Below are 57,671 nucleotides of genomic sequence, written 5' to 3'. Positions count from 1 at the left end.
GCCGTCCGCGAGAATCAGGGGCCTTGAGGCGCCGCGCCGCGCTTCACGCGCCCGTCAGCCGTTGTGGGCTGCCCGCGGACTCTTCCGAGACGATGGCGCCGGACTCCAGCTTTACCAGCCGGTCCGCTACGTCGAAGTAACGGTTGTCGTGACTGATGACGACCACGGCCTTCCCCTCGGCCTTCAGGTCCGGCAGCAGCTCCCGGTAGAAGACCTCCTTGAAGTGGGGGTCCTGGTCCGCAGCCCACTCGTCGAAGAGGTACACGGGGCGGTCCTCCAGGTATGCCGTCAGCAGCGCCAGCCGTTTGCGCTGGCCCGCGGACAGGTCCGTGGTGGAGAGCTTGCCGTTCTCGTCGATGCGCACCTTGCGCTGCAACTGGAGCCGCTCCAGGTACGCACGGGCCTTGTCTGATTTTGCTCCCCCGGCCAGGCCGAGCAGTGAGTCGAAGAGGTGGAAGTCGGAGAACACCGTCGCGAACAGCTGGCGGTAGCGCTCCCGGCCTGCCTCCGTCACGGGCCGCCCGTCGACACGGACCTCGCCGGACTCTGGCGCATACAGGCCTGTGATCAGCTTGGCCAACGTCGTCTTTCCACTGCCGTTGCCGCCCACGATGAAGAGCAGCTCCCCCGGCCTGAGCGTCAGGTCGATGGGGCCCAGCGTGAAGGGCGTGTCCTCTCCCTCGCGGCGGTACGCGTGCGTGACCCCCACCAGGTCGATGCGGGACGGAGGGGCAGGGGCCTCCTCGGGGCCTGACGGGAGCGGTTCGCTCGCGGCCCCCGCGGGATCCAGCGCCAACGTGTCGATGTGGCGCAGCGCCACCGTTCCCGCGCTCAACATGGGCAGCAGCGTCATGGAGGCCTCCAGCGGCTGCTGGAGGTAGAGGACGGCGAGCGTGTAGCCCACCAGCGTGGAGGCGGACACCGGGGTGAGCCCCGGCAACACGAAGAGCAGCAGCCCGATGAAGAAGAAGAACAGGCTCATGCTCCAGCTGGTCGTGAGCGTGTGGAGGGTGAAGATCCGCGTCTGGAGCTGCTTCAGCATCTCGGCGGTGGGGAACAGCTCCTGCAGCAGGAACGCCTTGCGCCTTCCTCCGTGCAGCTTCAGCTCCTTCAGGCCCTGGGTGAGCGAGCGCAGGTCGCGGAAGAACCGGTCATTCGTCTGACGCGAGTGCCGCAGCAGTCCCATGATGTGCCGCATGGGGAGCAGGTAGCTGGCGACTCCCAGCGTCGCGAAGATGAACAGCGCCGCGAACACCATCCTCGACATGACGGCCAGGTACGTCATGCAACCCACGATGATGCCGCAGTGGATCAGCAGCGGCGGGATGCAGAGCAGGCCCTGCGTGACGGCCTGGATGTCGTCGATCAGCGTCGCCATCAGCCGGTGGTTGCCCAGCTCTTCCAGCTGGCGCAGCGGCGTCGCGAGGATCCGCTGGCTGAGCTGATCCCGCAGCGCGAACGTGGTGCTCGTCTGCAGGCGCGTGAGCAACAGCTGTGCTCCGATGCGTGAGCCCAGCATCAGCGCTCCCAGCGCGGCGAAGCCGAGGACCGTGCCGCGATCCACGAGCGTGCCCCCACTGGAGAGGACCGCGTTGATGCGCGCGATGAGCCCGGCGCTCGCGGCTCCTGTCAAGAGACCAAAACACACCGCCAGTGCCACGGTGCCTCGTGACCTGCGAAGCAACAGGATGAGCAGGTTCACGCCGTGGGTTCCTTCCGCCAGTAAGAGAACCGGCTTCCTCGCCCTCATAGCTTAAGCTGCGCGCCGTTCTCCAGCGAAGGGACCCAGGCTTCTTCCAGCCCCACATCATGGCACCTCTCTCCGCTCGAACCTCCCCGGCCGCGACGCTCCTGGAGTTGCTCGAAACCCGGGCCCACGCTCTGGGAGAGCGGCCCCTCTACACCTTCCTGGAAGATGGCGGGGAGGACTCGGTCCTGAGCCATGCCGGGCTGGACCTGCGGGCCCGTCGCATTGGCGCCGCGCTGCAGTCGCTGGCCCAGGCGGGCGAGCGTGCCGTGCTCCTCTATCCCCCGGGCCTGGAGTACGTCGCGGGCTTCTTTGGCTGCCTGTACGCCGGGCTGGTGGCCGTCCCTGCCTATCCGCCGGACCCCACGCGCCTGGACAGGACGCTGCCCCGGCTGCGCGCCATCGTCCGCGATGCCCGTGCGAGCGTCGTGCTCACCACCTCCTTCATCCAGGAGATGGGCGAGGGGCTCTTCGAGGGTGCTCCCGAGCTGGCGGCGCTGCGCTGGGTGGCCACGGATGCGCTGCCTGAAGGGACCGAGGCAGGGTGGGTGCGCCCGGCGCCTGCTCCGGACACGCTGGCCTTCCTTCAGTACACGTCCGGGTCCACCGGCGACCCGAAGGGCGTGCGGCTCAGCCACGGCAACCTGCTGCACAACCTGGGGTTGATCTCCCATGCGTTCGAGGTCCGCTCGGACAGCGTGGGCGTCATCTGGCTTCCGCCGTACCACGACATGGGGCTCATTGGCGGCGTCCTCCAGCCGCTGTACGCGGGCTTCCCGGTGGCGCTGCTGTCGCCGCTCGCGTTCCTCCGTCGCCCGCGCTTCTGGCTGGAGTCGTTGTCCCGCTTCGGCGGCACCATCAGTGGCGGCCCGTGCTTCGCCTTCGACCTGTGCGTGCGGAAGGTGCCGGCCTCGGAGCGCGAGGGGCTGGACCTGCGTCGCTGGGAGCTGGCCTTCTGCGGCGCGGAGCCCATCCGCCCGGAGGTCATGTCGCGCTTCGCGGAGGCCTTCGCGCCCTCCGGGTTCCAGCGCGAGGCGTTCTATCCCTGCTACGGGCTCGCGGAGGGCACGCTGATCGCCTCGGGCGGGCGCAAGGGCGAGGGCGTCCTCACGCGCACCTGGGACTCCGCGGCGCTGGAGCGGAACGAAGCGGTGGAGGCTGCTGACGGCCCCGGTGCTCGCGCGCTGGTGGGGTGCGGCCGGACGATGCCGGATCAGACGCTGCTCGTCGTGGATCCGGAGACCGGGCGGCCGTGCCCTCCTGAGCGGGTGGGGGAGATCTGGGTCTCCGGCCCGAGCGTGGCCCAGGGCTACTGGGAGCGGCCCGAGGAGAGTGAGGCGGCTTTCGGTGCTCGCCTGGCGGATTCGGACGGTGGGCCCCGGTTCCTTCGCACTGGGGATCTGGGCCTGCTGCGGGATGGTGAGCTGTTCGTCGCGGGTCGACGCAAGGACCTCGTCATCCTGCGCGGTCGCAACCTGCACCCCCAGGATCTGGAGCTGACGCTGGAGCGCAGCCACGCGGCGCTGCGGCCCGGCTGTGGCGCGGCGTTCTCCATCGACGTGGGCGGCGAGGAGCGGCTCGCGGTGATGTACGAGGTGGACACTCGCAAGCCTTGGACTGCGGAGGACGTGGTGGGCGCTTTGCGCCGGGGCCTGTCCGAGGCGCACGAGGTGCAACTCCACACGCTCGTCCTCATCGAGCCGGGTGCACTGCCCAAGACGTCCAGCGGCAAGATCCAGCGTCGCGCGTGCCGGGCGGAGCTGCTCGCTGGGACGGCTCGGGCGCTGCTGACCTGGAGCGCAACGGAGGCGGAGCCTTCGCCCGGGGAGGGGAACGCTCCGGCTCCGGTGGTGGCTTCCGAGCCTGTCACTGTGGAGGAGTTGGAGGCGTGGCTGTTGGCGCGGATCGCGGCTCGGCTTCGCGTGCGTCCGGAGACGCTTGCTCGGGACTTGCCCATCACGTCCTTTGGTCTGGACTCACTGGGCGCCGTGGAGCTGGCGAACGATGTCGAATCGCTGGGCACCGTCCTGCGCATGGAGGTCCTGCTTCAGGGTCCTACCGTGGCGGAGCTCGCGCGCACGGTCTTCGCGGCGCGTGGGACGGCCGCTGGCAGCGGGCTGATCCGCGCGGAAGAGGGCGCTCCCGCTCCGCTCTCCTCTGCTCAGCAGCGGCTGTGGCTCTTCGAGCAGCTTGAGCGCGGGAGTCCCGCGTATCACCTTCCCGCGGCGGTCCGGCTCACGGGCGCGCTGGATGACGCGGCGTTGGAGCGTGCCTTCGCGGCGCTGGTCCTTCGGCAGGCGGCCCTTCGCGCGACGTTCCGCGAGGAGGATGGCACTCCCTTCCAGGTGACCTCTTCCGTTCCGGCTTCGTCGTTCCGGCGGGTGGACCTCCGCGAGCTTCCGGCGGAGGAACGTGAGGCTGCGGCGCTCCAGCTGGCTCGCGAGGAGGCGCGTACTCCCTTTGATCTCGCGCGGGGACCGCTGCTACGGGCCACGCTGATCCAGCTGGACTCGCGTGAGCACCTGCTCGTCGTGGTGATGCACCACATCGCTTCCGACGGGGCCTCGTTCGGCATCCTGGCCCGGGAGTTGAGCGTGCTCTACGGGGGCGGGGCTTCGTTGGCTCCGCTCGCCTTCCAGTATCCCGACTTCGCTCGCTGGCGCCGCGAGCGTGAGACGGAGGGCGCACTGACGGCTTCGCTCGACGGGTGGAAGGCGCGGCTGGCCGGTGTTCCCGTTGCCCTGGAGCTTCCGACGGACCGTCCTCGTCCGCCTGCGCCGTCCTATCGCGGCGGCCGTGTGGCGCTGCACCTTCCGGAGTCGCTCACGGTCCGGCTGGAGGCGCTGGGCCGGAGCGAAGGCGCCACGCTGTTCATGACGCTGCTGGCGGCCTTCGAGGTGCTGCTTGCGCGCCACTCGGGCCAGGAGGACTTCTGTGTCGGGACTCCCGTCAATGGACGGGAGCGGGCCGGATTGGAAGGGCTCATCGGCTGCTTCCTCGACCTCGTGGTCCTTCGTGCGTCCCTCTCCGGCGCACCCCGGTTCCGCGAGCTGCTGGGGCGGACCCGGGAGGTGGCGCTCGATGCGTTCGCCCACCGCGACGTTCCCTTCGAGCGACTGGTGGACGCCATCCAGCCTGCTCGGGATCGCTCACGTGCTCCGCTGTTCCAGGTGTTGTTCGTGCTCCAGCCAGAGCCCGGTGCTGGACTCGCGCTGCCCGGCCTGGAGGCCCGCCGTGTGGAGGTGGATCCGGGTGCCACGCCGTATGACCTGACCCTGTCCCTTGCTCGCGGCGCGGAGGGACTGGACGGGTGGATCGAGTACGCCACGGACCTCTTCGATGCGGATACCGCCACGCGACTGGTGGCGCGGCTGGGCGTGCTGCTGGAGGCCATCGCCGCGGATCCGGACCAGCGCATCTCCTCGCTTCCGCTCCTGCCGGAGCCCGAGCGGCAGCGGGTGCTGGTGGCTTGGAACGACACGCGCACGGAGTTCCCGGACGCTTGCCTCCACACGCTCTTCGACGCGCAGGCCGCTCGGACTCCGGACGCTGTCGCCGTGGTGTGCGGAGATGAGGTGCTCACGTACCGCGCGCTGGACCGTCGGGCCAACGCTGTGGCGTGGCGGCTGCGCGAGCAGGGCGTGGGGCCGGAGTGCATCGTTGGCTTCTGCGCGGACCGCTCCGCGGACCTCGCGGTGGGGCTCCTGGGCATCCTCAAGGCGGGCGGTGCGTATCTTCCGCTGGATCCCTCGTACCCCGAGTCCCGGCTCGCCCTCATGCTGGAGGACTCCGGTGCGGCGGTGGTGCTCGCGCACCGGCACCTGGCGGGAGCCCTTCCGTTCGGCGGACGGACCGTGGTGCTGCTGGATGCTCCGGGGGAGGCGGCCGCGGCGCCTCCGTCTGACGTGGGGCCCGGCAACCTCGCGTACGTCCTCTACACCTCCGGCTCCACCGGCAGGCCGAAGGGCGTGCTGATTCCGCACCGCAACGTGTCCAGCTTCTTCACGGGCATGGACGCGCGCGTGGGCACCACTCCGGGCACGTGGCTCGCGGTGACCAGTGTGTCCTTCGACATCTCCGTGCTGGAGCTGCTGTGGACGCTGGCTCGGGGCTTCAAGGTCGTCGTGCAGGGGGAGCAGGGGAGCCTGGGGGCCGCACCGCTCCGGGCGGTTCGTTCGCGCCGCAAGCCGCTGGGCTTCAGCCTCTTCTACTTCGCCGCCGACGAGGACGTCCCGGGGGCGGATCGCTACCAGCTGCTGCTCGAGAGCGCGCGCTTCGCGGACCGTCATGGCTTTGAAGCGGTGTGGACTCCGGAGCGGCACTTCCACGCCTTTGGTGGGCTCTATCCCAACCCCTCGCTCACGGGCGCAGCCATCGCCGCCATCACCGAACGCGTGGCCATCCGCGCTGGCAGCGTCGTCCTTCCGCTGCACCACCCGGTGCGTGTCGCGGAGGAGTGGTCGCTCGTCGACAACCTGTCGAAGGGGCGCGTGGGCATCTCCGTGGCTCCAGGTTGGAACGCGGATGACTTCGTCCTCGCTCCGGAACGGTATGCGGAGCGGCGCGAGCGGTCGCGGCAGGACCTGGACACCGTGCGACGGCTGTGGCGCGGCGAGGCCCTGAGCCTGCCCAATGGCACCGGCACCTCGGTGGATGTCCACATCCGCCCGAGCCCCGTGCAGCGCGAGCTGCCTGTGTGGCTCACCGCCGCCGGCAATCCAGAGACCTTCCGCGAGGCCGGCCAGCTGGGCGCGGGCGTGCTCACGCACCTGCTGGGCCAGCGGTGGGAGGAGCTGCGAGAGCGCATCGCCCTCTACCGAGAGGCGTGGCGCGCGGCGGGCCATGCGGGCGAGGGCCATGTGACGCTGATGCTCCACACGTTCGTGGGGCACGACGTGGAGCGCGTACGCGAGACAGTGGAAGGCCCGCTGCGCCGCTACCTGAGCACCTCCGCGGACCTGATGCGGGGGCTGGGGCGGACGCTCGGGATTGAGCTGGATCCGGCCTCCGTTCGTCCCGAGGACCTGGACGCGCTCGGGGCTCGCGCCTTCGGGCGCTTCTTCGAAGGAGCGGGGCTCTTCGGCACTCCGCGCACCGTCCGTGAGCAGGTGGCTCGCATCGAGTCGCTTGGCGTGGATGAGGTCGCGTGTCTCATCGACTTCGGTGTGGATACGGATGCGGTGCTTGCCAGCCTGCCCGCGCTGGATGCCGTGCGGCAGCGGTGCGAGCGGGACTTCCTTCTCCAGGAGCAGGACGGCGGCACGGTGCCTGCGCAGCTCGCACGGCACGGTGTCACCCACCTGCAGTGCACGCCTTCGCTCGCGCAGGCGCTGCTGCTGGAGCCCGGTGCGCCGGGTGCGCTCGCAGGGCTGGAGCGGCTGTTGGTGGGCGGTGAGGCGCTGTCGACAACGTTGGCGGCACGGCTGCGCGACACCGTGGGCGGGGCCCTGCTCAACATGTATGGCCCCACGGAGACCACCATCTGGTCCTCGTCGCACCGCGTGGACGGCGCTTCGGGGCCGGTTCCCATTGGCACGCCCATCGCCAATACCGCGATGTACGTGCTGGACGCGGAGCTTCGGCCCGCGCCCATCGGTGTGCCCGGTGAGCTCTACATTGGCGGAGCGGGTGTCGCCCGCGGGTATCACGCCCGGCCGGAGCTGACCGCCGAGCGCTTCCTGCCGGATCCGTTTGGCGGTGCCCCTGGTGCTCGGATGTACCGCACGGGTGACCGGGCACGGTGGCGCGCGGATGGGACAGTGGAGTTCCTGGGGCGCGTGGACCACCAGCTCAAGGTCCGTGGCTTCCGCGTGGAGCCTGGTGAGATTGAGTCCGTGCTCGCCCGGCATCCGGGTGTGACCCAATCGGTGGTGGTGGCTCGGGAGGACGTGCCCGGGAGCGCGCGGTTGGTGGCGTATGTCGTGCCCCGGCACGATGCGGTGCTGTCCATGGATGCGCTGAGGGACTTCGCCCGGCGGTCGCTCCCCGAGCACCTGGTGCCCTCGGCGATGGTTTCGCTCGCAGCGCTCCCGCTGACGCCGAATGGGAAGGTGGACCGCAAGGCGCTGCCCGCTCCGGAGGGCGCGCGTGACACGGTCCGGGAGTACGTGGCTCCTCGGACGGAGACCGAGCGTCTGCTGGCGGAGCTGTGGTCCTCGCTGCTGGGGGTGGAGCGGGTCGGCGTGGATGACGACTTCTTCGCGCTCGGTGGGCACTCGCTGCTCGCCACTCGGGCCGCGTCCCGGATTCGTGAGTCGTTCGGAGTGGACCTGCCCCTGCGCGAGCTCTTCGAGTCCGCCACTCCGGCATCGCTGGCCGCTCGCCTGGATGCGCTCCCCCGGGTGATGTCCCGCGTGCCCCCGCTGGTGCCTCGACCTCGCGAGGGCGCACTGCCCCTGTCCTTCGCGCAGCAGCGGCTCTGGTTCCTGGAACAACTCGAACCGGGCGGCGGCGCCTACAACGACGCGGTGGCCGTTCGAGTGGAGGGCTCGCTCGATGCGCAGATGCTGGAGCGCTGCCTGCGTGAGGTGGTTCGACGCCACGGTGTTCTCCGCGCCACCTTCCGTGACGAGGAGGGCACTGCTTCCTGGCGCATCAATCCCGAGCCGCAGCTCTCGCTGGTGCGCTTGGACCTGACGGCGCTGCCGGAGCCGATGCGGACGGAAGCGCTGTCACGGCGTGCGGAGGAGGAGGCCCTGCGCGCTTTCGACCTGGGCTCGGGACCGCCGCTGCGCGCCACGCTGGTTCAGCTGGATGCTCGTGAGCACGTGCTCCTGCTCGTGCTGCACCACCTCGTGTCCGATGGCGGATCCCTGGGCGTACTGGTGCGTGAGGTGGCTGCGCTCTACCGCGCCTTCTCCGAGGGCAAGTCGTCGCCGCTGCCGGAGCTTCCGCTCCAGTACGTGGACTATGCGGCGTGGCAGCGGGACTGGCTGCGCGGCGAGGCGTTGGAGGCGCAGCTTGCGTACTGGCGGGCCCGACTGGATGGCGCGCCTCGTGTCCTGGAATTGCCCACGGATCATCCGCGCCCGGCGGTGCGCACGAGTCGCGGTGCGAACCGGAGCGTGCTCCTGGGCGCGGAGCTGTCGCGCGGGCTGAAGGCGTTGGCCCAGCACGAGGGCGCCACCCCCTTCATGGTGCTGCTGGCGGGCTTCTCCGCGCTGCTGTCCCGTCATGGCGGACAGGACGACCTGTGCGTGGGCACCCCCGTGGCGGGCCGCGACCGGACCGAGCTGGAAGGACTCATCGGCTGCTTCGTCAACACGCTGGTGCTCCGGGTGTCGCTCGCCGGGGAGCCTTCCTTCCGTGAGCTGATTGCCCGCGCACGGGAGACGGTGCTGGGCGCGTTCGCGCACCAGGACGCTCCCTTCGAGGAACTGGTGAAGGCGCTCCAGCCCGAGCGCGACCTGGGCCGCAGCCCGCTCTTCCAGGCCATGCTCGTGCTGCAGGAGGACCCCCTGCCGGAGATCGCGATGCCGGGCCTCCGGCTGCGCGTCCTGGAGCAGGAGAGCCGCACGGCGAAGTTCGACCTGCGGCTCATCCTCACGGACACCGCGGAGGGCTTCGTCGCGAACCTGGAGCTGAGCACCGACCTGTTCGAGCCCGACACCGCCTCGCGCCTGCTCGGGCACCTGCGCGTGCTGCTGGACGCGGGCGTGCGCGACCCCGAGCAGCGCGTGCTCGACCTGACGCTGATGCCACCGGAGGAGCGACACCGGATCCTCGTGGAGTGGAACGACACCCGGCGCCCTCGTGCGGAGGGGGTGGTCCTGCACCGAATCATCGAAGCGCAGGTGGACCGCACGCCGGATGCGGTGGCGGTGAGCTTCGAGGGCGAAGCACTCACGTATCGGGAACTCGACCGGCGGGCGAACCAGCTCGCGCGGTACCTGCGTGCTCGCGGCGTGGGCCCGGACCGGTTGGTCGCGCTGTGCTCGGAGCGATCACTGGAGATGGTGGTAGGGCTCCTGGGCATCCTCAAGGCGGGCGGGGCGTATGTGCCGCTCGACCCGGAGTACCCCCGCGAGCGGCTGGAATACATGCTCGCGGACGCGGCGGCGCCGGTGCTGCTCACCCAGGCCCGGCTCGTGGCGGGGCTGCCTCACGGTGGTGCGGCGGTGGTGTGCCTGGACTCGGAGTGGGACGCGGTGGCTCGCGAGGACTCGGAGCGTCTCGACGTGGCGGTGGAGGGGAGCGGGCTGGCGTACGTCATCTACACCTCGGGCTCCACAGGGCGGCCCAAGGGCGCGATGAACACGCATGCCGCCGTGTGCAACCGACTCCTCTGGATGCAGGAGGCCTACGGACTGGATGCGAGCGACGGCGTCCTCCAGAAGACGCCGTTCAGCTTCGACGTCTCCGTGTGGGAGTTCTTCTGGCCGCTGATGACGGGCGCGCGGTTGGTGATGGCGCGGCCCGGCGGCCATCGCGAGCCCGCGTACCTGACGGGCGTCATCGCGCGCGAGCGCATCACCACGCTGCACTTCGTCCCGTCCATGCTCCGGCCGTTCCTGGAGGAGCCAGGGCTCGCGGAGTCCTGTGCCAGCCTGAGGCGCGTGTTCTGCAGTGGCGAGGCGCTGCCTCCGGATCTGCGGGATCGCTTCTTCTCGTCCGTGGACGCGGAGCTGCACAACCTCTACGGCCCCACGGAGGCCGCGGTGGATGTGACGGCGTGGGCCTGCTTGCGCGAGGACACTCGGCCTGCCGTTCCCATCGGGCGTCCCATCGCCAATGCGCGGATGTATGTGCTGGATGCGCGCTTGCGGCCGGTTCCGACGGGTGTGCCGGGTGAGCTGTTCATCGGTGGCGACCCACTGGCTCGCGGCTACTGGCAGCGGCCGGAGCTGACCGCCGAGCGCTTCATCCCGGACGCCTTTGCTCCTGCGGCTGGTGCGCGGATGTATCGCACGGGGGACAAGGCCCGCTTCCTCGCGGATGGATCCCTCGAGTACCTGGGGCGGCTGGACGACCAGGTGAAGGTACGTGGCTTCCGCATCGAGCTGGGAGAGATTGAAGCGGTGCTGTCACAGCACCCGGCCGTGCGGGCTGCGGCCGTGTCGGTGCGCGAGGATGTTCCGGGGAATCGGCGTCTCGTGGCGTACGTCGTCGCGTCCTCCGGAGGGGTCCAGGGCTTGGAGCTGCGCGCCTTCCTCGGTGAGCGGCTGCCCGAGCACATGGTGCCTTCGGCCTTCGTCACCCTCGATGCGCTTCCGCTGTCTCCCAGCGGGAAGCTGGACCGCCGTGCGCTCCCCGCGCCGGAGCAGGGACCGGTCGGTGGAGGTGCTGGGTTCGTCGAGCCTCGGAGCGAGCTGGAGCGTCAGCTCGCGCGCATCTGGGCGGGCGTGCTGGGCGCCGAGCGGGTCGGGGTGGATGATCGCTTCTTCGAGCTGGGCGGTGACTCCATCCTCGCGCTGCAGGTGATCTCGCGTGCGCGACAGGCGGGCATCCACCTCACGGCGCGGCAGCTCTTCCAGTACCCGACGGTGGCGGGGCTGGCCCGGGTGGCGGCGAGCGTTCGGCGCGCGGGCGAACAGGGTCCGGTGGTGGGCCCTGTCCCGCTCACTCCCATTCAGCAGTGGTTCCTTGGACGCGAGCTGCCCGAGGCGCATCACTTCAACCAGGCGCTGCTGCTGGAGACTCGCGAGCCCGTGGACGCCGAGATGCTGGCGCGGGCGCTGCGGGCCCTCGTGGACCACCACGATGCGCTGCGGCTGACGCTGACGCTGGGGGTGACGAGCTGGGAACAGTCCTTCGCGGAGCCCGAGCTAGATGTTCCGCTGGGCCGGGTGGACCTGTCCGGGCTGTCGGAGTCTGAGCAGGCCTTGGCGGTGGAGCGCATCGCCACGGAGACGCAGTCGGGACTGGACCCGCGCGAAGGGCGCATCGTGCGCGCGGTGCTGTTCGAACGGGGCACGGGGAGGACCGGACGTCTGCTGCTGGTCATCCACCACCTCGCGGTGGATGGCGTCTCCTGGCGCGTGCTGCTGGAGGACCTGGAGACCGCGCTTCGCCAAGTTGGTGGTGGCGAGCCTGTGGTGCTTCCGGTCAAGACGACGTCGTTCCAGGCGTGGGGTCGGCGGTTGGAGGCGCATGCGGCTTCTGCGGCCGTCGCGGAGGAGCTGCCCTTCTGGCGCGAGGAATTGAGCGCGGACGTGCCCCTGCTTCCCAGGGATCTGTCGGGAGGAGCGAACACGCAGGGTTCGGAGCGCACCGTCATGGTGGCGCTGGAGCCTGCGGTGACGCGTGCGCTGCTGCGGGCTTCGGCCTCCGGACCGCGTCCTGGCGTGGAGGATGTGCTCCTCGCAGGTGTGGCGAAGGCGCTGGGTCGGTGGACCGGGGAGCGTCGGCTGCGAATCGACGTGGAGGCCCATGGTCGCGAGGAGCTGTTCGACGACGTGGACCTCTCGCGCACGGTGGGGTGGTTCACCGCGCTGTATCCCGTGCGGCTGGAGCTGCCGGTGGGCTCGGAGTCGTCGGCGGTGCTGGACCGGGTCCGTGCTGCTCGTGAGCGCCGGGCGGGCAGGGGGCTTGGGTACGGCCTGCTGCGCTACCTGCGCCACGATGAGGATGCCGCGCCGCTGCGCGAGGCTCGGGGCTCTTCCGAGGTCCTCTTCAACTATCTGGGCCAGCTTGAGGCAGGCGCTCGGGACAATGCGCTGTTCACGCTGGCCTCCGGATCCACCGGGCCTTCACAGGGGACTCGCGGGCTGCGGAGCCATGTGCTGGAAGTGGTGGCCCGTGGGGTCGGCGGACGCCTGGAGCTGACGTGGCACTACAGCGAAGCACTGCATGACCGCGCGACGATCGAGGCGCTCGCTCGGGACTGCGCCCAGACGCTGACGGAACTCGCGGGGGCGGGGGAGGAGCGATATCCGCTGTCTCCGCTCCAGCACGGAATGTTGTTCCAGGTGTTGCTGGAGCCCGGCACGGACGCGTACTTCGAACAGCTGGGCTGGACGCTCGCGGGGCCGCTGGATGCCGGCGCGCTGCGGAGCGCGTGGGCCGCGGTGGCTGAGCGTCACCCCGCACTGCGGACGTCCTTCCTGTGGGAAGGCCGCGAGGAGCCGCTCCAGGTCGTTCACTCACGCGTGGAGTTGCCCTGGACCGAGCACGACTGGCGTGCACTCCCCACCGAGGAGCGAGCCCGGGCCCTGGCGTCCTTCCTCCGTGAAGACCGGGCTCAAGGCTTCGAGCTGTCGCGTGCGCCGTTGATGCGACTGGCGCTGATCCGGATGGAGGACGCCGCCTGGCGGTGCGTCTGGAGCTTTCATCACCTGCTGTTGGACGGGTGGAGCCTGGCGCGGGTGCTGGGCGAGGTGCTCGATGCGTACGCGGTCATTGCACGCGGCGGGGCCTGGAGTCCGCCCGCCGTGGCGGACTTCCGCTCCTACTTCGAGTGGCGGGGCCGCCGCCGCCCCGAGCAGGACGAGGCCTTCTGGCGGGAACAGCTCGCGGGCATCGAGGCTCCGACGCCGTTGCCGGCGGAGGGTGGCTCCGCGAGCGTGAGCCCACCCGGAGAGCACGAGCTGGCACTGAGCGAAGCGGAGACCACGGCGCTCCAGGACTTCGCGCGTCGCCACCGGCTGACGCCGAGCACGTGGGTCCACGGCGCGTGGGCGCTGCTCTTGTCGCGGTATGGCGGCGGCGAGGATGCCGTCTTCGGAACGACGCTCGCGGGTCGGCCGGCGGAAGTGCCGGGCATCGAGGAGGCGGTGGGGTTGTTCATCCACTCGCTCCCGGTGCGCGCCCGTGTGCGGCATTCGGTGGCGCTGTTGCCCTGGCTGCGCGAACTCCAGTCCGTGCTGGTGGAGTTGAACCAGCGCGAGCCCGTCCCGCTCACGCGACTCCAGGGTTGGAGCGAGGTGCCTCGGGGCACGCCGCTCTTCGAGAGCCTCCTCGTCTTCGAGAACTATCCCGTGGACGCGGCGCTCGCCAGGGGCGCGGCCGGGCTGGAGGTGCGGGACGTCTCGGTCTTCGAGCGCACGCACTACCCACTGACCGCGGTGGCGCTGCCGGGTCGCTCGCTGCGTCTGAAGCTCCAATACCGGCCGGAGCGCATCCGGGGTGATGCCGCCGCGAGGCTGCTCACGCACTGGTCCACGCTCCTGCGGGAGATGATCGCCAGACCGGAGCAGCGGCTCGGTGAGGTGTCCCTGCTGTCCCAGGCCGAGCGCCACCGGGTGCTGGTGGAATGGAACGCCACCGCGACCGCGTACCCGCGCGATGCCACGGTGCATGCGCTGTTCGAGGCCCAGGCCGCTCGGACGCCTGATGCCCTCGCGGTGGTCTACAGCGGGAACTCGCTCACCTATGCCGCGTTGAACTGGCGGGCGAATCAGGTGGCCCACCGGCTGTGCTCGCTGGGCGTCATGCGCGGTTCCACCGTGGGCCTCTGCGTGGAGCGCTCCCTGGACCTCGTCGTGGGGATGCTGGGCATCCTCAAGGCCGGTGCGGCCTATGTGCCGCTGGATCCGGCGTACCCGCGCGAGCGACGGGCGTGGATGCTCGCGGACGCTGGCGCGCAGGTGCTGCTCACCCAGGAGCGGCTGCGAGATGCGCTGCCCACGGAGGGCGTGCGGGTCTTCGCGCTGGACGGTGACACTTCGCTGGATGACGTTCCTGGAACGGAGGCTCCCGTCTCCAGTGCCAGCTCGGAGGATGCCGCCTACGTCATCTACACGTCCGGGTCCACGGGGACGCCGAAGGGCGTCTGCGTCCCGCATCAGGCCGTGGTCCGACTGGTGGTGGAGACGGACTTCATCCGCGTGGTGCCGGAAGACCGCGTGGCGCAGGCCTCCAACGCTTCCTTCGACGCGGCCACGTTCGAGATCTGGGGCGCGCTCCTGAACGGTGCGCGCGTGGTCGGCGTGGACCGGGAGACGGCGCTTGCACCGAAGGCCTTCGCCACGTGGCTGAAGGACGAGGGCATCCGGGTCCTCTTCCTCACCACGGCCTGGTTCAACCAGGTGGTCGCCGAAGCACCAGACGCTTTCAGCGGCCTGCGCCAGCTTCACTTCGGTGGCGAGGCGGTGGATCCCCGGCCCGTGCGCCAGGTCCTTCGCGAAGGGCCTCCCGGGCGGCTGCTGCACGTCTACGGCCCCACCGAGAGCACCACCTTCTCCACGTGGCACCTCGTCACGGAGGTGCCGGAGGGGGCCACGTCCATTCCCATCGGCAGGCCGCTGGCGAACACGGTGCAGTACGTGCTCGACGCGGCCATGGCGCCGGTGCCGCCGGGCGGAGTGGGGGAGCTGTGGCTCGGCGGGGACGGGCTGGCTTGGGGCTACCTGGGACGGCCGGAGCTGACGGCGGAGCGCTTCGTGCCGCACCCGTTCAGCACGCGCCCCGGAGCACGGTTGTACCGGACGGGCGACCGGGTCCGGTTGCTCTCCGACGGCGCGGTGATGTTCGTGGGCCGCGTGGACACGCAGGTGAAGGTGCGTGGCTTCCGCGTGGAGCCGGGAGAGATTGAAGCCGCGCTGCTGCGCCACCCGGCGGTGCGGCAGGTCGCCGTGCTCGCGCGTGAGGATTCGGTGGGGGGCTCGCGGCGCCTCGTGGCCTACGTCGTGCCTTCGGCGGAAGGCGCCGCCGCGCCGTTGGCTTCGCTGCTGCGCGCCTTCCTCGGCGAACACCTGCCCGCGTACATGGTGCCTTCCGCCTTCAGCGTGCTGGAGCGCCTGCCGCTCACACCCAACGGCAAGGTGGACCGCCGCGCGCTGCCGGAGCCCTCCGGGGCTGAGTTCGCGAATGATCAAGCCGGGGACTTCACCGCGCCGCGAGACCCCGAGGAGGAGTGGGTCGCGGGGCTGCTGCGCGAGCTGCTCGGCGTTTCACGTGTCGGTGCCCATGACAGCTTCTTCGCCCTGGGGGGCCATTCGCTGCTGGCCACCCGCGTCGTCGCGCGCATCCACGCCACCTTCGGCGTGTCGCTGTCGCTGCGTGACCTCTTCGAGGACCCGACCGTGGCGCGGCTGGCCGAACGCATCCGCTCGGCCCGGCAGTCCGCGGGGACCGTGCGCCTGCCGCCCATCGCCCGCGTGCCCCGAGATGGCCCCCTGCCGCTGTCCGCGATGCAGGAGCGTCTGTGGCTGCTGGAGCAGCTCCAGCCGGGCACGGCCCTCTACAACGTCCCCTGGGCGGCGTGGCTCTCCGGGCCGCTGGACCTGCCCTCACTGGAGCAGGCGCTGACCGGGCTGTGCCTCCGTCACGAGGCGCTGCGGACCACCTTCTCGAGCCACGCGGGCGAGCCGGTGCAGGTCATCCACCCGAGCGTCGCCCTGTCGCTTCCCGTGGTCGACCTGCGCGGCCTGCCGGAGTCGGAGCGCGAAGCCCAGGCCCTGCGCGCCGCTTCGGAGGAACTCCGCCGCCCGTTCGACCTGGCCCACGGTCCGTTGATCCGAGCACTGCTGATCCGCACGGGCGAGCACTCGCACCTGCTGGTCCTCACGCTGCACCACATCATCTCCGACGGCTGGTCCCTGGGCGTGGCCGTGCGGGAGCTGTCGGCGCTCTACGGGGCGCACCTGCACGGTCGGCCCTCACCGCTGCCGGAGCCCTCGATTCAGCCCGCGGACCATGCCGCGTGGCAGCGCGACTGGCTCCAGGGCGAAGCACTCACCGCGCAGGTCGGTTACTGGCGGAAGCAGCTCGCGGGAGCGCCGCCGGTCCTGGAGCTTCCCAAGGACTTCCCGCGCCCCAGCCTGCAGCGCTTCCGAGGAGACCTCCTGGCCGTGCGTTTCCCGGCTGGTCTGTCCGATTCGTTCCGCGACCTCTGCGGGCGTGAGGGGGTCACCCCGTTCATGGGCCTGCTGGCCTCCTTCCAGCTCCTGCTGTCCCGCGTGTCGGGCCAGGAGGACGTGTGCGTGGGTTCGCCCATCGCTGGCCGGCAACAGCCCGGGCTGGAGGAGTTGATCGGCTTCTTCGTCAACACGCTGGTGCTGCGCGCGCACCTGCCCCGGACGCTCACCTTCCGCGAACTGTTGCGGCAGGTGCGGCAGACGACGCTGGACGCGTACGCGCACCAGGACGTGCCGTTCGAGAAGCTGGTGGAGGCGCTGCACCCGCCCCGCAGCCTGAGCCACGCGCCGCTGGTGCAGGTGGTGCTCGCGCTCCATGAAGGCACGCGGCAGGACGCCGCGCCCGAGGGCCTGGCCTTGCGCCCCGTGGAGCTGGGTTCGGGCACGGCGAAGTTCGACCTCACGCTCTCCCTCTCCGACTCGCCGGACGGGTTCGCCGGGACGCTGGAGTACGACGCGGACCTCTTCACCCCGGAGACGGCCGCTCGGTTGATGAAGGGACTCCAGGTGCTCCTGGAGGGCGCGGTGGCGAACCCCGGTCAGCGCCTGGGCGAGCTGCCGATGATGGACGCGGCGGAGCGCCGACGACTGCTGGTGGAGTGGAACGACACCGCGGTGGACTACCCGCGCGAGGCCTGCCTCGCGGCGCTCTTTGAAGCACAGGCGGCGCGCACACCGGATGCGGTGGCGGCGGAGTGCGAGGACGCGCGGCTGACGTACGGCGAGCTGGACCGGCGTGCGAACCAGCTCGCGGGGTATCTGCGCAAGCGCGGCGTGGGGCCGGGGACTCCGGTGGGCTTGTGCGTGCAGCGCTCGCTCGAGCTGGTGGTGGGGATGCTCGGCATCCTCAAGGCCGGTGGCGCCTACGTGCCGCTGGATCCCACCTATCCTCGCGAGCGGCTGGCCTTCATGGTGGAGGACTCGCGCCTGCCCGTGGTGCTGGCGCAGCGGTCGGTGCTGGAGCTGCTGCCTTCCGGGGACGCGGCGGTGGTGCTGCTGGACGAAGCCTGGAGCGAGGTGGCGCGCGAGTCCGAGGCCCCGCTCCACGTGACGGTGCCGGCGGAGTCACTGGCGTATGTCATGTACACGTCGGGCTCCACGGGACGGCCCAAGGGCGTCTGTGTCCCGCAGCGTGCGGTGGCGCGGCTGGTGCTGGGCTCCCGCTTCGTACGGTGGGGCGCGGACGAGGTCTTCCTCCAACTCGCCCCCATCTGCTTCGATGCCGCCACCTTCGAACTGTGGGGTGCGCTGCTGCACGGCTCGAAGCTGGTCCTCTTCCCGCCCCGGACGCCCACGGTGGACTCGCTCCAGGATGTGATTGCCCGCCACGGGGTCACCACGCTGTGGCTGACGGCCGCGCTCTTCGAGGCCATCAGCGCCTCAAGGCCCGAAGCGTTGGACGGGGTGCGGCAGCTGCTCGCGGGCGGTGACGTGCTGCCCCCGGCGGTCGTGCGCGAGCGGCTCTCGCGCGGTGGCGTCCTGGTCAACGGCTATGGGCCCACCGAGGGCACCACCTTCTCCTGCTGCCATGTGATGGGGGGCTCCGTCGCGGAGGGCGCCATTCCCATCGGCCGGCCCATCGCCAACACGCGCGTGTATGTGGTGGACGGCGGGCTGTTGCCGGTGGCCGTGGGCGTGCCGGGCGAGCTGCTCATCGGCGGAGACGGACTGGCCTGGGGCTACCAGGGTCGGCCGGAGCTGACGGCGGAGCGATTCATCCCGGATGCCTTCGGAACGGACGCGGGCGGGCGGCTGTACCGCACGGGCGACAGCGTGCGCTACCGCGAGGACGGGACGCTGGAGTTCCTCGGGCGAATGGACGCGCAGGTGAAGGTGCGCGGCTACCGGGTGGAGCCGGGCGAGGTGGAAGAGGCGCTGCGCAAGCACGCCGCGGTGGCCGAGGCGGTGGTGGTGGCCCGGCCGGATCCGGCGGGGGGCAAGCGACTGGTGGCCTACGCCGTGCCCCGGGCAGGGGAGACGCTGGAGCCTCGCGCGCTGCGGGCCTTCCTGGCGGAGTCGCTTCCCGAGTTCATGGTGCCTTCCGCGCTGGTGCCGCTGTCCGCGTTGCCGCTCACCCCGGTGGGCAAGCTGGACCGCGCGGCGCTGCCGGAGCCGGACGTGGCGCGCCCGGCCGGGAGCACCTTCGCGGAGCCGTCCACGGCGCTGGAGCGTCAGGTGGCGGAGCTCTGGGCGAAGGTGCTCGGCGTGGAGCGGGTCGGGGTGGAGGACCACTTCTTCGCGGACCTGGGCGGCAGCTCCATGTCCGTCGTCAAGGCGTGCGCATTGCTGCGCGACACACTGAAGCGCGACGTCCCGGCGACGCGCTTCTTCGAACATCCCACCGTCCGCGCGTTCGTCATGTCCCTGGAGCGGGACGGCGAGTCGGCGGCGGACACCCAGGACAATGAGGCCCACGTGGATCGCGCCCAGCAGCGGCGGCAGGCGATCCGGCGACAGGGCCGAAGAGGGAATCACGGCAATGACTGAGGGTGACGACGTGCAGGGCGAAGACACCGGCAACGACATCGCGGTCATCGGCATGGCGGGGCGCTTCCCGGGTGCTCGCGACCTGAAGGACTTCTGGAACAACGTCCGTGGGGGCGTGGAGTCCATCTCGTTCTTCTCCGAGTCGGAGCTGGAGCGCTCGCCGCTCCTTCCAGAGGAGCTGTGGAACCACCCGCGCTTCATCCGCGCTGGCGGCATCCTCGAAGGCGCGGACGGCTTCGACCATGGCTTCTTCGACATCCCGCTGCGTGAGGCGCAGTGGATGGATCCGCAGCAGCGCGTGTTCCTCCAGTGCGCGTGGGCGGCGCTCGAGGACGCGGCGTATGACCCCACGCGCTACAAGGGCCGCATCTCGCTCTACGCGGGCGCGGGCGCGTCGGGTCACCTGCTGAACCTGCTGGGCGAGGCTCGCAAGGATCCGGGCGCCGGGCTGGAGCTGGCCACCGCGGGCCCGGAGAGCCTGGCGATGAAGGCGTCCTTCAAGCTCCAGCTCCGGGGCGAGAGCATCGCCGTGTACACCGCCTGCTCCACGGGCCTCGTCGCCATCCACATGGCCTGCCAGAGCCTGCTGACGCGGCAGTCGGACATCGCGCTCGCTGGCGCGGTGCGCATCGCCAGCCCTCAGCGCACGGGCTACCTGCACCAGGAGGGGCTCATCTTCTCGCCGGACGGGCACTGCCGCGCCTTCGATCACCGCGCCGGTGGCACCGTCGCGGGCAACGGCGCGGGCGTGGTGGTGCTCAAGCTGCTCGCGGATGCGCTGCGGGACGGCGACACCATCCGCGCCGTCATCAAGGGCTCCGCCGTCAACAACGACGGCCAGCAGAAGGTCGGCTACACCGCGCCCAGCATCGAGGGCCAGACGGAGGTCATCGCGGACGCGCTGGCCTACGCGGGCCTGGGCGGTGACGACATCGGGTACGTGGAGGCCCATGGCACCGGCACGTCGCTCGGGGACCCCATCGAGATCGCCGCGCTGACGCGGGCCTTCCGCAAGACGACGGAGCGCACGGGCTACTGCGGCATCGGTTCGCTCAAGACGAACCTGGGACACCTGGACGCGGCGGCCGGTGTGGCCGGACTCATCAAGGTGGTGCTGTCGCTCCAGCATGGCGAGCTGCCACCGAGCCTTCACTTCGAGCAGCCCAACCCGGAGATCGACTTCGCGCGCAGCCCCTTCTTCGTCAACACGGCGCTGAAGCCGTGGCCGCGCGGGGACGCGCCGCGCCGGGCGGGCGTGAGCTCCTTCGGCATTGGCGGCACCAATGCCCACGTGGTGGTGGAGGAGGCTCCTGCGCAGGCGGCACGCACGCACAGCCATCGCCCGCTGCACGTGGTGACCCTGTCCGCGCGCACTCCGTCCGCCCTGGAGGCGATGGCGCGCGACCTGGCCGCGCATGTGGAAGCCGCGCCGGGCCTCGCGATGGAGGACGTGGCCTTCACGCGCAACGTGGGCCGCCGCGCCTTCGAGCACCGCCGCGCGGTGGTGGCGGCGGATGGGGCCGAGCTGGCGGAGCGGCTGCGCAAGCCCGCGGCGGTGGAGGCAGGCCGCAATCGCCGGGTGGCCTTCCTCTTCCCGGGGCAGGGCGCGCAGGCCGTGGGCATGGCCCGCGAGCTTCACGCGGCCGAGCCGGGCTTCCGCAAGGACGTGGACGCGGCGCTGGCCCGGCTGGAGCCGTCGCTCGCGGCCGAGGTGCGTGCGCTCCTCCTGCCCGTGGAAGGCCAGGAGGAGGCCGTGGCCCGGAAGCTCGCGGACCCACGCGTGGCGCTGCCCGGGCTCTTCATCGTCGAGCACTCGCTGGCCCGGCTCTGGATGTCCTGGGGCGTGCGGCCCCATGCGCTTCTGGGGCACAGCTATGGCGAATACGCCGCGGCCTGCGTGGCCGGCGTGCTGTCGCCCGAGGACGGACTGCGGCTCGCGGTGGTGCGTGGCGCGCTGATGGCGCGGCTGCCTCCCGGGGCGATGCTCGCGGTGGCGCTGGAGGAGGCGGAGGTGCTGCCGCTGCTCAAAGACGGCGTCGCGCTGGCGGCCGTCAACGGCGAGGGCCGGTGCGTTGTCTCCGGCCCGGTGGTGGCCATCGAGTCGTTGCAGGGCGTGCTCTCCGGGCGCGGCGTGGGCGTGGTGCGCCTGCCCGCGGCCCATGCGTTCCACTCCAGCGCCGTGGAGCCGCTGATGCCGGACCTGGCGCGGGCGGTGTCCTCGCTGCGCCTCAAGAAGCCGGAGCTGTCCTTCGTGTCCAGCCTCACCGGCACGTGGATCCGCCCCGAGGAGGCCACCGACCCCGCGTACTGGGCCCGGCAGATGCGCCAGCCGGTCCGCTTCGCCGAGGGACTGGAGGTGCTCCTGGGTGATGGATGCAGCGTCCTCCTGGAGGTGGGCCCGGGGACGGACCTCACCTCACTGGTCCGGGCCCGGACGCGGCGGGAGAAGCACGGGGTCGCCATGCCGTCGCTGCGCCGTCGTCCTACCGAGGGCGACCATCGCGGGTTGCTGCAATCACTGGGGGAGCTGTGGTCTTCGGGCGTGGACGTGGCCTGGGAGAAGTTCCATGCCGGGGAGCCGCGCCGCCGCGTTCCCCTGCCCACGTACCCGTTCGAGGAGAAGTCCTGCCGGCTGGAGTCCCAGGGCTCGCCGCTCGTGCTGGTGGCCCCGCCCCCGGCGGTGTCCCAGCTCCCCGAGCCGGGCACGTCGCCGGAGCTCCTCTCCGTCACCGCGGTCCCCGTGGGGGAGATCCAGCAGCGCGTGATGGAGATCTGGCGCGAGCGCCTGGGCGCGGTGGACGTGGGCCCGGATGACGACTTCCTGGAGCTGGGCGGCAACTCGCTGATGGCGGCGCAGATGCTCACCCGCCTGCGTGAGACGTTCTCCGTGCAGCTCCCCTTGAGCGCGCTGTTCGACACGCCCACGGTGGCGGGCATCTCCAGGCGCATCGAGGCCATGCTCCAGGCATCCCGGCCCGAGGGGGGCACGGCGGTGGAGGAGCGGATGGTGCGCATCGATCGCACCGGCGAGCTGCCCCTGTCCGTCGTGCAGGAGCGCGTCTGGCGGATGGAGCAGCTGGACCCGGGCAATCCCTCCCTCAACATGCCCCTGGTGGTGCGGCTCTCCGGGATGCTCGACGTCTCGGTGTTGGAGCGCAGCGTCAACGAGGTCATCCGCCGGCACGAGATGCTGCGCGCGACGTACCGCGTGCAGGACGGGCGCGTGCGACAGCAGTTCGCCGCCGAGGTCCGCATCCAGGTGCCCGTGGAGGACCTGCGCGGCCACGCGGGAGACCGCGAGGCGGAGGCGCTGCGTCTCGCGTTGGAGGAGGCGGGGCTGCCGTTCTCGCTGGAGCACGGGCCCATCGTCCGCTCCCGCCTGCTGCGACTGGCCGACGCCGAGCACCTGATGCTGCTCACGGTGCACCACATCGCGTCGGACACGCTGTCCATGGTGGCCTTCTTCCGCGAGATGGCGGCGAACTACCAGGCGTTCCTCGAGGGGAAGCCGGCACCGCTGCCGGAGCTGGCCGTGCAGTACGTGGATGCGGCGGCGTGGGAGCGCCGCTCGCTGGCGGGAGGCACGCTGGCGGCCCAGGAGGCGTACTGGCGCGAGGTGCTGGCGGAGCTTCCTCCGTCCCTGGAGCTGGCCACGGATCGTCCGCGCGGGGTGGACCTGCGTCTGCGAGGAGCCCGCTTCCCGGTGGTCTTCTCGCGCGAACTCAGCGACGCGCTGATGGCCTTCAGCCAGCGCGAAGGCGTGACGCCGTTCATGACGCTGCTGGCGGCGCTGTCGTCGGTGCTGTCCCGGTACTCGGGGCGCGAGGACATCGTGGTGGGCACGCCGGTGGGCAACCGCGCCCGGGGCGAATTGGAGCCGCTCATCGGCTTCGTGGCCCATGCGATGGCACTGCGCACGGACCTCTCGGGCGACCCGTCGTTCCGCGAGCTGGTGGCGCGGGCCCGCGAGACCACGATTGGCGCGTCCAGCCACCAGGACGTTCCATTCGAGCACCTGCTGCCGCTCGTGTCGCCCGGAAGGGATCCGGCCCGCTCGCGGCTGTGTGACGCCGCGCTGGTGCTGCACGCGCACATCGCCACGGCCCCTCCGCCGGTGGCGGGGCTGGGCATCGCGCTGGTGGAGGTGCCGGGCACGCCCGCGCAGTTTGGCGCCACGCTGGGTGAGCTGACGCTCCTGTTGAATGAGAGCGACAGTGGCGGCTTCCACGGCTTCATCGAGTACGCCACGGAGCTGTATGACGAGTCGCGCGTCGCGCGGCTGGCGGGGCACCTCCAGACGCTGCTCGGCGCGGTCCTCGCGGATCCGGGGCTTCGTGTGTCGCGGATGCCACTGGTGGCTTCCGTGGAGCAGGGCCTGCCGGCACTCCGGGTGGCGGAGGCGTCCGCTCCCGGACTGCTCGCACGGTTCGCGGCGCGAGCGGAGCGCACGCCGGATGCAGTGGCGATCAGCACGGGTGCTCGCCGTCTCACGTGGCGGGAACTCGCTGCGCAGGCCCATGGGCTCGCGGCCCGGCTGAAGCAGGAGGGCGTGGGCGCGGAAGTGCCGGTGGCCTTGCGGATGGAACCGTCGGTCGAATCGGTCATCGCGCTCTGGGGCGTGCTGGAGGCGGGTGGGGCGTGCCTGCCCGTGACGGCGGGCGAGGTCGCGGAGCTGGCGTCCCTCCTCCCCGCGAAGGGCCCCCGGCTGTTGCTGGTGGCCCGGGACGGTGACGTCCCCGCGCTCCCCAAGGGCTTCCGCGCGCTGGCGGTGGAGGCAGGTGGGGCAGCGGAGGTCATGCACCCCGAGCGGTGGGCCGCGGACACCGAGGCTCCTGGACGGACGACGGTCGTGGCCGTCGCAACGGGTGGTGTGGAGACCGAGGCTGCGCCCCCGGAGCGACTGGCGTTCATCGTTCCCGCGCCAGAGGCACTGGGCGGACAGGGCCGCGTCATGCTGTCCCACCGCAACGTCGCGCACGTACTGGCCTCGCTGGACGCCCGAATGGGCGAGGGTGGGGTGTGGCTGGCGGCGGGTGGACCCTCGGCGGATCCGGCGGGGTTGGATCTGCTGTGGGCGCTCGCCCGGGGCATGCGTGTCGTCCTCCCGCCCGAGCGGCTGGCCGCGCGCTTCGCCGTCCTGGGCCACAAGGCGGACACCCGCCGGCCCCTCGACTTCAGCCTCTCCTACTTCGCCAACGACGAGGATTCGCTGGGGGAGGAGAAGTACGAGCTGCTGCTGGAGGGCGCGAAGTTCGCGGACTCTCACGGCTTCGCTGCCATCTGGACGCCGGAGCGGCGCTTCCACTCGTTCGGCGGTCTGTATCCCCAGCCGTCGGTGGTCGGCGGCGCACTGGCGATGCTCACGCGCCATGTGCAGATCCGCGCGGGCAGCGTGGTGCTGCCGCTCCATGATCCCATCGAGGTGGCCGAGCAATGGTCCGTCGTGGACAACCTGTCCCGTGGACGCGTGGGCATCTCCTTCGCCACGGGCTGGCACGCGAATGACTTCGCGCTCTCGCCGGACACGTTCGCCCGGCGGCGCGAGGTGCTCATCGAGCGGCTGGAGGAAGTGCGCCGACTGTGGCGCGGCGGCACGGTGCTGCGGCGCAACGGCGCGGGCAACGAGGTGGAGCTGGCGCTGAGGCCCAAGCCGAAGCAGGCGGAGCTGCCGGTGTGGCTCACCTCCACGGGCAACCCGGAGACCTTCCGCAAGGCCGGCGAGGTGGGCGCGGGCATCCTCACCAACGTGCTCGGGCTGGGCTCCAGCCTGGACGAACTCGCGGCGAAGGTGGCGCTGTACCGCGAGACGTATCGCAAGGCGGGTCATGGCCCCGGCCGTGGCCAGGTCACGCTGATGCTCCACACCTTCCTTGGCCCGGACCTGGACGCCGTGCGCGAGGCCGTGCGTGAGCCGCTGCTGCGGTACTTCCGCAGCTCGGTGGATGTCTTCGCCAACCTCGTGGCCAGCCAGGGCCTCCAGGTGGACGTGCGCGGCCTCACCCCGGAGGACGTGGAGGTGATGCTCGCCCAGGGCGTGGAGCACTACATCCGCGAGGGCGGCCTCTTCGGCTCGGTGGAGGACTGCGTGCGCGTGGTGGAGCGCGTGCGCTCCCTGGATGTCGACGAGATCGCGTGCCTCGTGGACTTCGGCGTGGAGCTGGAGCCGATGATGTCCAGCCTGCGTTTGCTGGACGTGCTGCGCAGGCGCAGTCAGGTGCAAGCCGTGCCCGCCGATGCGGTGCTCGCCGAAGGTGCTTCCGAGCCCAGCGAGTTGCTGGAACTCATCCGGGGCGAGGGTGTCACGACGCTGCGCTGCGCCCCGTCGCAGGCGCGTGCCCTGGCGGAACTCCCCGGGGCCGAGGGTGCCCTGGGCAACGTGCAGCGCTGGGTGCTCGGTGGTGAGGCGAGGGACGTCTCCGCCTCCGCGCCGTACGTGGAGCTTGAATCCTCAATGGTGGGCGCGGCCTGGCCGTCCCCAGCCACCGCACCGGCATACGTGCGCGATGCGTCCGGCGGGCCGGTGCCCGTCGGCGTGGTGGGAGAGCTGGCCCTGGGCGGCGCGGCCGTTCCCCTCGGCTTCTGGAACAACCCCGAGGCCACCCGTGCGCGCTTCATCTCCCCGCCCGGTTCCGAAGAACGCTTCTTCCTGACGGGCCAGCGCGCCCGCTTCCGCGACGTTGGAGACGTGGAGCTGGTGGCGCCTGCCCGCGCGGCGAAGGTGCGCCGCCCGGCCGCGAAGACGGTTCGCGATACAGCAACGACCCCCGGGCCTTCCGTGCGCACGACGCTTCCGGAGGGTCCCGCCGCGACGGCCACTCCGGTGGTTCGCGTGCCGCGTGACCGGCCGCTGCCGCTGTCCTTCCCGCAGCAGCGCATCTGGGCCCTGAACCAGCTCGACCCGGCGGGCATCGCGTACAACAACACCGTCACCCTCCGGCTCGATGGCGCGGTGGACGTGACGCTGCTGGAGGCCGCGCTGAACGTGCTGGTGCAGCGGCACGAGGTCCTTCGCACCAGCTTCGCGCTGGAGGAGGGCGGCGCGCACCAGGTCATCGCCGCGTCCATGCCCCTGGTGCTCCAGCGGCTGGCGGCCCGTGGCACCACTTCGGATGTTCGCGAGGCGGATGCCCTGAAGCTGGCGCTGGCCGAAGCGCGCAAGCCCTTCGACCTGGTGCGGGGACCGGTGATGCGGGCCGCGCTCATCCGCATCGATGAGACGGTCTCGGTGCTGCACCTCACGCTGCACCACATCGCGTCGGACGGCTGGTCCGGAGGCGTCCTCTTCCGCGAGCTGGTGGCGGTCTACCTCTCGCTCGCGACGGGTGGTCCGTCGCCGCTGCCGGAGCTTCCGGTGCAGTACGCGGACTACGCGGCGTGGCAGCGGGGCTGGCTCCTGGGGTCGGGCATGGAGGCCCAGCTCGCTTACTGGAAGCAGCAGCTCGCTGGCGCGCAGGTGCTGGAGCTGCCCACGGACCGTCCGCGCCCCGCGCGCTGGTCGGGCCGGGGTGGCCGCCTCCAGGTCGCCACGCCCAAGCCCTTGATGGACGCGCTGTGGAGCGTGGGGCGTCGTGAGGGCGCCACGCCCTTCATGGTGCTGACGGCGGCGTTCCAGACGCTGCTGTCGCGGTACTCGGGCCAGGACGACATCATCGTCGGCACGTCCGCCGCGGGCCGCAACCGCCCGGAGCTGGAGGGGCTCATCGGCTGCTTCCTGAACACGCTCGCCATCCGTGGCGACCTGTCGGGTGCGCCCACGTTCCTGGAGCTGTTGCGCCGCGTGAAGGCCGCGTCCATTGGCGCGTACGCCCACCAGGAGATTCCGTTCGAGCGACTGGTGGACGAGCTGCGCGTGCCGCGCGACCCGAGCCGCATGCCGCTGGTCCAGGCGATGCTCACGTTCCACAACACGCCTGCGGTGGAGGTCCGCACGCCGGGCCTGGGCGTGAAGATGATCGAGCTGGACATCGGCGCCACCAAGGTGGACCTGTCCCTGGAGCTGCGCGAGACGCCGGACGGTCTCACGGGCGGCCTGGAGTACCCGGCGGACCTGTTCGACCTGTCCACGGTGGAGCTGCTCTGGGAGCGCTTCGTGCGGCTCCTGGAGGGCATCGCCGCGGATCCGTCGCAGCGCGTGACGGAGCTGCCCCTGCTGTCCGACGCCGAGCGCCAGCGGATGCTGGTGACGTGGAACGACACCCACGAACCCTTCGCGCAGGACGCGAGCCTGCACGGGCTCTTCGAGGCCCAGGCCGCGCGGACGCCCGACGCCGTGGCGGTGGTGGCCGAGGACCAACGGCTCACGTACGCGGAACTGGATGCGCGGGCCAATCAGCTCGCGCACCACTTGCGCACCCTCGGCGTGGGCCCGGAGGTGCGGGTGGGCCTGTGCGCGGAGCGCTCGGTGGAGCTGGTGGTGGGAATGCTGGGCGTGCTGAAGGCGGGCGGCGCGTTCGTCCCGCTGGATCCCGCGTACCCCACGGCGCGGCTGAGCTACCTGATGCGGGACGCCGCGCTGTCCGTGGTGGTGACGCAGGACGCCCTCGTGGATCTGCTCCCCGCGGGCGGTGAGGTGCTCGTCTCGCTGGACACGGAGTGGGGCCGCATCGCGCGCCATCCCGCGCAGGCGCCTCGCGTGGCCTCGCTGCCGGGCCACCTGGCGTACGTCATCTACACGTCCGGCTCCACGGGGACGCCGAAGGGCGTGCTGGTGCCGCACCAGGGCCTCTGCAACACGCTGCCTTCCATCATCCGGGCCCACGGTGTGGGGCCGGGACGGCGCGTGCTCCAGGCTGCGGCGCTCGGGTTCGATGCGTCCGTGCTGGAGGTGCTGTCCACGCTGGTGGCCGGGGCGGAGCTGCACCTCGTCCCTCGCGACTCGCTGCTGCCGGGTGAACCACTGCGCTCGGTGCTGGACGCGCGGGGCATCACCACGGTGACGCTCACGCCTTCGTCGCTGTCGCAGTTGGAGCCGGACGGGCTGCCCGCGCTGGAGACGATCATCTCCGCCGGAGAGGCCTGCTCGCCGGAGCTGGCGCGGCGCTGGAAGCCGGGCCGACGGCTGCTCAACGGCTACGGCCCGACGGAGGCGTCCGTCTGCGCGACCGTCTCCACCGACCTGGACGTGGAGCGTCCGGACATCGGCCGACCCATCGCCAACATGCGCACGTATGTGCTGGATGGACGGGGACAGCCCGTGCCTCCGGGCATCCCGGGCGAGCTGTACCTGGGAGGACCGGGCGTGGCGCGCGGCTACCTCGGCAGGCCGGAGCTGACGGCGGAGCGCTTCGTGCCGGATTCATTCTCCGGTGAGTCCGGCGCGCGGCTGTACCGCACGGGCGACCGCGCCCGCTTCCGCGCCGACGGACGCCTGGAGTACCTGGGCCGCACCGACTTCCAGGTGAAGCTGCGCGGCTTCCGCATCGAACTCGGCGAAGTGGAGGCCACGCTGCGCCAGTACCCGGGCGTGCGCGATGCGGTGGCGACCGTGCGCGAGGATCCGCCGGGAACGCGGCGACTGGTGGGCTACGTCGTCCACGCCCCCGAACTGGACACGACCGCGCTGCGGGCCTTCGTGAAGGAGCGGTTGCCGGAGCACCTGGTGCCCGCGGCCTTCGTCGCGCTGGAGTCCCTCCCGCTGTCTCCCAGCGGCAAGGTGGACCGGCATGCCCTGCCAGCGCCGGACGCCGCGCGCGTGGGAACTGGGAAGGCCTTCGCCGAGCCGAGCACCGAAGCAGAGAAGACGCTCGCCGCCCTCTGGGCCCAGGTGCTGGGCGTGGAGCGCGTGGGCCTGCACGACAACTTCTTCGAACTGGGCGGCGACTCCATCCTGGGCATCCAGATCGTCTCCCGCGCGAAGGCCGCGGGGCTGGCGCTGGAGCCGGCCATGCTCTTCGAGCGGCAGACGCTCGTGGAGCTGGCTGCGGCGGCGGGCACGGCGAAGGCGAGCACGGCGGAGCAAGGGCTGGTGGAAGGCCCCGTGTCGCTGACGCCCATGCAGCGCAGCTTCTTCGACGACTGGGCGCTGCCGGAGCCGCACCACTACAACCTGGCCGCGGTGTTGGAGGTGCGCGAGCCGGTGGATGCGGCGCTGCTGGAGGAGGCCTTGCGCGCGCTGGTGTCACACCACGACGCGCTCCGCCTGCGCTTCACGCGGACGCCGGAGGGCTGGCGTCAGTCCATCGCGGGCGTGCCCGAACGCGTCTCCGTGCGGCGCGTGGACCTGTCGTCCGTGCCGGAGGCGGAGCAGGGTGCGGCGCTGGAGGCCGTGGGCGCTGAGGTCCACCGGAGCCTGGACCTGGGCGAGGGGCTGCTCCTGCGCGCGGCCCTCTTCGAGCGGGGTGCGGGCCGCAAGGACCGGTTGCTGCTCGTGGTGCACCACCTGGCGGTGGACGGCGTATCGCTGCGTCCGCTGCTGGAGGACCTGGACTCCGCGTACACACGGCTGGAGCGCCGGGAGCCGGTGGTGCTGCCGCCGAAGACGACGTCCTTCAAGTCCTGGGCGGAGCGACTGGTGGAGCACGCCCGGTCTGAAGCCCTGGGCCGCGAGCTGCCGCTCTGGAGGTCGACGGAGGGCGTGCCTTCGCTGCCCGTGGACCTGCCGGGCGGCGAGGACACGCCGGGTTCCGAGTCGCTGGTGACGGTGACGCTCGGCGCGGAGGAGACGAAGGTGCTGTTGGGCGAGGTGCCCACGGCGTACCGGGCGCGCGTAGACGAGGTGCTGCTCGCGGCGGTGGCTCGGGCGGTGGCGCGCTGGACGGGCGGCCGGAAGGTGCGGCTGGAGCTGGAGGGCCACGGGCGCGAGGCGCTGTTCGGTGACGTGGACCTGTCCCGCACGGTGGGCTGGTTCACCAGCACCTTCCCGCTGGAGGTGGAGCTTCCGGAGGAGGGCAGTGCCGGTGATGGGCTCCGGGCCCTGCGCGATGCACGGCGGCGGCTGCCGGCGAATGGCATCGGCTACGGGCTCTTGCGCCACCTGCGCGAGGACACGGCCCAGACGCTGCGCTCCTCGCCGCACGCGGAGGTGGGCTTCAACTACCTGGGCCAGCTCGACGCGGCGGCCCGGGGTTCGGAGCGCTTCGCCCTCACGGAGGAGCCGAGCGGACCGTGGCACGGCGCTGGAGGCCGTAGGCCCCACCGGCTGGAAGTGAACGCGGTGGTGAGCGAGGGCCGTCTCAAGATCTCCTTTGCCTTCAGCACGAACGTCCATCAGCGGGCCAGCATCGAAGCCGTGGCCGAGAGCTTCCGCACGTCGCTGCGGGAGCTGATGGAAGGCCGGGGCATGCCGGACGCGGCCCGCCGTTCGACGGGGGACTTCCCGCTCACCCGGCTGTCGCCCACGTCGCTGGAGCGCCTGCTGCGGCAGTACCCGGACGTGGAGGATCTGTACCCGCTCACGTCCCTTCAGCAGGGCATGCTCTTCCACGTCGCGCTGGCGCCGCCGGGCTCGGGCGTCTTCCACGAGCAGCTCGCGTGGACGTCGCGCGGCAATGCGGATGTGGCCGCGCTGCGAAGGGCCTGGGCGGAGGTCATCGCGCGCAACGCCATCCTGCGGACGTCCTTCGTCCATGAGGGATTGCCCGAACCGCTCCAGGTGGTCCACGCGAAGGTGGAGCTGCCCTGGACGGAGCACGACCTGCGCGGCGTTCCGGTGGAGGAGCAGCGCGCGAGGATCGCGGCCCTGGTCCGCGAGGACCGCGCGCGTGGCTTCAAGCTGTCCCCCGCGCCGCTGGCCCGGATGCAGGTGGTCCGGGTGGATGAAGCGGAGTACCGCTTCCTCTGGAGTCACCACCACCTGGTGATGGACGGGTGGAGCGTGGGCCTGATGCTCCAGCAGGTCTTCGCCTGCTACGCGGCCCTCACCGAAGGGCGCGAGCTTTCGCTGCCGCGTCCTCCCGCGTGGCGCGACTACATGGCCTGGGTGCAGCGGCAGGACCTGTCACGCGCGGAGGCGTTCTGGCGCCAGGAGCTGGCGGGCTTCACGACGCCGACCCCGCTGCCGGGTGCGCGGTCCGCGGCGCCGGGAGTGGAAGCCGCCGTGACGGGCGAGGAGAAGCTGTGGCTGTCACCCGATGCCACCGCGTCCCTCCAGGCCTTCGCGCGGCGCAACGCGGTGACGCTCAACACGCTGGCGCAGGGTGCGTGGGCGTTGCTGCTCGGCCGCTACGCGGCGGAGGAGGACGTGGTGTTCGGAGCCACCGTCTCCGGACGTCCGGTGGACCTGCCGGACGCCGAGTCCATGGTGGGCCTGTTCATCAACTCGCTGCCCATCCGCGTGGCGCTGCCTTCTGGTGAGGCCGTGGTGCCGTGGCTGCAGAAGCTCCAGGCACGTCAGCTGGAGCTGCGCAGGTACGAGCACAGCCCGCTGGTCCAGGTGAAGGGCTGGAGCGAGGTGCCGCGCGGCCTGCCGCTCTTCGACAGCCTGCTCATCTTCGAGAACTACCCGCTCGACACCTCGCTGGGCCAGAACGTCCCGGGCCTGGAGGTCCGCGACGTGGAGAGCCAGGAGCAGGGCAACTACCCGCTCATCGCCTACGTGGTCCCTGGCGAGAAGCTGCGCCTGAGCCTGTCGTACGCCCCCGCGCTCCTCGGCGCGGAGGTGGTGGCGCGACTGCTGGAGCACTGGCGCGTGTTGCTGGAGGGGCTGGCCTCTGGAGTGGAGCGGCTCGCCGACGTGGCGATGCTGCGCGAGGAGGAGCGGCGGCAGGTGCTGGTGGAGTGGAACGGACCGCGCACGACCTTCGACGGAGACGCCAGTCTGTCGGCGCTCTTCGATGCGCAGGTGGCGAGGACGCCGGACGCCGTGGCCCTGATGGCGGGAGACACGCGCGTGACGTACCGCGAGCTGGCGGCGCGGGCGGAGCGGCTCGCACGCCGCCTGCGGAGCGCGGGCGTGGGCCCCGAGTCACGGGTGGCCTTGTGCGCGGATCGCTCGCCGGAGATGGTGGCCGCGGTGCTGGCCGTGCTGAAGGCGGGCGGTGCCTACGTCCCGTTGGATCCCGCGTATCCGCGCGAGCGGCTGACGTGGATGGTGGAGGAGAGCCGGCCGTCGGTGCTGCTCGCACGCAGGCACCTGGCGGATCGGCTGCCGCCCCACGCGGACACGCCCACGCTGTGGCTGGAGGAGGACGGACCGGAGGGCGGGGATGCGCTGCCGCCAGCGCCGGGAGGGGACGCTCTCGCGTACGTCATCTTCACCTCCGGCTCCACGGGCCGGCCCAAGGGTGTCATGGCCACTCACCGCGCGACGCTCAACCGCTTCGCGTGGATGTGGCGCACCTTCCCGTTCGCGCCGGGCGAGGTGTGCGTCGTGAAGACGGCGCTGAGCTTCGTGGACTCGGTGTGGGAGCTGCTCGGGCCGCTGCTGGCGGGCGTGCCCTCCGTGCTGCTGCCGGACGACACGGTGAAGGATCCGGCGCGCATGGTGGAGGCACTGGAGGCGGGCAGGGTGACGCGGCTGGTGCTGGTGCCCTCGTTGCTGCGGGCGCTGCTGGAGGTGCCGGACGTGGCGCGGCGCCTCACCTCGCTCCGCTCCTGGGTGACCAGTGGCGAGCGGCTGCCGGACGAGCTGGCGGCGCGCTTCCGCGAGCGGCTGCCGCAGGCGCGACTGCTCAACCTCTACGGCTCCTCGGAGGTCGCGGCGGATGCGACGGCGGACGAGGTGGGCGCGGGCCCGGTCTGCATCGGGCGGCCCATCGACAACATGCGGGCGTACGTCCTGGATGGGGCGCTGCGGCTGGTGCCGCCCGGGGTGCGAGGCGAGCTGTACGTGGCGGGACCTGGTGCCGCCCGGGGCTACCTGGGCCGTCCGGAGGCGACGGCGGAGCGCTTCATGCCGGAGCCGTTCGGTCAGGAGCCCGGCGCGCGGATGTACCGCACGGGCGACGTGGCGCGATGGCTGACGGACGGCCGGCTGGAGTACCTGGGCCGGGCGGATGATCAGGTGAAGGTGCGCGGCGCCCGCGTGGAGCCCGGAGAGGTGGAGGCCTCGCTGGCGCTCCACCCGGCGGTGGCACGGGTGGCCGTCGTGGCGCATGAGAGCGCGCCCGGCGAGGCCCGCCTCGTGGCGTGGGTCGTCCTGAAGCCGGCACAGGTGCTGGACGCGGCGGCGCTGCGCGCGTTCCTCAAGGAGCGACTGCCGGACTACATGGTGCCCTCGGCCTTCGAGGCGCTGGAGGTGCTGCCGCTGACGCCGAGCGGAAAGGTGGACCGGCGACTGCTGCGTGCGCGCACGGCCCCCACGGGCAACGCCGCGGAGTACGTCGCCCCCGCGACCCCGGAGGAGTTGGCGTTGGCGGGCATCTGGACGGAGCTGCTCGGACGTCCGCGCATTGGTGCCCGGGACGACTTCTTCGCCCTGGGAGGCCACTCGCTGATGGCCGCGCAGATCGTCTCGCGCGTGCGCGAAGCGCTGGGGGTGGAGCTGCCGCTGACGGCGGTCTTCGAGTCGCCCACGCTCGCTGGTCTGGCGGAGGTGGTGTCGCGGATGGCGGGTTCGATGCAGCGGATCGCGGACGAGCCCATCGCACGCGTGTCCCGGGACCTGGACGCGGCGGCGCTGGAGCAGCTGTCGGACGAAGAGCTGGACGCACTGCTGGACGCGACCGAGTCGGAGAGCTGAGCCATGGGGAACGACACCGACAAGAAGCCCACGCTCACGCGCGAGGAGAAGCTCGCGCTGCTCGCGAAGCGGTTGGAGAAGAAGCCCCGGCCCGCGTTGCCGCTGACGTTCTCCCAGCAGCGGATGTGGTTCCTGGAGCAGCTGTCGCCCGGGCTCGCGGCCTACAACCTGCCGCTGGTGGTGGAGCTGTCGGGACGCCTGGACGCGGCCGTGCTGGAGCGGTGCTTCCAGGAGGTGGCGCGCCGCCATGAGTCGCTGCGCACGCACTTCGGCGAGGTCTCCGGGACGCCGGTGCAGCTCGTGGAGGCCCAGGTCCGGCTTCCGTTCACCGTGGAGGGGCTGGAGGACACTCCGGAGCAGGAGCGCGAGGCCTCGGTGCGCCAGCGCATCGAACGGGAGATGCAGACGCCGTTCGACCTGGCGCGCGGCCCGCTGGCCCGGGTGGTGCTGCTGCGGATGACGCCGGAGCGGCACGTGCTCCTGGTGGTGCTGCACCACATCATCTCCGACGGCTGGTCCATGGGCGTGCTCACCCATGAGGTGGTGGCGCTCCATGGGGCCTTCTCCCAGGGTCAGCCCTCGCCGCTGCCGGAGCTGCCACTGCAGTTCGCGGACTACGCCGCGTGGCAGCGGGGACAGCTGCGGGGCGAGGCGTTGGACGCGCACCTCGAGTTCTGGCGCAAGCGGTTGGAGGGCGCGCCGCACGCACTGGAGCTGCCCACGGACCGGCCGAGGCGTTCGGCGACGGGACGGGCTCGGCAGCACAAGGCCGTGCTGCCCCTGCCGTTGGTGGAGCGGTTGGAAGCGCTGGCGCGGGGCGAGGGCGCCACGCTCTTCATGGCCGTGCTGGCCGGGCTCCAGGCGCTGCTGTCCCGGTACAGCGGGCAGAAGGACCTGCTCATCGGCGCGCCGTTCGCGAACCGGAGCCGGAAGGAGACGGAGGGGCTGATCGGCCTCTTCTTCGAGCCGCTGGTGCTGCGAGCGGACCTGTCGGGCCGACCGGGCTTCCGCGAGCTGCTGCGCCGCGCGAAGGCGGGCACGGTGGAGGCCTTCGCGCACCCCCACGTCCCCTTCGAGCCACTGCTGAAGGCGCTGGGCGTGGAGCGTGACCTGACGCGCGCGCCGATGTTCCAGGTGCTCTTCGGGCAGCTGGATGCGCTGCCTCGGGTCCTCGCGGTGCCGGGGCTGCGCGTGCGGATGCTCGACGCGGACGTGACGAGCACGGAGCTGGACCTGACCCTGATGATGGCGCGAGGCCCCGAAGGCATCGCGCTGGCGACCACGTACAACGCGGACCTGTACGACGCGGTCACCGTTGAAGGGATGCTGGGCCATCTGGAGTCGCTGCTCGACGCGGCGCTGGAGTCTCCGGATCGCGCGGTGGAGACCCTGCCGCTGCTCGGGGCGACGGAGCGGCACCGGCTGCTGGTGGAGTGGAACGGGGCGGGTGAGGTGCTGCCTCTGGATGGCGGCGCCCATGCGCTGTTCGAGGCGCAGGTCGCGAGCACTCCTGAGGCCACGGCCGTGATCTCGGGCAGCGACTCCGTGACGTACCGCGAGCTGGACGCACGGGCGAACCGCGTGGCGACGCGGCTGCGGGAGCTCGGGGTGGGGTTGGAGTCCCGGGTGGCCGTGTGCGTGGATCGCTCGGTGGACATGCTGGCCGCGCTCCTGGGCGTGCTCAAGGCGGGCGGTGCCTACGTGCCGCTGGACCCGGAGTACCCGGCGGAGCGGCTGGGCTTCATGCTGGAGGACAGCGGTGCGCGCGTGGTGGTGTCGCGCGAGGCGTTCCGCGAGAAGCTGGGCGGGGCGCCGGGCTGCGTGTGGCTGGACGTGGACTCGCTCACGCAGGAGGGCGATGCGACGGCGCCTGGGGTGCGGGTGCCGCCGGAAGCCGCAGCCTACGTGCTCTACACATCGGGCTCCACGGGGCGTCCGAAGGGTGTGGTGGTGCAGCACCGATCGCTGGTGAACTTCATCCGCGCGGAGTGGCGGATCTGCCCGGTGGAGCCGGGGGACCGGGTGCTCCAGTTCGCGTCCATCAGCTGGGACACGAGCGCGGAGGAGATCTATCCGTGCCTCACGCGGGGCGGCACGCTGGTGCTGCGCACGCCGGAGATGCTGGACGTGCCGGACGCCTTCCTGGCCCGGTGCGAGGCGGCGGGCATCACCCAGCTCAACCTGCCCACGGCCTTCTGGCACGAGGTGACGGCGAGCCTGGACGAGGGCAAGGCCCGGCTGCCCGCGGGCTTGAAGTGGGTGGTCATCGGCGGCGAGCGCGCGGTGCCCGAGCGGGTGGCGCAGTGGCGCCGACGGGTGGGCAGCGCGGTGCCCCTGCTGAACACCTACGGGCTCACCGAGGTGACGGCGGTGGCCACGTCGGTGGACCTGGCCGCCGGGCCCGAGGACTCGGGGCGTGAGGTGGCCATCGGTCGGCCGCTGACGAACGTGCGCATCTATGTCCTCGACGGTGAACGGGAGCTGGTTCCCGCGGGCGTGGTGGGCGAGCTGTACATCGGCGGCGAAGGCGTGGCGCGTGGATACCTCGGGCGGCCGGAGCTGACGGCGGAGCGCTTCGTGCCGGGCCCCTTCGATGGCGAGCCGGGCGCGCGGCTGTACCGCACTGGAGACCAGGCGCGCTGGAGGCGGGACGGCGTCCTGGAGTACCTGGGCCGTGGCGACACGCAGGTGAAGGTGCGGGGCCATCGCATCGAGCCGGGCGAAGTGGAGTCGGCCCTGCTCGGGCAGCCGGGTGTGCGCGAGGCGCTCGTCGTGGTGCGCGAGGACGCACCGGGCGACAAGCGGCTGGTGGCCTACGTGGTGGCCCGCGAGGGGCAGGCGCTGGAGAGCAGCGACGTCCGCGCGGGGCTGGAGCAGCGACTGCCGCGGTTCATGGTGCCGCAGGCGGTGGTGGTGTTGGAGCGGCTTCCGCTGCTGCCCAACGGGAAGGTGGACCGCAAGGCGCTGCCCGCGCCGGAGGCGGTGCGGGAGCCCCGGAAGCAGGCGCACGTCGCGCCGCGCACCCCGGCGGAGCAGATGCTGGCGGGCTTCTGGGCGGAGGTGCTGCGCCTGGAGTCGGTGGGGCTGCACGACAACTTCTTCGAGGTGGGCGGACACTCGCTGCTGGCCATGCAGTTGGTCGCGCGGGTGCGTGAGGCCTTCCGGGTGGACCTGCCGCTGCGAGACGTCTTCGAGTCGCCCACGGTGGCGGCGCTGGCGGAGCGGATCTCAAGGGCGGTGGCTGTCGCGGGCATCCCGGCGCCGCCGCTGAAGCGCATGGCGCGCGAAGACGGCACGGCTCCGCTGTCCTTCGCACAGCAGCGCTTGTGGTTCCTCGCGCAGCTCGATCCGACGAACACGTCCTACAACCTCTGGGCCCCGGTGCGGATGACGGGCGCGCTGGACGTGGGAGCGCTGGAGCGCGCCTTCGAGGCGCTGGTGCATCGGCACGAATCGCTGCGCACCACGTTCCGCGCCGTGGGCGGGTCGCCGGTGCAGGTCATCATCCCCGAGGCCCGGGTGCCGCTCGAGGTGGTGGACCTGTCCACGCTGCCCGAGAGCGAGCGCGAGGCCACGGTGAAGCTCCGGGCCGAGGAAGAAGTGCGCCGCCCGTTCTCGCTGGAGCAGGGGCCGCTGTTGCGCACGGTCCTGCTGAAGGTGTCTGAGCACGAGCATGTGCTGGTGCTGGTGATGCACCACATCGTGTCGGACTACTGGTCCATGGGCATCCTCGTGCGCGAGGTGTCCGCGCTGTACGAGGCCCTGGCCCAGGGCCAGCCGTCGCCGTTGCCGGAGCTGCCCGTGCAGTATCCGGACTTCGCGATGTGGCAGCGCGAGTGGCTGAAGGGCCCGGTGCTGGAAGCGCAGCTCGCGTACTGGCGCAAGCAACTGTCGGGGGCGCCACGAGCGCTGGAGCTGCCCACCGACAAGCCTCGTCCCGTGGCGCAGACGTTCCGGGGCGCGAACCGGCTCGTGCGCTGGCCCAAGGCGCTGTGGCGCGACATGGAGGCGCTCGGCCGGCGCGAGGGTGCGACGCCCTTCATGGTGTTGCTGGCGGCGTTCCAGACCGTGCTGTCGCGCTACTCGGGGCAGGACGATGTGAGCGTGGGCGCGCCGCTCGCGGGGCGCTCGCACTCGGAGACGGAGGGGCTGATCGGCTTCTTCGTCAACACGCTGGTGCTGAGGACGAAGCTGTCACCCGGGCAGCGCTTCCGCGAGCTGCTGGCTCAGGTGCGTGAGGTGACGCTGGGCGCCTATGCGCACCAGGACGTGTCGTTCGAGAAGCTGGTGGAGGAGCTGCACCCAGAGCGCGACCTGAGCCGGAGCCCGCTGTTCCAGGTGACGCTGACGCTGCAGAACACCCCCGCGTCCGAGGTCCAGCTGCGTGGCATCACCCTGAAGGGGATGGAGGCGGAGGAGAAGACGTCGAAGTTCGACCTGTCGCTGGTGGTGGAGGAGTTGCAGGACGGCGTGGTCGCGATGGTCAATTACAACAGCGACCTGTTCGAGGCCGGGACGATGGACCGGATGCTCGGGCACTTGAGGGTGCTGTTGGAGTCGGCGGTCGCGAGGCCGGAGCAGCGGCTGTGGGAGCTGCCGCTGATGGGGCCCGAGGAGCAGCAGCGGCTGGTGAAGGAATGGAGCGGCACGGCGACGGAGTACCCGCGCGAGACGTCGCTACCGGAGCTGTTCGAAGCGCAGGTGTTGAAGACGCCGGAAGCCGTGGCGGTGGAGTACGAGGGGCAGCGACTGACGTACGCGCAGTTGAACCGGCGGGCCAATCAGCTCGCGCACCACCTGAAGGCGATGGGCGTAGGTCCCGAGGTGCGCGTGGGCCTGTGCGTGGAGCGCTCGCTGGAGTTGGTGGTGAGCGTGCTGGGCATCCTGAAGGCGGGAGGCGTGTACGTCCCGCTGGATGCCAGCTACCCGCTGGAGCGGCTGTCGTGGATGAAGCGCGAGGCCGGGGTGGCGCTGCTCGTCGCCCAGGAGAAGTTGGCGGACGAGGTGGCCTCTGGCGGTGAGCTGGTGGTGTGCGTGGACGCCGAGTGGGCGTCCATCGCGCGCCAACCGGAGAGCAACCTGGCTGCGCGAGTCGGCGGCGGCCACCTGGCGTACGTGATGTTCACGTCGGGCAGCACGGGCCAGCCCAAGGGCGTGGGCGTACCGCACCGGGCCGTGTCGCGGTTGGTGCTGGGAACGGACTTCGCGCACTTCGGGTCGGAGGAGGTGTGGCTGCAACTGGCGCCCATCTCCTTCGACGCCTCCACGCTGGAAGTGTGGGGCAGCCTGCTGCACGGGGCGAAGCTGGTGGTGTACCCGGCGGGTACGCCGTCGCTGGAGGAACTGGGCCGCGCGCTGGAGGCGTCGGGCATCACGTCGCTGTGGCTGACGGCCGCGCTCTTCGAGCAGATGCAGGCACGTCAGCCGCAAGCCCTGGCGAAGGTGAAGCAGGTGCTGGCCGGTGGCGACGTGCTGCCCGTGGGTCGCGTGAAGGAGCGGCTGGCCTCCGGAGGCGTGCTCATCAACGGGTACGGGCCGACGGAGAACGCGACCTTCACCAGCACCTACCGGATGGAGCGGCCCGAGGACGTGGGCACGTCGGTGTCCATCGGCCGGCCCATCCGGAACACGACGGGGTACGTGCTGGACGGGGCGATGCAGCCGGTGCCGGTGGGCGTGCCGGGTGAGCTGTACGTCGGCGGCGAAGGACTGGCCGTCGGGTACCTGAACCGGCCCGAGCTGACAGCCGAACGCTTCGTCCCCAATCCCTTCGGAGACGGCACCCGGCTGTACCGCACGGGCGACACGGTCCGGTGGTTGGCGGACGGACGGCTGGAGTTCTTCGGACGGCGTGACGGACAGGTGAAGGTGCGGGGCTACCGCATCGAACTGGGCGAAGTGGAAGCGGCGCTGGCCCAGTACGCCGGAGTCCATGAAGCAGTCGTCGTGGCCCGGGAAGACGGAACCGAAGGCAAGCGACTGGTCGCGTACGTCACGGCGCAAGAGGGCGCGGCGCTGGAAGCCAGCGAACTTCGAAGCCACGTGAAGCAGCGGCTGCCGGAGTACATGGTGCCGTCGGCCTACGTGGTGCTGGCCACGCTGCCCCTGACGCCCAACGGCAAGGTGGACCGCAAGGCGCTGCCCGCACCGGAGGCGCGAAGCCCGCAGCCCGAGCACTTCGCCGCACCGCGCACGGCCACCGAGCAGAAGCTGGCGGCCATCTTCGCCGAGGTGCTGAACGTCGAGCGCATCGGCCTGGACGGAGACTTCTTCGAACTGGGCGGCCACTCGCTCCTGGCCACGCAGGTGGTGTCTCGCGTGCGCGAGGCGTTCCGCGTGGAGCTGCCCCTGCGGGACATCTTCGAAGCCTCCACGGTGGAGAAGCTGGCCCTGCGGGTGGATGAAAAGCAGGCGGGTGTCTCGGCACTCCAGGCACCGCCGCTGAAGCGGGTGCCGCGCCTGGGCTCGCTGCCGCTGTCCTTCGCGCAGCAGCGCCTGTGGTTCCTCGACCAGCTGGAGCCGGGAAGCCCGTTCTACAACATCCCGCTCGCCATCCGGCTGTTGGGCCCGCTGCACGTGGACGCCCTGGAGCGCGGCCTTCGCGAGCTGGTGCGCCGTCACGAGGTGCTCCGCACGACGTTCCGCACCGAGGGCGGCACGCCCGTGCAGATCATCTCCCAGCAGCCGGTGCTCGCCTTGACCGGGGTGGACCTGTCCGCGCTTCCGCCGGAGCAATCCGAGGAGGAGGTCCACCGGCTGCTGCGCGAGGAATCACTCCGCCCGTTCGACCTCTCCAGCGGTCCACTGCTCCGCACGCGCCTGCTGAAGCGCACGGAGCAGGAGCACGTGCTGCTGACGAACATGCACCACATCGTCTCGGACGGGTGGAGCCTGGGCGTCATCGTCCGGGAGATTGGCGCGCTCTACAGCGCGTTCCGCGAGGACCGGCCCTCACCCCTGCCCGAGCTGGAGGTGCAGTACGCCGACTTCGCCGTCTGGCAGCGCGCCTGGATGGAGAGTGGTGCGCTTCGGGGGCAGCTCGACTGGTGGCGCCAGCAACTCGAGGGCGCGCCCTACGTGCTCGCGATCCCCACCGACAGGCCGCTGCCCGCCGTGCAGACCTTCCGCGGCGCCACCATACCAGTGCGCCTGTCCCGGACCCTCTCGTCGGCCGTGATGGCCCTGGCACAGCGGGAAGGCGCCACGGCCTTCATGGTGCTGCTCGCGAGCTTCCAGGCGCTGCTGTCCCGTTACTCGGGCCAGGATGACCTCGTGGTGGGCACGCCCGTTGCCGGCCGCAACCGCGCGGAGACGGAAGGGCTCATCGGCTTCTTCGTCAACACGCTGGCGCTGCGGGCGCGTCCGTCCGCGGAGAAGCCGTTCCGCACCCTGCTCGGCGAGGTGAAGGACGCCGCCCTCGGGGCCTACGCGCATCAGGACGTTCCCTTTGAACAGCTCGTGGAGGAGCTCCAGCCTGAGCGCAGCCTCGGCCACTCGCCGCTGTTCCAGGTGATGTTCTCGCTGCAGAACACGCCCGTGCCCACGGCGGATGTGTCCGGGCTCGTGATGAGCGCGTTGGACACGGAGTTCGGCGCCGCGAAGTTCTTCCTCACGCTGGCGCTGGAGGGCCTGCCGGACGGCTTCTCCGGTGTGTTCGAATACAACTCCGACCTCTTCGACTCCTCCACCATCCAACGGCTGGCCACGCACTGGCTCACGCTGCTGGAGGCGGCGGTGTCCGCACCGGATCAGCGCCTGGCCGCGCTGCCGCTGCTGTCGTCCGAGGAGCGGCACCGGCTGCTCGTCGAGTGGAACGACACGGCGGTGGAGTACCCCCGCGACACGCCCGTACACGTGCAGTGGGCGGCGCTCGCGGCAAGCAAGCCTGAAGCCGTCGCGCTCTCCTGGGAGGGAGGGGAGCTCTCCTATGCGGAGCTGTTGGCGCGGACGCGCTCGCTGGCCGGGCACCTGCGCAGGCTCGGCGTAGGGCCCGAGGTGCGCGTGGGCCTGTGCGCCCGCCGCTCGCCCGACATGGTGATGGGGCTCCTGGCCATCCTGGAGGCAGGGGGCGCATGGGTGCCGCTGGAGCCGGACGCTCCGCGCGAACGCCTGGCCCTGATGCTGGAGGATGCGCGGCCCGCGGTGCTGCTCACCCAGCGCGCCCTGCGGGACGTGCTGCCCGTGAGCGCGACGCCCGTGGTGTTGCTCGAGGACGACCTGGGGACGGAGTCCACCGGGACGTGGGACTCAGGCGTGGTGGCGGACAACGCCGCCTATGTCCTCTTCACCTCCGGCTCCACCGGCCGCCCCAAGGGCGTGGTCGTCTCCCACCGTGCGCTCGCACGGCACACGGCGTGGTTCAGCTCCGCGCTGGCGCTGGGAGGAGGGGACCGGGTGCTGCAGAAGGCCTCGCTCGGCTTCGATGCCTCGGTGCCGGAGGTGCTGGCCACGTTGGTATCGGGTGCCCGACTGGTGCTCGCGCCGGCTGACGCGGAAGGGGACACGGACGCGCTGCTGGCCTCGCTGGAGCGCCAGCGGGTGACGGTGCTCCAGCTCGTGCCATCGCAGCTCCGCGTCCTGCTGCAGGATGAGCGCGTGGAGCGCGCGGCGGGCCTGCGCGTGCTGTTGTCCGGTGGCGAGGCGCTCCCGGTGGAGTTCGTCCGCAAGATGCAGACGCGGCTGCCGTCCACGCTCCTCGTCAATGCCTATGGGCCCACCGAGACGACCGTCGATGCGACGGCATGGCTCGGAGGCGATCCGGGCGAGGGCCCCACCGTGCCCATCGGTCGTCCCATCGGGAACACGAGGGCGTACGTGCTGGACACCCGGGGGCAGCCGGTCCCCGAGGGAGTCCCTGGAGAGCTGTTCATCGGCGGCGATGGCCTGGCGCGCGGCTATGTGGGCCGGCCGGACCTGACGGCGGAGCGCTTCGGGCCGGACACGCTGGGTGGCGAGCCGGGCGCACGGCTGTACCGCACGGGGGATCGGGTGCGCTGGCTCACGGGGGGCTCGCTGGAGTTCCTGGGCCGGGTGGACGCGCAGGTGAAGGTGCGCGGCTACCGCGTCGAGCCGGGCGAGGTGGAGGCGGTGCTGGCGGAGCACCCGGCCGTGCACCTCGCGGTGGTGGTCGCGCGTGAGGACGTGCCGGGTGACACGCGGCTCGTGGCCTATGTGGTGCCCCGTGTCTTCGCGGAATCCTCCGGCGGTCTGGACGCCACGGAGCTGAAGGCCCACCTGGGCCGGCGTCTTCCACCGCCCATGGTGCCCTCGCGGTTCGTGGTCCTGGAGTCCCTGCCGTTGCTGCCGAACGGCAAGGTGGACCGCAAGGCCCTGCCCGCGCCGGACGTGGACGTCACCGAGCGCGAATACGTCGCGCCGCGCACCCCCACGGAAGAGTTGCTGTGCGGGTTCTTCAGCCGGTTGCTGAACGTGGAGCGCGTCGGGGTGCACGACGGCTTCTTCGAGCTGGGCGGGCACTCGCTGCTGGCCACGCAGCTCGTGTCGAGGGTGCGGTCGACCTTCCGCGTGGAGCTCGCGCTGCGCGAGCTGTTCGAGGCCCCCGCGGTGGCCGAGCTGGCACGGCGGGTGGACCAGGCCCAGCGGCGCGGGCCCGCGCTGCCGATGCCCCGGCTCCAGGTGATGCCAGGGACTCGTGAGCTGCCGCTGTCGTTCGCGCAGCAGCGACTGTGGTTCCTGGATCAGCTCCAGCCGGGGAGCGCCTTCTACAACGTGCCCGCGGTGGTGAAGCTCACCGGGCCGCTGGATGCGAGCGCGCTGGAGTGGAGCTTCGAGGAGCTGGTGCGTCGGCACGAGTCGCTGCGCACGACGTTCCGCGCCGAGGGCGGCACGCCCGTGCAGGTCATCTCGCCGGAGCCGGTGCTCGCGTTCGCGGTCGTGTCGTTGGAAGAGGTGTTGGAAGCGGACCGCGACGCGGAGGCGAAGCGGTGGGCCGAGGAGGAGGCCCAGCGGCCCTTTGACCTGAAGAAGGGCCCGTTGCTGCGAGCCACGCTCCTGCGCCTGCGCGAGACGGAGCATGTGCTGGTGCTGGTGATGCACCACATCGTGTCGGACGAGTGGTCCATGGGCATCCTCGTGCGCGAGGTGGTGGCGCTCTACGAGGCGTTGTCCCAGGGCCAGCGTTCACCGCTGCCGGAGCTGCCGCTCCAGTACGGCGACTATGCGGTCTGGCAGCACGCATGGCTGAAGGGCGAGGTGCTGGAGACGCAGCTCGCGTACTGGCGCAAGCAACTGGCGGGGGCGCCGCGAGCGCTGGAGCTGGCCACGGACAAGCCGCGTCCGGCGATGCAGACGTTCCGCGGCGGGCTGCTGGATGCGATGTGGCCGGTGGAGCTGTGGGCCGCGGTGAAGGCGCTCGGGCAGAAGGAGGGCGCGACGCCGTTCATGGTGTTGCTGGCGGCGTTCCAGACGGTGCTGTCGCGCTACTCGGGACAGGACGACGTGAGCGTGGGTTCGCCCATCGCGGGCCGTACGCGCGAGGAGACGGAGGGGCTGATCGGCTTCTTCGTCAACACGCTGGTGCTGAGGACGAAGCTGTCACCCGGGCAGCGCTTCCGTGAGCTGCTCGCGCAGGTGCGTGAGGTGACGCTGGGGGCGTACGCGCACCAGGACGTGCCGTTCGAGAAGCTGGTGGAGGAGCTGCACCCCGAGCGCGACCTGAGCCGCAGTCCGCTCTTCCAGGTCACGTTGACGCTGCAGAACACCCCAGTATCCGAGGCCCGGCTGCGGGAGCTGACGCTGACGGGCGTCGATGCCCAGGAGAAGACGTCGAAGTTCGACCTGTCGCTGCTGGTCGAAGAGACGCCGCACGGACTCGCCGTGGCGGTGAACTACAACAGCGACCTGTACGAAGCGGAGACGATGCAGCGGCTCGTGGGGCACCTGCGCGTGCTGCTGGAGTCGGCGGTCGCTCGGCCGGAGCAGCGACTGTGGGAGCTGCCGCTGATGGGCCCGGAGGAGCAGCAGCGGTTGGTGAAGGAGTGGAGCGGCACGGCGGTGGAGTACCCGCGTGACGCCAGCCTGCACGCCCTCTTCGAGGCACAGGCGCAGCGCACGCCGGAAGCCGTGGCGGTGGAGTACGAGGGTCAGCGGCTGACGTACGCGGCGTTGAACCAACGGGCCAACCAACTCGCGCACCACCTGAAGGCGATGGGCGTGGGGCCCGAGGTGCGCGTGGGCCTGTGCGTGGAGCGCTCGCTGGAGTTGGTGGTGAGCGTGCTGGGCATCCTGAAGGCGGGAGGCGTGTACGTCCCGCTGGATGCCAGCTACCCGCTGGAGCGGCTGTCGTGGATGAAGCGCGAGGCCGGGGTGGCGCTGCTCGTCGCCCAGGAGAAGCTGGCGGACGAAGTCGCTTCGGGCGGTGAGCTGGTGGTGTGCGTGGACACCGAATGGGCGTCCATCGCGCGCCAGCCCCAGAGCAACCCGAGCCCGAGTGTCGGTGGCGGCCATCTGGCGTACGTGATGTTCACGTCAGGAAGCACGGGCCAGCCGAAGGGCGTGGGTGTTCCGCATCGAGCCGTGTCGCGGCTGGTGCTGGGGACGGACTTCGCGCACTTCGGGCCGGAAGAGGTGTGGCTGCAACTGGCGCCCATCTCCTTCGATGCTTCGACGCTGGAGGTCTGGGGCGCACTGCTGCACGGCGCGAAGCTGGTGGTGTACCCGGCGGGCACGCCGTCGCTGGAGGAGCTGGGCCGCACGCTGGAGGCGTCGGGCATCACGTCGCTGTGGCTCACGGCGGCACTCTTCGAGCAGATGCAGGCGAGGCAACCGCAAGCCCTGGCAGGAGTGCGCCAGGTGTTGGCCGGTGGAGACGTGCTGCCGGTGGGCCGCGTGAAGGAGCGGCTTGCCTCCGGCGGCATGCTCATCAACGGGTACGGCCCGACGGAGAACACGACGTTCTCCAGCACCTACCGGATGGAGAAGCCGGAGGAGGTGGGCACGTCGGTGTCCATCGGCCAGCCCATCCGGAACACGACAGCGTACGTGCTGGACGGGGCGATGCATCCGGTGCCGGCGGGCGTGCCGGGCGAGCTGTACGTCGGCGGCGAAGGACTGGCTGTCGGGTATGTGAACCGGCCGGAGCTGACGGCCGAGCGCTTCGTCCCCAATCCCTTCGGAGACGGCACCCGGCTGTACCGCACGGGCGACACGGTCCGGTGGTTGGCGGACGGGCGACTGGAGTTCTTCGGGCGGCGTGACGGACAGGTGAAGGTGCGGGGCTACCGCATCGAGCTGGGCGAAGTGGAAGCCGCACTGACCCTGCACGCCGGGGTTGGCGAGGCGGTGGTGGTGGCGCGGGAGGAGGGCACGGAAGGCAAGCGACTGGTGGCCTACGTGACGGCGCGGGACGGAGCATTGCTGGAATCCAGCGAGCTTCGAAGCCACCTGAAGCAGCGGTTGCCGGAGTACATGGTGCCGCAGGCGTACGTGGTGCTGGACGCACTGCCGCTGACGCCCAATGGCAAGGTGGACCGCAAGGCCCTGCCCACCCCGGACGCGGAGGGCACCGCAGTCGCCCGGTTCGTGGCACCGCGCACGGTCACCGAGCAGAAGCTGGCATCCATCTTCGCGGAGGTGCTGAACGTCGAACGGGTCGGCCTGGACGGAGACTTCTTCGAACTGGGCGGCCACTCGCTGCTGGCGACGCAGCTTGTGTCTCGCGTGCGCGAGGCCTTCCACGTGGAGCTGCCCCTGAGGGACGTCTTCGAAGCGTCCACGGTGGAGAAGCTGGCACAGCGCCTGGAAGGCGGACTCACCCACGCGCCGAACCTCCACGCGCCACCGCTGACGCGGGTGCCACGAACGGGTGCGCTGCCGCTGTCGTTCGCACAGCAGCGCCTCTGGTTCCTGGATCAGCTGGAGCCGGGGAGCCCGTCCTACAACATCCCGGTGGCGGTGAAGTTGACGGGGACGGTGCGGGTCGCCGCGTTGGAGCAGGCCTTCGACGCGCTGGTGCGTCGGCACGAATCCCTGCGCACGACCTTCCATGCCGAGGGCGGCACGCCCGTGCAGGTCATCGCGCCGGAGTCGCCCGTGCGACTGCGTGTCGTGGACCTGAGCGACCTGCCGGAGGTGGAGCGCACGACAGAGGCACAGCGGCTGTCGGGCCAGGAGGCCTCGCTCCCGTTCAAGCTGGAGCAGGGGCCCCTGTTGCGCACGGTGCTGGTGAAGCTGTCCGAGCAGGAGCACGTGCTGGTGCTGGTGATGCACCACATCGTCTCGGACGGCTGGTCGATGGGCGTCCTCATCCGCGAGACGGCCGCATTGTACGAGGCCTGCTCACAGGGCCGGCCGTCGCCGCTGCCCGAGCTTCCCCTCCAGTACGCGGACTACGCGGTCTGGCAGCGCGAGTGGCTGAAGGGCGAAGTCCTGGACGCCCAGCTCGCGTGGTGGAAGCAACAGCTCCAGGGGGCTCCTCGCGCCCTGGAACTGCCCACGGACAAGCCGCGCCCCGCGGTGCAGCTGTTCCGGGGCGACAGCCGTGACGTCCAATGGCCTCGTGAGCTGTGGGACTCGGTGAAGGCGCTCGCACACCGGGAGGGCGCGACGCCCTTCATGGTGCTGCTGGCGGCGTTCCAGACGGTGCTGTCGCGCTACTCGGGACAGGACGACGTGAGCGTGGGTTCGCCCATCGCCAACCGCACCCGGGCCGAGACGGAGGGGCTCATCGGCTTCTTCGTGAACACGCTGGTGCTGCGGGCCCGGCTCGGCGGCACCCCGACGTTCCGTGAGCTGCTGGCGCAGGTGCGTGAGACGACGCTCGGCGCGTATGCGCATCAGGACACCCCCTTCGAGCGGTTGGTGGAGGAGCTCAAGCCCGAGCGCGACCTGAGCCGCGGCCCGCTCTTCCAGGTGATGTTCATCCTGCAGAACACGCCCACGGTGGAGCTGCGCCTGCCGGGCCTCACCCTGGCGGGGATGGACGGTGACGCCGGGACGTCGAAGTTCGACCTGACGCTGGAGCTGACCGAGACGCCGCAGGGGCTCTCGGTCAGTGTCGTGTACAACCGCGACCTCTTCGAGCCCGGGACGATGGACCGGCTGACCGGCCACCTGCGCGTGCTGCTGGAAGCCGCCGTGCGGACTCCGGACACGCGTCTGGCGGAGCTGCCGCTGCTGGGAGCGGCGGAGCAGCGCCGCGTGCTCGTGGAGTGGAACGACACCCGCACCGGCTTCGCGCCCGTCACCCTCCAGGCCCTCTTCGAGGCGCAGGTGGAACGGACGCCCGACGCGCTCGCCGTCGTGGCCGAGGACTCGCGCCTGACGTACCGCGAGCTGAACCGGCGGGCCAACCAACTGGCGCACCACCTGCGCTCGCTGGGCGTGGGCCCGGACGTCGCGGTGGGCCTGTACCTGGACCGCTCCGCCAGCGCCCTGGTGGGCCTGTGGGGCATCCTCAAGTCGGGCGGCGCCTACGTGCCGCTGGACCTTGCGTTCCCCGCCGAGCGCCTCCGGGGTGTCCTCTCGGATGCAGGAGTGCATGCGCTCGTCACGCACTCGGCGCTGGCGGACGGCCTGGACTGGGACGGCGGTGCGGTGATCCGCCTGGACTCGGACGCGGGTCTGCTTTCGGAGCGGAGTGAGGGCAACCCGGTGCCCACGGCGGCGCCGGAGAACCTCGCCTACGTCATCTTCACCTCCGGCTCCACGGGCCGGCCGAAGGGCGTGGCCATCGAGCACCGGCAGATCGTCAACTACGTGGAAGGCGTGTCGCGCCGGCTGGAGCTTCCGGAAGGCGCCTCCTTCGCCTCCGTGTCCACGCTGGCGGCGGACCTGGGCCATACGGCCGTCTTCCCGACGCTCTGCCGTGGCGGCGCGCTGCACCTCGTGTCGCGCGAGCGCGCGTCGGATCCGGCGGAGCTGGCCGCGCTCTTCGAACGCGAGGCGGTGGACTGCCTGAAGATCGTCCCCGCGCACCTGCAGGCGCTCCTGGCGTCCGGGAACCCCCAGCGGGTGTTGCCACGCCAGCGCCTGGTGCTGGGCGGTGACGTCTCCGATTGGGCGCTGATGGACCGCGTGCACGCGCTGTCGCCGGAGCTGGTGGTGTTCAACCACTACGGGCCCACCGAGACGACGGTGGGCGTGCTCACGCAGCGCGTGGGTCGTGGTGCGGAGGACCGCGTGTCCGCGTCCGTGCCGCTCGGCCGGCCCATTCCCAATGCGCGCATCTACGTCCTGGATGCACACCTGCGCCCGGTGCCCGCGGGCATCCCGGGAGAGCTGTGCATCGGCGGGAGCGCGGTGGGCCGCGGCTACCTGGGCCGTCCGGACCTGACGGCCGAGCGCTTCGTGCCGGACGCGTACTCGGACGTGCCGGGGGCGCGGATGTACCGCACGGGAGACCGGGCCCGTCTGCTGGCGGAGGGACAGGTGGAGTTCCTCGGTCGCGTGGACCACCAGCTCAAGGTCCGTGGCTACCGCGTGGAGCCGGGAGAGGTGGAGGCCGCGCTGGAGCGGCACTCCGAGGTGCGCGAAGCGGTGGTGCTGGCTCGCGACGCGGTGACGGGGGGCAAGCGACTGGTGGCGTACGCCGTGCCGAAGCCGGGCCAGTCCCTGGAGGCCGAAGCCCTCCGCGACTTCCTGGGCCGGACGCTGCCCGACTACATGGTGCCGCAGGCCTTCGTGGTGCTGGAGGCGCTGCCCCTGACGCCCAACGGCAAGGTGGACCGTGGAGCGCTGCCGGCACCGGACTTCCAGGCGGCGGAGCCAGAGACGTTCGTCGCACCGCGCACGGCCACCGAGGAGGTCCTGGCGGGCCTCTTCGCCGAGGTCCTGGGCCTGGAGCGGGTGGGCATCCACAGCGGCTTCTTCGAGTTGGGCGGGCACTCGCTGCTGGCGACGCAGGCCATCTCGCGGATCCGCGGCGCCTTCGGCATCGAGTTGCCACTCCGGGACCTCTTCGAAGCGCCCACGGTGGCGGTGCTCGCCGAGCGGGTGGACCGCTCAGTGCGGTCCGGCGCGGGCTTCATGGCCCCTCCGCTGAGGCCGAGGGCGGAGCGGAAGGATGTCCTGCCACTGTCGTTCGCGCAGCAGCGACTGTGGTTCCTGGAGCAGCTCGCGTCCGGCAGTGCGTTCTACAACGTGCCAGCGGTGGTGAAGCTCACGGGGCCGCTGGATGTGGCCGCCCTGGAGCGCGGCTTCGACGCGCTCGTCCGCCGTCACGAATCGCTGCGGACGACGTTCCGCGCCGAGGGTGGTCTGCCCGTGCAGGTCATCTCGCCAACGGCCCGGGTGGCGCTGGAGGTCGTGGACCTGGGTGGACTGCCTGCGGCCGAGCGAGCGCAGGAGGCCCAGCGCCGCGCGGAGGCGGAGGCGCTCCGGCCGTTCGACCTGGAGCAGGGACCGCTGCTGCGGACCTCCCTGCTGAGGCTCGGGGATCAGGAGCACGTGCTGGTGCTGATGATGCACCACATCGTGTCGGACGGCTGGTCGATGAACGTCCTCGTTCGCGAGGTGGCCGCGCTCTACGAGGCGTTCTCGTTGGGACGCGCGGCGCAGTTGCCGGAGCTGGCGGTGCAGTACCCGGACTACGCGGTGTGGCAGCGCGAGTGGTTGAAGGGCGACGTCCTGGAGGCGCAGCTCGACTACTGGAAGCAGCGGCTGGAGGGAGCCCCGGCCGCGCTGGAGCTGCCCACGGACAAGCCGCGCCCGGCGGTGCAGACGTATCGCGGTGAGCTGCGGCACGTGCTGTGGCCCAGGTCGCTGTGGCGCGACATGGAGGTGCTCGGCCGGCGCGAGCGTGCGACGCCGTTCATGGTGCTGCTGGCGGCGTTCCAGACGGTGCTGTCGCGCTACTCGGGGCAGGACGACGTCTGCGTGGGTTCGCCCATCGCGGGGCGCACGCAGGCGGAGACGGAGGGGCTGATTGGCTTCTTCGCCAACATGCTGGTGCTGCGCGCGAAGCTGACGCCGGAGCAGAGCTTCCGCGAGCTGCTGGCGCAGACGCGCGAGGTGACGCTGGGGGCGTACGCGCACCAGGAAGTGCCCTTCGAGAAGCTGGTGGAGGAGCTGCGGCCGGAGCGTGACCTGAGCCGCAGTCCGTTGTTCCAGGTGACGTTGACGCTGCAGAACACGCCGGTGACGGAGGTGAAGCTCGCGCAGGGGCTGACGCTCTCCGGGATGGAGTCGGAGGGGAAGACGGCGAAGTTCGACCTGTCGCTGGTGGTGGAGGAGGTGCCGCACGGAGTGGTGGCGGCGGTGAACTACAACAGCGACCTGTTCGAGGCCGGGACGATGGACCGGATGCTCGGGCACTTGAGGGTGCTGTTGGAGGCGGCGGTTGCGAGGCCGGAGCAGCGGTTGTGGGAGCTGCCGCTGATGGGCCCGGAGGAGCAGCAGCAATTGGTGAAGGAGTGGAGCGGCACGGCGGTGGAGTACCCGCGCGAGACGTCGTTGCCGGAGCTGTTTGAAGCCCAGGTGCTGAAGACACCGCATGCGGTGGCGGTGGAGTACGAGGGTCAGCGACTGACGTATGGGGAGCTGAACCAACGGGCCAACCAACTCGCGCATCACCTGAGGGCCATGGGCGTGGGGCCTGAAGTACGGGTGGGGCTGTGCGTGGAGCGCTCGCTGGAACTGGTGGTGAGCGTGCTGGGCATCCTGAAGGCGGGAGGCGTGTACGTCCCGCTGGATGCGAGCTACCCCCTGGAGCGACTGTCGTGGATGAAGCGTGAGGCCGGGGTGGCGCTGCTCGTCGCCCAGGAGAGGCTGGCGGACGAAGTCGCTTCGGGTGGTGAGTTGGTGGTGTGCGTGGACACCGAGTGGGCGTCCATCGCGCGCCAGCCCCAGAGCAACCCGAGCCCGAGTGTCGGTGGCGGCCATCTGGCGTACGTGATGTTCACGTCAGGAAGCACGGGCCAGCCGAAGGGCGTGGGTGTTCCGCATCGAGCCGTGTCGCGGCTGGTGCTGGGGACGGACTTCGCGCACTTCGGGCCGGAAGAGGTGTGGCTGCAACTGGCGCCCATCTCCTTCGACGCCTCCACGCTGGAAGTGTGGGGCAGCCTGCTGCACGGGGCGAAGCTGGTGGTGTACCCGGCGGGTACGCCGTCGCTGGAGGAACTGGGCCGCACGCTGGAGGCGTCGGGTATCAGTTCGCTGTGGCTGACGGCCGCACTCTTCGAGCAGATGCAAGCACGTCAGCCGCGAGCGCTGGCAGGAGTGCGCCAGGTGTTGGCCGGTGGCGACGTACTGCCCGTGGGCCGCGTGAAGGAGCGGCTTGCCTCCGGAGGCGTGCTCATCAACGGGTACGGCCCGACGGAGAACACGACGTTCTCCAGCACGTACCGGATGGAGCGGCCCGAAGAGGTGGGCACGTCGGTGTCCATCGGGCGGCCGATCCGGAACACGACGGCGTACGTGCTGGACCGTGCGATGCAGCCGGTGCCGGTGAGCGTGCCGGGCGAGCTGTACGTGGGCGGCGAAGGTCTGGCCGTCGGGTATGTGAACCGGCCGGAGCTGACGGCGGAGCGCTTCGTCCCCAACCCCTTCGGAGACGGAGCGCGGCTCTACCGCACAGGCGACAAGGTACGGTGGCTGAGTCACGGCACGCTGGAGTTCCTGGGCCGCAAGGACACGCAGGTCAAGGTGCGGGGCTACCGCATCGAGCTGGGCGAGGTGGAAGCGGCGCTGGCCCAGTACGCGGGAGTCCATGAAGCGGTCGTCGTGGTCCGGGAAGACGGAGCCGAAGGCAAGCGACTGGTGGCCTACGTCACGGCGCAGGAAGGTGCGGCGCTGGAGGCCAGCGAACTTCGGAGCCACGTGAAGCAGCGGCTTCCGGAGTACATGGTGCCGCAGGCGTACGTGGTGCTGGGCGCACTGCCCCTGACGCCCAACGGCAAGGTGGACCGCAAGGCGCTGCCCGCACCGGAGGCACGAAGCCCGCAGCCCGAGCACTTCGCAGCCCCACGCACGGCCATCGAGCAGAAGCTGGCGGCCATCTTCGCCGAGGTGCTGAACGCCCCCCAGGTAGGCCTGGACGGAGACTTCTTCGAACTGGGGGGCCACTCGCTGCTGGCCACGCAGTTGGTGTCGAGGGTGAGGGAAGAGCTGCGGGTGGAGCTACCCCTTCGCGACGTCTTCGAAGCCTCCACGGTGGAGAAGCTTGCCCTTCGGATCGAAGAGGGCTTCGGGAAGGAAGAGTCCGCGGTCCGAGCACCGCCACTGAAGCGGGCGCCTCGGGACAAGCCACTGCCGCTGTCGTTCGCGCAGCAGCGACTGTGGTTCCTCGATCAGTTGGAGCCGGGCAGTCCCTTCTACAACGTGCCCTCGGTCGTGAAGCTCACGGGGCACCTGGATGCCACGGCCCTGGAGACCAGCTTCCGCGAGCTGGTGCGCCGGCACGAATCGCTGCGCACGACGTTCCGCGCGGAAGGTGGCGATCCGGTGCAGGTCATCGCGGAGGAGCCGGTCCAGTCCTTCCGCCAGCTGGATGTCACCGCGCTGGCGGCGGAGCGTGAAGCCACGGCGCAGCATTGGATCGAAGAGGAACTCCAGCGTCCGTTCAACCTGGAGCAGGGACCGCTGCTGAGGGCAACGCTGCTGAAGCTGGCGGAGGACGAGCACGTGCTGGTGCTGGTGATGCACCACATCGTGTCGGACGGCTGGTCGATGGGCGTGTTGGTGAGGGAGGTCGTGGCGCTGTACGAGGCGTACGCGCAGGGCCGTGTCTCGCCGCTGGCGGAGCTCCCCGTGCAGTACGCGGACTACGCCGTGTGGCAGCGCGGATGGCTGAAGGGCGAGGTCCTGGAAGAACAGCTGGGATACTGGAAGACGCAGCTGGACGGAGCGCCAAGAGCGCTGGAACTGCCGACGGACAAGCCGCGCCCGGCAGTGCAGACGTTCCGGGGAGACACGAGGCTGTTGCAGTGGCCGAAGGGGCTCTGGGAGTCGGTGAAGGGACTGGCGCAGCGGGAGAATGCAACGCCCTTCATGGTGTTGCTGGCGGCGTTCCAGACGGTGCTGGGCAGGTACGCGGGGCAGGACGACGTGTGCGTGGGCTCGGCGATCGCGAACCGGACGAGAGGGGAGACGGAGGGGCTGATTGGCTTCTTCGTCAACACGCTGGTGTTGAGGGCGAAGCTGGCGCCGGAGCAGAGCTTCCGTCAGCTGCTGGCGCAGGTGCGGGACGTGACGCTGGGGGCGTACGCGCACCAGGAAGTGCCGTTCGAGAAGCTGGTGGAGGAGCTGCATCCGGAGCGTGACTTGAGCCGGGGTCCGCTCTTCCAGGTGATGTTCGTGCTGCAGAACGCGCCGGGCGGTGCGGTGAGCCTGTCGGGGCTGAAGCTTGAGGCGGCGGAGTCCTCGGGGAAGACGGCGAAGTTCGACCTGACGCTCGGCCTGGGTGAGTCGAGCGACGGAGGCCTCGCGGGCGCGCTGGAGTTCAACAGCGACTTGTTCGAGGGCTGCACGGTGGAGCGGCTCTTGGGGCACCTGCGCGTGTTGCTCGAAGAGGCGGTGAGGGCGCCAGAGAAGCGGCTGTGGGAGTTGCCGCTGATGGGGCCGGAAGAGCAGCAGCGGTTGGTGCGCGAGTGGAGCGGAACGACGGCGGAGTACCCGCGCGAGAAGTCGCTGCCGGAGCTGTTCGAAGCCCAGGTGTTGAAGACGCCGGAAGCCGTGGCCGTGGAGTACGAAGGCCAGCAGCTGACCTACGCGGCGTTGAACGGGCGGGCCAACCAACTGGCGCACCACCTGAAGAGCATGGGCGTACGGCCCGAAGTACGGGTGGGCCTGTGCGTGGAGCGCTCGCTGGAGTTGGTGGTGAGCGTGTTGGGCATCTTGAAGGCGGGAGGCGTGTACGTCCCGCTGGATGCCAGCTACCCCCTGGAGCGCCTGTCGTGGATGAAGCGCGAGGCCGGGGTGTCACTGCTGGTCGGCCAGCGGAAGCTGCTTCAGTCCATGGGCCTCACCGAGAGTGAGCCGGTGGTGTGCGTGGACACCGAGTGGGACTCGGTCATCGCGCGTCAGCCTGAGAGCAACCCGAGCGCGAGTGTCGGCGGTGGCCATCTGGCATACGTGATGTTCACGTCGGGCAGTACGGGCCAGCCCAAGGGCGTGGGCGTACCGCACCGGGCCGTGTCGCGGCTGGTGCTGGGGACGGACTTCGCGCACTTCGGGCCGGAAGAAGTGTGGCTGCAACTGGCCCCCATCTCCTTCGACGCCTCGACGCTGGAGGTCTGGGGAGCACTGCTGCACGGCGCGAAGCTGGTGGTCTACCCGGCGGGAACGCCGTCGCTGGAGGAGCTGGGCCGCACGCTGGAGGCGTCCGGCATCACCTCGCTGTGGCTGACGGCCGCACTCTTCGAGCAGATGCAGGCGCGTCAGCCGCAAGCCCTGGTGAAGGTGAAGCAGGTCCTGGCCGGTGGCGACGTGCTGCCGGTGGGCCGCGTGAAGGAGCGGCTTGCGTCCGGAGGCGTGCTCATCAACGGGTACGGCCCGACGGAGAACACGACGTTCTCCAGCACCTACCGGATGGAGCGGCCTGAGGACGTCGGCACGTCGGTCTCCATCGGGCGGCCCATCCGGAACACCACGACGTACGTGCTGGACGGGGCAATGCATCCGGTGCCGGCGGGCGTGCCGGGCGAGCTGTACGTGGGTGGCGAAGGACTGGCCATGGGGTACGTCGGCCGGCCGGAGCTGACGGCGGAGCGCTTCGTCCCCAACCCCTTTGGCCATGGCAACCGGCTGTACCGCACAGGAGATGTGGTGCGGTGGCAGGAGGACGGGCGGCTGGAGTTCTTCGGACGGCGTGACGCGCAGGTGAAGGTGCGGGGCTACCGCATCGAGCTGGGCGAAGTGGAGGCCGCACTGGCGGCGTACGCCGCTGTCAGCGAAGCGGTGGTGGTGGCGAGAGAGGACGGCGCGGAAGGCAAGCGACTGGTGGCCTACGTGACGGCCCGTGATGGAGCGGCGCTGGAAGCCAGCGAGCTTCGGAGTCACCTGAAGCAGCGGTTGCCGGAGTACATGGTGCCCTCGGTCTATGTGGTCCTGGACGCGCTCCCCCTGACGCCCAATGGCAAGGTGGACCGCAAGGCCCTGCCCGCGCCGGAGGCTGGGCTTCGCACGGCCGGCTCCGAGTACGAGGCACCCCGCACACCCACCGAGGAGCTGCTGGCGGGTCTCTACTCACAAGTGCTGGGTGTCGAGCGCATCGGCTCGAAGGACCACTTCTTCGAGCTGGGCGGGCACTCGTTGCTGGCGACACAGGTGGTGTCGCGGATCCGCGGCGCCTTCGGCATCGAGCTGCCCCTGCGGGAGCTGTTCGAGACGCCGACGGTGGCGGCCCTCTCCGAGCGGATTGAACAGTCAGCTCGCGCTGGCCAGTCGCTCACGATCCCGCCGCTGAAGCCGCGCACGGACGCTGGGGCGGCATTGCCACTGTCGTTCGCGCAGCAGCGGCTGTGGTTCCTGGACCAGATGCAGCCAGGCAGTGCCTTCTACAATGTGCCCGCGGTCGTTCGGGTGGAGGGCCTCCTGGATACAGGAGTGCTCCATCGGAGCTTCGATGAACTCGTGCGCCGCCACGAGTCGCTGCGGACGACGTTCAGCACCCGTGACGGAAGGCCCGTCCAGATCATCTCGGAGGAGCCGGTGCTGGCCTTCCGGATCGTGGAGCTGGAGTCCTCGCCGGAAGAAACCCGTGCGGTGGAGGCCACTCGCCAGGCGGAGCAGGAGTCGAACCAGCCGTTCGATCTGGAGAGGGGCCCGCTGCTGCGGGTGACCCTTCTGAAGGTGTCCGAGCAGGAGCACGTGTTGGTGCTGGTGATGCACCACATCGTGTCGGACGGCTGGTCGATGAACGTGCTCGTCCGCGAGGTGGCAGGGCTGTACGAGGCCTTCTCGCAGGGGCATGCGTCACCGCTCCCCAAGCTGGCGGTGCAGTACCCGGACTACGCGGTGTGGCAGCGCGAGTGGCTGAAGGGCGACGTCCTGGAGGCGCAGGTCAACTACTGGAAGCGGCAGCTCGAAGGCGCGTCGCGAGCGCTGGAGCTGCCCACCGACCGGCCCCGTCCCGCGGTGCAGACCTTCCGAGGCGGTCACTTCGAGCACCAGTGGCCCAAGTCCCTGTGGGATCGCGCGAAGGCCCTGGCACAGCGCGAGGGTGCAACACCGTTCATGGTGTTGCTGGCGGCGTTCCAGACGGTGTTGTCGCGTTACTCGGGGCAGGAAGACGTGAGCGTGGGTTCGCCCATCGCGGGGCGCACGCAGGCGGAGACGGAGGGGCTGATTGGCTTCTTCGCCAACATGCTGGTGCTGAGGGCGAAGCTGACGCTGGAGCAGAGCTTCCGTCAGCTGTTGGCACAGGTGAGGGAAGTGACGCTGGGGGCATACGCCCACCAGGAGGTGCCGTTCGAGAAGCTGGTGGAGGAGCTGCGACCGGAGCGTGACCTGAGCCGGAGCCCGCTGTTCCAGGTGACGTTGACGCTGCAGAACACGCCAGTGACAGAGGTGAAGCTGGCGCAGGGGCTGACGCTCTCCGGGATGGAGTCGGAAGGAAAGACGTCGAAGTACGACCTGTCACTGGTGGTGGAGGAAGTGCCGCACGGAGTGGTGGCGGCGGTGAACTACAACAGCGACTTGTTTGATGCGGAGACGATGCATCGGCTGTTGGGACACCTGCGCGTGCTGCTGGAGGCGGCGGTTGCGAGTCCGGAGCAGCGGTTGTGGGAGCTGCCGCTGATGGGCCCGGAGGAGCAGCAGCGGTTGGTGAAGGAGTGGAGCGGCACGGCGGTGGAGTACCCGCGCGAGAAGTCGCTGCCGGAGCTGTTTGAAGCCCAGGTGCTGAAGACACCGCATGCGGTGGCGGTGGAGTACGAGGGCCAGCGACTGACGTACGCGCAGTTGAACCAGCGGGCCAACCAACTCGCGCATCACCTGAGGGCCATGGGCGTGGGGCCCGAGGTGCGCGTGGGCCTGTGCGTGGAGCGCTCGCTGGAGTTGGTGGTGAGCGTGCTGGGCATCCTGAAGGCGGGAGGCGTGTACGTCCCGCTGGATGCCAGCTACCCGCTGG

General features: G+C 70.9%; 5 protein-coding genes (1 of these 5 running past the window's edge). 4 read left to right on the top strand and 1 reads right to left on the bottom strand.

Annotated features, from left to right (window positions below):
- Positions 1 to 27 carry the 3' portion of a CBS domain-containing protein gene (locus tag D7X12_RS02685; protein WP_120623693.1) on the top strand. Its footprint begins 396 nt before the window's first position, so 27 of the gene's 423 nt are visible here — the last part of the coding sequence; the start codon falls outside the window, past its left edge; its stop codon occupies positions 25 to 27.
- A 16-nt stretch (positions 28 to 43) separates the two neighbouring features.
- On the opposite strand, the gene D7X12_RS02680 is transcribed toward D7X12_RS02685, so the two are convergent.
- Positions 44 to 1,702: a cyclic peptide export ABC transporter gene (locus tag D7X12_RS02680; protein WP_158619931.1), complete on the bottom strand. Its 1,659-nt coding sequence runs from the start codon at positions 1,700 to 1,702 to the stop codon at positions 44 to 46.
- A gap of 107 nt (positions 1,703 to 1,809) precedes the next feature.
- Between D7X12_RS02680 and D7X12_RS02675 the strand changes: the two genes are divergently transcribed.
- The 3 genes from D7X12_RS02675 to D7X12_RS02665 all read left to right on the top strand — a co-directional run.
- A complete protein-coding gene (locus D7X12_RS02675; RefSeq protein ID WP_120623691.1) occupies positions 1,810 to 19,029 on the top strand; it encodes a non-ribosomal peptide synthase/polyketide synthase in 17,220 nt (5,739 codons plus the stop codon).
- Positions 19,022 to 33,646, top strand: a complete 14,625-nt coding sequence (locus D7X12_RS02670) for a non-ribosomal peptide synthetase/type I polyketide synthase (RefSeq protein ID WP_120623690.1) — start codon at positions 19,022 to 19,024, stop codon at positions 33,644 to 33,646. Before D7X12_RS02675 ends, D7X12_RS02670 begins: the two co-directional genes overlap by 8 nt.
- A gap of 3 nt (positions 33,647 to 33,649) precedes the next feature.
- Positions 33,650 to 57,671 (top strand): non-ribosomal peptide synthase/polyketide synthase (locus D7X12_RS02665; RefSeq protein ID WP_120623689.1); only part of this gene is annotated, 24,022 nt, incomplete at its 3' end.

This window comes from Corallococcus sicarius (assembly GCF_003611735.1).
Taxonomy (GTDB): domain Bacteria; phylum Myxococcota; class Myxococcia; order Myxococcales; family Myxococcaceae; genus Corallococcus; species Corallococcus sicarius.
The sequence above is the reverse complement of the archived record's forward strand: the minus strand, read 5'-3'. Positions and strand labels throughout refer to the sequence as shown.

Coding starts and splice junctions, on each gene's coding strand:
- D7X12_RS02670 (WP_120623690.1), top strand. CDS start 19,022: ATGACTGAGGGTGACGACGTGCAGGGCGAAGACACCGGCAACGACATC.
- D7X12_RS02675 (WP_120623691.1), top strand. CDS start 1,810: ATGGCACCTCTCTCCGCTCGAACCTCCCCGGCCGCGACGCTCCTGGAG.